The following is a 56195-nucleotide window of genomic DNA, read 5'->3' as shown; positions in this document are numbered from 1 at the left end:
GATATCACGCGTGAGGGCGAAATCGCCGATGTTGTCACGACCCGTGATGCCGACGGGACACTTGCGGACCGCGACCTGCCGGAGTGGATCGACGAGGTCACGGCGAAGTTCGCACAGTTCTAATCTCGCCCGGACTCGATCAGGTCGGAAAGGGTTTTACTCGCCTGGGTCCACTCGGCAGTATGGTCTCAGTTGGAGACGTTGCACCTGATTTCACGGCACCGATCGCAAACGGCGACGTTGACGAGATAACGCTGTCTGAAGCGCTTGACGACGGGCCCGTTGTGCTCGCGTTCTTCCCGGGCGCGTTCACCAGCGTTTGCAGTCACGAGATGAACTCGTTCCAAGACCGACTCGACGAACTCACTGAAGCGGGGGCGACGCTGTACGGTGTCAGCATCGACACACCGTTCTCACAGAACGCGTTCCGGGACGAACTGGGGCTCGAGTTCGACCTCGTCAGTGACTCAGGCCGGGAGATTGTCGATTCCTACGACATTTCGATGGACTTTGAGGCGCTCGGCGTCCCGAACGTAGCCAAGCGGGCCGTCTTCGTTATCGACGAAAATCAAGAAGTCACGTACGCCTGGGTCAGCGACGACCCTGGCGTCGAACCGGACTACGACGAGGTTATTGACGCCGCCACCTGACCGCGCCGGAAGGGGGATTTTTCGCGGTGGGTCGTCTGGGTTGTAGTATGAGTGTTGATAGACCTGATACCGGTGGCCGTATTTATGACCCCGAGGCGGATCACGCGTTCCCGGACGGGCGGCTGAACGCAGTTCTCGACACCGTCACGACTGACGAAGAGATTCAGGCGTATCTCGAAGCTCAGAACATCAACCCCGTCGCACGCAAGCGGTACAACGACCACGGCGCGAAACACATCGGCATCGTTCGAAACCGAGCGCTGTGTCTGTATGACCTCCTCAAGCAGGCCGGCGTTGAGTTCAACGGCGCAGCCGACCACGGACTCGATGAGGCCGATGAGGCCGTTATTATTGCACTTGCGACGACGCTACACGACATTGGGCACGTTGTCCACCGCGATTCACACCCGTACTACTCGATTCCGCTGGCCGCTGACATTCTGGATGACTTGCTCGATGAGTTCTACGGCATCCGTCAGGCAGTTCAGATAAAGGGCGAGGTACTCCACGCAATTCTCTGCCATCACACCGAGGAAAACCCACTGACGCTGGAAGCTGGCGTCGTCCGCGTCGCCGACGCGCTGGACATGGAACGTGGCCGTTCGCGCATTCCGTACAAGCGTGGCGGTCGCGGTATCGACACCGTTTCCAGCCAGGCTATCGAGACGGTGACGCTGAGCCTGGGCGACGACTATCCCGTCCTCGTCGAAATCGCGATGAACAACGCGGCCGGTGTCTATCAGGTCGATAACCTTCTGAAAGCCAAACTCAAGGACTCTGGCCTGGAGGAACACGTCCGTATCGTCGCGCTCAACACTCGGGAGGACGGCAACCAGATTGTCGAGCGAATCGAACTCTAAACCGGACCGACACAACGGTTTTGTACCGTGCTTCCCTAGCTATGTTCATGAGTCTCACACCCATGGATGAGCCACGGGGTGCCCGGGGGAGGATGGACGACGGCGACGCGCCGCCGCCCTCGCTGCTGGACCGGGTCAGGTACCGCGTGCGCTCAGCCATTGAGACCATTTCGTTTGGGGAGCGATGTTTTGCGTGGCTTGATAACCGTGGTCGAGACAAGCCACAGTCGAAGATCCACACCGATGGGTTCGCTGACGACGTTGTTGCGCCGCCGGAGTGCCCGTCGATCAGCGACCTTCCAACGCGGTCACGGCCGTTTACGTACCCGACACGGAATCACACGGAGAGCAACACTGTCGACCTCATCGCAGTCGAGGGCGGGGACCAGCTCACCATGACGCATCCGGACAACTCGGACGCGAAAATAACATCTGATATCTGGATGGACGTCGAACAGTAATCAGTGGAATCGTTGCTCCATTTATTATCGAGTCTTGGTATTTGATATCTTGACGTGATATTTTCGTGTTCGCTTTTGTGTCAAAGTTATCCAGTCGCAGCAGGCCATTAACGGAGCCCAGAGTGCGAAGCGGCAGTCGCGATAGTTGTTGAAACGAAGACGATCCTTGAAGTCTAGACTAGTGTGACCGTCTCAGGAGTGACAGATTTACAGACCGGTGTCGAGCGAGCTGGGGGACTTCTCGCTCGTCGCCCAGTTTGATGGACAGGAACAACAGGCCCAGTCGAGTGCTGTGGGTGCGGGAGCGACGACGGACTAACTGGAGACAACGACTAGAAATCGTACCGCGCGATGTCACTGGAGCCACAGGCCGGACAGGCCGTCCCGTCCGTTTCGAGGGTGGTTCCACAGCGTCGACCTCCAGATGTGACTGCTGTCGAGTCCCCACGACCAGGCGTAATCGCTCCATCATATTGCCAGACAGGACACCGGGACTCATATAATCGGGTAATTCACGGTGAAAGTGAAAACCGCACGACTCGACGCCGATTCTGAGTGTCCGTCAGCCGAGCGTCAGACGTCGCTGTCACACCGCCCAGCCCGCACAGTCACTCACTTACGCGCGAGCCTGCTCACGCCGGTCCCGCCTGCCGGACGCGTACAGAAGTGCCAGAAACAGTCCAACTGCGAACAGCCAGACCGCCACCAGCCAGAGCAGTATCGAGTGGCCCCCACTCCCGAGCATGGACTGTAAAGATCACTGTCGATACTTAATTAGTAGCACTGTATCGGGAGCGGATGCGGTGTCACACAGCGGATTGTGCCACCGGTAACTGTGAGGGCGGCGTCAGTCACCCCTACCGACTCGGTGCACACGAGGGCTGCGCTCTTGTCGGCTGGGTGGCCCCAGACGACTGTCTGGGGTACGCCCAGACATTTTTGTTCACGCCGCCGTAGCCACGCCCGATGACGGGAACAGCCGCAGCCGAGCCCACTGTGACGACCTTCACGTCGAACGTCGACCGTATCGATACGACTGCTGTCGTGCTAACGGAGACGTACTTCTACGCCGAAGGCGGCGGCCAGCCGGCGGATCGGGGAACCCTCGGTGGCGTCGAAGTCGTCGATGTCCAGCATCGAAACGGCGATATTGTCCACGAACTGGCCGAACCGCCGGCCTTCGACCCGGGCGAGACAGTCGAGGGACAGATTGACACGGCATTCCGGACGTACTGTATGCGTGCCCACACGGCCAGTCACGTCCTCTATGGCGCTGGTCGCCGGCTGCTGTCAGATCTCGGCTACGGGGGCTTTGACATCAGCGCGACGGTCCCTGACAACGCCGACGACGACTTCGGACCGGCTATCACCGGGAAGGTGCGGGTAGATTTCGAAACAACGACCGAAATCGACGACGAGACACTCACCGAACTTGAGCGGCTGACTAACCGCGCCGTCTGGGAATCCTACGACGTGACCTGGGAAGAAATTCCGCGGGACGAGGCACTGGGTCGCGACGATATCGCGTTCAATACGAAGACCGAAGAGGGAATCGAGGGCGAGACAGTCCGGGTCGTCACCATCGACGGCTGGGACGTGGCAGCCTGTGGTGGGACACACGTCGGGAACACTCGCGAAATCGGGCCCGTGACGGTACTCGGTCGGTCCAATCCCGGAGAGGGATTGACTCGCGTCGAGTTCGCCGTCGGCCCGCATGCTATCCGCCGGCGGGCGACCGAACACGAGCGGGCGATGACTGCCGCCCAGTCGCTGGATACGAACGTTGCGGAGCTCCCGGCCGCTGTGGACGGACTCCACTCAGAATGCGACGACCTCCGGGAGACGGTGTCGTCCCTCCGAGAGCGCCTCGTCGATTCCCGTCTCGCTGACCTGCGTGACGACGCCATCGAAGTGGACGGGCAGCGGTGGCTCGTCGGCACCGTGGCAGGGCTCGACGCAAACGCACTGGCCGACCGAGCGGAGTCCGCTGTCGGTGACGACGTCGACGTGGCCGCGCTGGTGGACGCCGACGGCCAGTACCTGGGCGTCGGGACGACCGGCGGCGTCGACGCCGGTGAAGTGGTCGATCAGGTGACTACAGAGTTCGGTGGCGGCGGTGGCGGGCGACCGACAGTCGCTCAGGGCGGGGGACTCGGTGCCGACGGGGACGAAATCGTCGCGTTCCTCCGGGACGAGTCAGTGACGGCAGACAGCGGCGACTGAGCTTACTCCCCGCGGTTCGGCGTCCCGCTGAACCGCGCAACCTCGTTTCGTAGCGCGTCCCGTTTCAGCAGTCCGAACCCGACGAGGATACAGGTGAAGCCGACACCTGTGTAGACCGTCGGCGTCTCGCTGAGAAACAGCAGTCCAGTGGCGGCGGCGACGACTGGCGCGGCGTAGGAGACGAGGTTGATTTCGATGGGTCCCAGCCGCTCAAGCAAATCGAAGTAGATGAGGAAGCCGAGGGCGCTGGCGACGACAACCAGATACAGCAGGGCCAGCACGGCCTCAGTAGTCCACTGAACGTCGGCAACCGATTCGGAGACACCGAAACTGATGCCGTGCATGAGCACTGCACCGAGCAGCATCGACCACGCTTCCATCGTCTCTATCTCCAAGTCGTCGTCGAACCGACGGGTCAGCACGCTCCCGAGGGCGAACGACGTGGTCGCAAGGAATACAAGAAACAGCGACACGGTTCGGGGGTCGAGGAGGTTCCCTGGATCGGGGTTACTGAGAACGCCGACACCGAGGAACCCGACAAGGAGGCCGACGATGCCCAGCGTCGTGAGCCGTTCGTCCGGGAGAAACGCACGCGCGAACCCGGTCGTAAGAATCGGCGAGAGGCTCACGACGATAGCGGCGGCGGCACTGGTGGTTCCTTGCTCGCCGACGAACAGGAAGATGTGGTATGCGGCGATCAGGAGTGAGCTGCCGATACCCACGACAATCCAGTCGGTCCGACTTTTCGGGACCCACTGGTCGGTAGCGTACACCGCGTAGCCGAGCATCAACAGGCCGGCGAGGTCGTACCGGAACGCCGCAAACAGGATTGGTGGGAAGTACTCCAGCCCAGCCTTGATCGCGGTGAAGGCGCTGCCCCAGGCGATTGCGAGCGCGACGAAGAGGATGGCGTTGCGGAACCGCATCGTCTGCTCAGTCGGCCGCCTCGCCGCCGTCGTCCGGCTCGTACGTCTCCGCAATCGCGTCGAGGGCCTCGTGATGCTCCGTCGTGTGCGGCGCGGTCAGCGGCGAGACGCTGACCTTTCCGTCGACGACGGCGCGACGGTCGGTCCCCTCAGGGTCGGGGATGTCGCCGTCGGCCATGTGCTCCCAGATGCGGTCGTGGAGCGTCACAGCGTCGCCATCCTGTTCGGCGTCCATCTCGTAGAGGTGGGACGGTCGGGTGACTGTCATCTGTGCGTCGCCCCACTCGGCGACGGGGGCGTTGATATTCAGGTAGTCGCACTGCTCGAACACGCCGGCGTCGACGGCGTGGTCGGCAAGGTAGGTTGTCGCTTTCGCCGCCTCGCGGTAACTGTCGCCGTTGGCCTCGATGTCCGCGAAGGCGGCGTCTTCGCGGACCGGAATGTACATCGAGACGGCCATCGCCGGCACGTCAAAGAAGGTGGCCTCGACGGCGGCGCTGACGGTCCCCGAGCGGCCGAGAACGTACGCGCCGAGGTTCGCCCCGCGGTTACAGCCCGCGACAACGAGGTCGGTGTCGGTGACGAGCGCTTCCAGCCCCGCCACGACGCAGTCCGAGGGCGTCCCCTCGACAGCATAGCCGAGTTCGTGCTCGTGGACGGTTACTTCGTGGGAAATAGCCCGACCGACCGCGCTCTGGTCCTCCGCCGGGGCGACCGCGGTCACGTCGCCGACCGTCGAGAGACCATCGTACACTGCCCGGAGGCCGGCGCTCTCGATGCCGTCGTCGTTCGTCAGCAGAATCGTCGGCTCGTCCATACGCTCCGTGGGGCCGTCCCCGAGAAAAGCCCACCGCTAGCGGGCCCGGTCGATGACCGTCTCGCCGTCGACGACAACGTTGTACGCCTCCTCGTCGTCGTTCCACAGCACCAGCGCGTTTTCGAAGGACAGCAGGTCGCCGTAGTCGGCTTTCCGGAGGTCCTCGTTCAGTATCGACGCCTCGGTGAGCACGGCGAAGTGGTCGACCTGCTGACTTCCATCGCCCAGCAGATACAGCGGATTTGCGCCCTCCCGCTCGGCGAGGTCGTGGCTGAGTTTCACACCCAGAAAATTCACCCGGTCGGTGACGTAGTTCTCGGCGTCGGCCATCGGCGCGTGGATGCCCCGGTCCGGTGTTACATCGTGCACTCGCTTGCCGTCGGTTCGCAGGACGCTGTAGGCGAACTGCACGTCCGTATTGACGAACTCGCCCGTCCCGCCCGCGGGGTCGTCGAGGCGTTGTTGCATGGTTGGGACCTCGATGTCCGGCTTGCGGTCGAACGACCACGACTCGCTGTTGGGGGACTGGTGAGGCCAGAGTCGCACGGTCGGCCCATACACCGTCGCCGGGCCGCCGTCGGCCACCTCGCGCTCGACAGTTCGGAGCTGTATGGCCGTGTTCCGGTCGGCGGGGGCCAGCGCCAGCAACGTCCCGTCGTCGGCAAGCGCCTCGACGTACCGGTAGAGGGTCGCCGCCGCGTCGTCGAGTTCGCTGAGGACGTTGCCGAAGATGATGAGGTCGTATCCCTCGGCGTCGGTGTCGCCGTTGTCGGTCCCTCCACCGCTGTCGTCGCCGACAAACGGCGACGACGGGTCGAATTCCTCGGCGAGCGCCCGGTGAATCTCCCAGCAGACATTCTGGCCGCTATCTGCCAGTAGGCTCTCCAGCACATCCGCAGCGGCGCTCGGCTCGACGGCGTGGTAGTCCAGCAGGGCGTCGTCGGGGAGCAGGTCACGCAGGGCGAGCGCCGGGCCACCGACGCCGGCCCCCACGTCCAGCACTCGAAGCTGTGACGGGAGCAGGCCGTCGGCGGCGAGGTCCGCAAGGACGTACTTCGCCACGGCGTAGTAGTCCGGCAGGTGGTAGACGGCGTAGCCCAGCGCGGTCAGTTCGTCGTATTCGACGGCCTGGCCCTGCAGATACCGCTCTTTGATGTCGCGGATGCGCTCCCTGAGTTCGTCACCGTTGTCGCCGCTGTGCCACTCCAGCCCGCCCCACTCCGTCAGCAGGTCGATGACCTGCTGTTCGTAGCTGTCGGGGAACCGGTCGACACCGTCGAAATCTACTGAAAGCCGGCCCTCAGGTGCCGGCACGAAGGTCCCGTCATCCTGCTCGACGATGCCAAGGTCGAATGCCTCCTCTCGGAGCACCTGCTTGACGACGGCGGGGTGGGGCTGGTCCTCGACGTATTCGTGTAGCTCCTCGGGGTCCAGCGGTCGGACGTTCCGGAGGTACTGGGCGTTGTCGCGTATCTGCTGGCGTGTGTCCTGGTTCATGAGAGTTGCTCGTAGAGCCGCTCAAAAGTATCTGCGTCGGCGTCGGCGAGTTCGCTAGCGGCGTCGGCGACCGCGTCTGCGCCGTCGAATGTCCGCTGGATATCGGCGTACACCCGCGAGTCGCCGCCGGTCACCTGCTCGACAAGGTCGAACAGGCCGGCCGAAATCGGCGTCTGAAACTGGTCGGGCACGTCCGCGGCGGCCATCGCGAACGCGAGTACGGCGGCGTGAGCGCTGGCCTGTACCGTTTCCATGGCTTCGTCGTGGTCCGACACCGTCGTCTTGAAGCAGTTGTTTCCGGCTGCAGCGATTGCGTCGACGACGGCAGTAGCATCGGGTCCCAACGCGTCAGCGACGACAGCGACGTTGCCGGGCGCGTTCTCGGGGGCAAACAGTGGGTGCAGGCTGAGTCGCTGGCCATCGGGCATCGCGTCCCGCATTGCTGCGATGGGGCCTGCCATGCTCCCCGTTACGTCAACGATTGCGTCCGTGGCACACGGCGCGAACTCGTCGATAGCCGTCTCGGCGACAGGCATCGGCACTGCGATACAGACAACATCGAAAGTCTCGGCCGCGTCGCTGGCGACAGCGCGCCCGCCGACCGCGTTTGCAGCAGCTTCAGCAGCCGACTGGTCGAGGTCGGTAAAGGCGACGGCCGCGTCGGCGTGGGTCCGGACTGTGCGTGCGAACCACTGGCCCATCGCGCCGGCACCAACGACGAGGACGTTCATCGGCCCAGCGTAGCCCGTCCCGTCTCAAAAGCCGTTCGGTCACACGCCTGCTCGCCGCGACACCGCAGGTGACGATGGCCGGGTAGACAACCGTCGAATAGCCCGCTGTAGTCCGGTTTCCCCCTCCTAAACGCTTATCTGTCGGCCCTGAGAGAACGGTGACATGAAGCGCGTTCGATTCCGTGATACTGGGGGGAACGTTCGCGGCGGTCGCTGGACCGTCGAGGACGGCGAGCCCGTCGTCACCGCCGCCGCCGGACCGTACGGCCGTATTGCCTTTGGCGACGAGTCCTACGACCCCGACGAGGTGGACATCCTCCCGCCTTGCGAGCCGACGAAAGTCGTCTGTATCGGGCGCAACTACGCCGACCACGCCGAGGAGATGGACTCGGAGCTTCCGGACCGGCCGATGCTGTTTCTCAAAGCCCCGAACGCCGTCGCGTCCCACGGCAAGCACCTCACGATGCCCTCGGGGAAGGAACGCATCGACTACGAGGCCGAACTTGGCGTCGTCATCGGCGAGCAGTGTCGGAACGTCAGCGAATCGGGGGCGATGGACGTCGTCGCGGGCTACACCTGCGTCAACGACATCTCCAACCGTGACGACCAGCGACGGGAGCAGAACTGGGTCCGCGGGAAGGCCTTCGACAACGCGTGTCCAATCGGCCCGCTCGTGGCCACGCCAGAGCACGTTCCGGAAGACGCCAGTATCGAACTCCGTCTCAACGGCGAGACGAAGCAGTCCTCCTCCCGCGAGCACCTCATCTTCTCTGTCCCCGAACTAATCGCCGAAATAACGTCGTACATGACGCTGGAACCGGGCGATGTCATCGCCACGGGGACCCCTGAAGGGGTCGGACCGATGGAAGACGGCGACGAAGTCGAAGTCGAAATCGAAGGTATCGGCACGCTCAAACACAGCGTCAAGATTCCGTAGGCGGCTGCCACACTAGTTCGGTAGTTATTCCACGACGACTGCGCCTCTCATCCCCAGGCCCTTATGCGGTTTACAGGAGTACAGGTAGGTCCCGGTTTCCGCGAAGGTGTGCTCGTAGGTGTTTCCTTCCTCGGCGACGAGTTCCGAGTTGAGCGGGCCATCGCCTTTTGAGACGATGTTGTGTGGCCCTCCCTCGCCGGTCCACTCCCAGCGGACGGTCGTCTCGGTCGAGATCTTCAGCGCCGGGGGGCCGAACGCGAACTTCCCACCGTTCCCTTCCACACCGGCGGTAACAGTTGCAGTGTCAGTGTCGGTGCGGTCGACAATGGTGCCGTCGAAGTTACTCGCCGCTGCGAGCCATTCATCAACAGTGTCGTTACCCGAGGACGGTGGCTCTTTCACAATAATCGCACCTTTCATGCCACCGTCACGATTGGGTTCGGAGACGTAGCGATACTCGCCGGTCTCCTCGAAAAAGTAGTGATACATTGTACCGGCCTGCGCGTTTGTCCGGCCGCTGTCGAAGGTATCATCGAGGGCGACCACGTTCTGCTGGCCGCCGTGCCCAGTCCAGTCCCACCGAACTGTCGTCATCGGTGGGATTTCAATGACAGGCGGGTCGAACGCCAGTCCGCCGTCCATCTCCTGCCCAACCCAGACCGTTGGCCGAGACTCGGGGCCGAACCTGCGGGGCTCGCCGTCGTAGCCGTTGGCATCATCAAGCCAGTCGTCAAGCGACTCGGGCGTCGATTCAGGCGTCGCGGTTGGGGTCGCAGTTTCCGTCGCGGTTTCAGTTCCGGTTCCGGTTTCGGCCGCTGGTTCTGAACTACTTCCCGAGGACACGCACCCGGCGGTAATGGCAAGCGCTGCTACCCCTGTACCTGTAAGAAACTGTCTGCGAGTGGAGGGCCGTTGCATAGCAAGCTAGTCGTTGTTTTTCGATGATAGAAAAGTCGGTGTGCCCTTTCCAGATTCTGGAAATGAGGTACCGACTGCTGCGTTATTCGACGACGACCGCACCTTTCATACCGAGGCCCTGGTGCGGTTGACAGGTGTACAGAGATACTCCGGTTTCCTCGAAGGTATGCTTGTAGGTACTGTCTTCCTCTGAAACGAGTTCTGAATCAAGCGGACTACCGTCGTCCGAAATAACGCTATCCGACTCCATCTGACTACCGTCAGTCGAGAATACATTGTGTGCTGCGCCAGCGCCGGTCCACTCCCAGATGACCGTCGTCCCTGTTGAAATCTTGATCGTGGGCGGGTCAAACGCGTACTGACCGCCATTGCCTTCTGCGCCAACGGCAACTGTGGCTTCAGACTTACCGGTGCGGTCAGTAATGGTCCCGTCGAAGTTGCCCGTTGACCCGAGCCACTGATCGATGGCAGGGTATCCTGAGGACTCCCGTTCTTTGACGATGACCGCCCCTTTCATTCCCTCATCGCGGTGGGGCTCGGAGACGTAGGGGTACTCGCCGACCTCGTCAAAGATGTAGTTGTAGCTCGTCCCGATCTGGGCGTTCGTCCGACCACTGTCGAAGGTACCATCAAGCGCGACGACGTTCCGTTGACCACCATGGGAAGTCCAGTCCCATGTAACGTTTGTCATCGGCGACACTTCGATGACTGGCGGATCGAATGCCAGGCCCCCGTCGGTTGTCTCACCGACCATGATCACTGGCTGTGAGAGGGGGCCGTACTTGACGGGCTCGCCATCGTAGCCGTTGGAGTCGTCAAACCAAGTGTCAAAGGATTCTGGTGTCGATGTAGCGGCTTCGGTCTCATTGTCAGTCGGGCCTGTGCCGCTTGAGGAAACGCACCCGGCGGTAACGGCGAGCGCTGTCAACCCCGTGCCTGCGAGAAACTGTCTACGCGTGGAGGGCCGTTGCATAGCAAACTAGTCGTTGATATTCGATGATAGAAAAAGGGGTGCCCCTTTCCAGATTCTGGAAACAAACAGTCGCCCTTTATCTGAGGGTGGTTTATATTCCCGACACTGACTGGGAGCGGCTGCCGGGGTACCGCAAGACACCGTGGGAACAATATCCCACAGGTTTCACGTCGATGCCCCGTCATATCGAGACCGAACCGTCCGCAGAACCACTTCCACCCGTCCCCTGAGAGGGCCCCTCCGTGGCATACAACGACGCGAGCGAGACACAGGCGCTGTTCGACGCCCTCGCCGACCCTGACTGTCGCGATATCCTCAGGGTGCTCGACGAGCCGTTGCCAGCCAAAGAGGTTGCCTCGGTCTGTGACCTGCCCCAGACAAGCACCTACCGGAAGCTCGAACAGTTGAGCGAGGCCGAGCTGGTCGCTGAGGAAACAGAGGTGCGTGCCGACGGTCATCACGCGACGGCGTACATTCGGGACTGTGACGGGGTGTTCGTCGGGATCGACGCCGACGGCGCGTTCGAGGTCGACGTGCTGCCTGCCGAGGAGCGGCCAAGCGACCGGCTCGCACTCCTGTGGTCGCGCGTCAGCGAGGAACTATGAACGGAGATATCCCACTCATCGTCATCGGATTCAAGACGGTAACAGTGTTACTTGGCGGGCTCATCACCTACTTCGCTGCTCGCGCAGCGTTGACAACGAGGGCGACCGGGCTCACGTATCTCGCCGTCGGATTCGCGACCATTACTGTCGGGTCGCTCATCGCTGGCGTCGCGGACCAGCTGTTCGGTTTACCCACCGATGCCGCACTGATTTTCGAGAACGCGCTCACCGCGGTCGGCTTCGCCGTCATCGCGTATTCGCTGTACGTCACCAGTCGCTCCACGCTGGTAACACGATAAAATCTGCCAGCCAGCTATCCGTTATTCGACGACGACTGCGCCGACCATCCCGAGCGCCTTGTGCGGGACACAGTTGTAGAGGTAGGTGCCGGTTTCCTCAAACGTGTACTCGTAGGTGGTTCCTTCCTCTGCGACAGCCGAACCCGAGTCAAGCGGCCCGTCGCCTTCGGACTTGACGTTGTGGCCGGCCCCTTGGCCGGTCCACTCCCAGACGACCGTCGTTCCGGTCGAGACGTTTATCGCCGGCGGGTCGAAGGCGAACGCGCCGCCGTTGCCTTCGGCTCCGACGGAGACGGAAACCTCGTCCTGGTCCGTCATCACGACCATGGAGCCATCGAAATTCGACGACTCGCCAACGTAGTCTGCGACCTCGCTCGGCGCTTCGGCGGTTTCCATCCCACCGCTGCTCTCGGTGTCCATTTCCTCAGTTTCAGTGGATTCCATCTCCTCGGCTTCGGTGGTCTCCATTTCTTCGGCTTCCGTCTCGTCGCTGCCACCGTCGCCGCCACTACCGCCGTCGCCGCCGGACCCGCCACAGCCAGCGAGGAGTCCAGCGCCTGATACGGCCGCCGTCGTGCGAATGAACGTCCGTCTGTCGAGGTCGTTTGTCATGCATTTAAAGTTATGACTGTGTACTTATAAGGAAGTCGCTTCTGTCGTTTGTAAAGAAACAATAATTGAGGTTTTGACCACCCCGCTGTCCCGGGATACCAACACAGTTCGGACGGGGATTGATGCGGATACAGGCATATACTGTAACTAATGGGAGTGTCCGTTTGCCGATGACTGTCTGGCTTCGCGGTGACCACCTCATCCGGCGGTCCGGACCCGTCGCTCGACGACCTGACGAACCGGTGCTTCTGATAGAATCGGAGTCGTTCGCCCGCAAGCTGCCGTACCACCCACACAAGCTGATTCTGCTGTTCAGCGCGATGCGACATTTCCGCGACAATCTCCGGGACGACGGCCGAACGGTCCGATACCAGCAGACAGAGACCTTTGAGGACGGACTGGCGGCACACTTTGAGGCCAACCCTGACGACACACTCGTGACTCACCGACCGCAGACTGAGTCCGCACAGGCGCGCCTCGAATCGCTGGTCGCCGAGGCAGGCGGAGCCGTCGAGTTTGTCGCCGACGACCGCTTCCTCTGCTCACCGTCCCAGTTCGACGAGTGGCGCGGCGACGGCCGCTACCGCCACGAGGACTTCTACCGGTTCATGCGCCGGGAGACGGGCTACCTGATGGCGGATGGCGACCCAGTTGGCGGCGAGTGGAACTACGACGACCAGAACCGTGAGACGCCACCCGACGGGTGGACGCCACCGGAGCCACCGCAGTTCGAGCCGGACGGCGTGACCGAGGACGTTATGGAGTGGGTCGATTCGACGTTCGAGGGAAGCTACGACGAGCGACCATACGGCGGTGACTGGGCCGACCCAGAGCCGTTCCGCTGGCCCGTCACTCGCCGCCAGGCCGTCCAAGCACTGGACCATTTCGTCACGAATCGACTCACGGAGTTTGGCTCGTACCAGGACGCGATGCTGGAAGATGAGTGGGCGATGAGCCACAGCCTGCTTTCCACGTCGCTCAATCTGGGACTCCTCGGCCCTGCGGAGGTCATCGAGCGCGCTATCACCGCCTACGAGGACGGCGATGCGCCACTGAACAGCGTTGAAGGGTTCATCCGGCAGGTGCTCGGCTGGCGGGAGTTTCTTCGGCACGTGTACCGCCGGGAGATGCCCAGTCTGGCCGAAGCGAACCAGCTTGGCGCGAACGAGGCCTTGCCCGACTTCTACTGGAACGGCGACACCGACATGGCGTGTCTCTCCGACGTGGTCGACGGGGTCCGGGAGCGCGGGTATTCACACCACATCGAGCGGCTGATGATTCTCGCGAACTTCGGCCTCATCTATGGCGTTGAGCCGGCACAGCTGAACCGCTGGTTCCACGCTGGCTACGTCGATGCCTTCCACTGGGTGACGACGCCGAACGTCGTCGAGATGGGGCTGTACGGCGCGGGCGTGTTCGCCACCAAACCCTACGCCTCCTCGGCGAACTACGTGGACAAGATGAGCGACTACTGCTCGGGCTGTCCGTACTACAAAACGAAGACCACGGGTGACGGAGCCTGCCCGTTCAACGCGCTGTACTGGGACTTCCTCGACCGCAACGAGGAGACGCTCCGGTCGAACCACCGGATGGGACTGATGTACAGCCACGTCGACAACAAAAGCGACGAGGAACTCGGGGAGATACGCGAGCGAGCCGAGGATATCCGTGAAATGGCGACCAAAGGCGAACTCTGAGCGCCGCTGTCTTGTGGGAAACCGTTGGCGCTTGCCTACTCGTCTCCGTCCGCAGCGTCGGTCGCCTGCCGCTGTTGCATCTCATGGCGGGTGAACTGTGGCGTCGACAGCGCTGGTCCGCGCCGTCGGCGGAACGACCACGCGAGAATTCCGAGCACCGCCGCGCTCCCGCCCAGTGCGAGGCCTGCTGGCTGAAGCCCGCTCACGGTGTAGAGGTAGGCACTCACCGGCACGCCGGCACTGGCGACGATACCGAGCAGGAGTCGCTTGGCGAGCACCCGGCTTAGCCCATCAGAGTCTTCGAGCACGGTCTTGACGAGCAGTTCTTCGCGCTCGACTCTGTCGAGTGCGTCCTCCACCTTCGGGGCTGCCCGCACTGCTGACCGGGTCGAGCCAGTCACTGCCTCTTGGATTTCCGTCTTGATCTGCTCTCGAACGTCGTCCCCAGCGCCCTGCTCCATGACGTACTCGGAGATGATCTCGATGAAGTCGAACTCGGGGTCGAGCGTGCGACAGACGCCTTCAAGGACCGTCGTTACCCGGACCACCAGCGCCAGATCCTGTGGCAGCCGCATCGGGAACTCGTACAGTTGCGTCTCGAACTGGCCGACGAGCTGTTCGATGCGGTACTCACTGATGTCCTCGCCGCGGAACTGCTCGATAACGATGTCGAACGCTTCCCGCATCACGTCACGGTCTGCCATCGGGTCAAGCGCACCCATCTCGACGAAGGCGTCCATCACGCGGTCTACATCATCAGTCGCCAGTCCGACGTAGAACTCAAGCAGCTGGTCCTGTGTTCGGGGACCGAGGTAGCCGGTCATCCCGAAATCGTAGAAGACGAGCGTCCCGTCGGGCTGGACCGCCAGATTGCCGGGATGGGGGTCAGCGTGGAAGCGGCCGTCCTCGACGATCATCTGGATGTACACCTCTTCGAGCCGGCGGACGAGTGCCGGCCTGTCGATGCCGAGTTCGTCCAGCCGCTCTACGTCGTCGATTTTCACGCCGTCGAGGTACGTCATCGTCAGCACGCGGTCCGTCGAGTGGCTCCCGACGACGTCCGGGATGGCGATGTCGTCGTCGTTTGCAAAGTTGTCGCCGATTTCACGGAGCATTCGCGCCTCGTGGCCGTAGTCCATCTCCCGGCGGACCGTCGTTGCGAACTCTTCGGTGAGATTTTCCAGCGTAAATGCCTGGCCCGGGTCCGCGCCGTAGGTGAGCACGGGCAGCAGCGTCGACAGCACGCGCAGGTCGGATTCGACGCGCGTTCTGATGTTGGGTCGAAGCACTTTCACGGCGACCCGCTGGCCGCCGATCTGTGCCTCGTACACCTGGCCCAGCGAGGCTCCCGAAATGGCTGTCGTGTCGAATGCCTCGAACAGCGTATCGATATCGTCGCCCAGTTCGCGTTTGATAACTGGCTCGATGGTCGCCCACGCGTCAGGTGGGACGTTGTCCTGTAGCTCTGAGAGTACGTCGACGTACGCCCGTGGCAGGGCGTCAGGCCGAGTCGAGAGCATCTGTCCGAGTTTAATGAACGCCGGGCCGAGGTCGACGAACGTATCCTTCAGGTAGCGGGCGCGCCGCGTCCGCGTCTCGGGGGCCACTGACCGGGACCGGCCGAACAGGAGGAACCGCTTCCGGTCCCGGCCCCACTGCCAGAGCAGCGGGACGAACTGCCAGACGATGACGAGCGCCCGCCAGAGCGCGCGGAGCCGAACGCCGAGGCCGCCCGGCTGTGACACTGTCTCTCCTGTCGGCTCGTCGGCGACACGCTCCTCAGCAGTCACTGTTCGTATGTGTGGCCCGGCGACAAATGAGTCTGCTGGAGACGGCTCAGCGACGGAGGAACCCGAGCAGCCGGTACGCCGAATCAGGTGTGTACCGGCGGAACGCGAGGCTGTTTGTGAGCACCGACACGGACGAGGCGGCCATCGCCGCGGCGGCAAGCACCGGCTGGAGGAGTCCCAGCGAGGCCAGCGGAATCATCACCGTGTTGTACCCGAGTGCCCAGAAGAGGTTCTGCTTGATCTTCTGGAGCGTGGCTTCGGAGATCCGGATGGCCTTCATCACGTCGGCGGGGTCGTCCCGGAGCAGTGTCACGTCTCCGGCCTCGATTGCCACGTCGGTCCCCGAACCGATAGCACAGCCGACGCTCGCGGCCGCCAGCGCTGGCGCATCGTTGACGCCGTCGCCGACCATCATCGCCTGGTCGCCGTCGCTCTGGAGTTCATCGACGGCGTCGGCTTTGTCCTCCGGGAGCACGTCGGCCATCACATTGTCGGGGTCGATTCCGACTTCCTCAGCGACAGCGCGGGCAGTCCGCCCGTTGTCGCCGGTAATGAGCCAGACGCCAAGCCCGCGCTCTCGCAGCCCACTGACGGCGGCCTTCGCCGATTCCTTGACCGTGTCCGCGTCGGCGACGATGCCAATGAGCCGATAGTCCGGGTCGCTGTCGCCCTCGGTGTCGTCATCGTCTGCATCTTCGGCCAGCGCGACCAGCATCGCCGTCTTGCCCTCGCGTTCGAGCGCGTCCATCCGCTCCTCCGCCGGCGCGGTGTCGACGCCGGCCTCGGACAGCAGTTTCCGGTTGCCGACGAGGACCCGACCGTGGCGCGTCGTCGCCTTCACGCCCTGTCCGGGGACGTTCTCGAATTCGTCGGGATCATCGACTTCGATACCGCGCTCGCGTGCGCCGTCGACAATGGCCTCAGCCAGCGGGTGTTCGCTGGCGTGTTCGGCGCTGGCGGCGACTTCGAGGACGAACGCCTCGGTCCGTTCGCGCTCGGGCTTGAGCGCCCCGCCGTCCGTCGCAGGACCGACAACCTCCACATCCGTGAGTTCCATCTCGCCTTTCGTCAGCGTCCCCGTCTTGTCGAAGACGACGGTGTCGACCTCGTGGACGCGTTCGAGCACGTCGCCCCCCTTGAACAGGACGCCGTTGCGCGCGCCAATAGCCGTCCCGACCATCGTCGCCGCGGGCGTCGCCAGCCCCAGCGCGCAGGGACAGGCAATCAGGACGGCAGACGCGAACACGACGATAGCGAACTCGCTCACGCCAACGCCGGCCGGGCCGCCCGCGGCCAGCCCCCACAGCGGGAGCGCGTCGACGACTGCAGCCAGCGTCTCCGGCGCGACCGCCCACAGCACCGCCCAGAGGACGGCGTTGCCGATGACCGCCGGGACGAAGTACGCCGAGATGCGGTCGGCGACGTTCTGGATGTCGGGCTGGCGCGACTGGGCCTGCCGGACCCGCTCTGCTATCTGCTGGATAGCCGTCTCCGAGCCGATTTTCGTCGCCTCGACTTTGAGGACGCCGTTCTGGTTCACCGTCGAGCCGATGACTTCGTCGCCCTCACCTTTCTCGACCGGGACCGACTCGCCGGTCACCATCGACTCGTCGACCGCCGAATCGCCGTCAACGACGACGCCGTCCGTCGGAATCTTCTCCCCGGGCCGGACTTTCAGCCGGTCGCCGACCCCGACCTCGTCGATGGGAATCTCTTCCTCGCTGCCGTCCTCGCGGACGACCGTTGCCGTGTCAGCCTCCATCTCAAGCAGCTGCTGGATGGCGGCTCCGGCCTGGCTCTTCGAGCGGGCTTCGAGGTAGTTTCCGAGCGTGATGAACACGAGGATCAGCGCGGCCGTGTCGAAGTACAGCCCCGTGCTCGCGATGAGGCCGGACAGCGCAGCCACCGAGTAGACGTACGCTGTCGAGGAACCCAGTGCGATGAGCACGTCCATGTTCGCCCGCCCGTTGTTGACCAGCGCCTTGTAGGAATTCTCGTAGAACGGCTTGCCCAGCAGTATCTGGACCGGCGTCGCCAGCGCGAACGCAACCCAGCCCTGTGGCACTCCCAGCACCGTCTCGCCGACGATACCGAGCGAGAACAGGTGGTCCGCCATGAACAGCAGGAGTGGGGCCGAAAGCACCGCCCCGAACAGCGTGAGCCGGAGCTGTCTGCGCGTCTCCTCGTTGCGCGCGGCGGCACGGCGGTCAGCGCCGGACTGCTCACCATCGTCGCCGTCGCCGTTTGCACTCCCACTGTCCTCCCTTACGGGTGTATAGCCGGCGGATTCGATAGCGTCGTAGAGGTCCGCACGTGACACGTCGGCCGGGTTGTAGGTGACTTGGGCCTCGTCGGTGGCATAGTTCACGCTGGCGTCGATGACGCCCGCGGTCCCTTCCAGCGCCTCCTCGTTGGCGTCTGCACAGTTCGCACACGACATGTTGGTGATGCCGACGGTCACCGTCTCCGTCGCCACACCGTAGCCAGCGTCTTCGACGGCGGCGACGATATCAGCCAGTGACACCACGTCAGGGTCGTACTCGACGCTCCCCCCGTCGGTGGCGTAGTTCGCGTCGACGGACGAGACCCCGTCCAGCTCGCCCACCGACTCCTCGATAGTGCCCGCGCAGTTGGCACAGCTCATTCCCGTCAGTTCGAGCCGGGTGGTTCGGTCACTCATCTTGTTTCATTGTACGTCCTCCGTATTCATGCGGTTTGTCCCTTTGATTCAAATCTCAAAGCAGACTATTAGGTTGGTATCCAAACTCCAACCGCCGGAAAGTCAGCAATCAAAAGGGACTATCGTAGTTTAGGCACCGCCTTTCAGCGACTTGTACTGGTCGACAAATCGCCCTGCACAGGACCCACAGCAGAAGTAGTATCGCTCTCCGTCGAGTGTGCGCTGCTCGCCTTCTTCATCGACGGTGTTGCCACACTCCGCACAGTCGGGCGCGAACTCCGCCGCACCCAGCCCGGCGGTCCACTCGCTGTCCGCAATCATCCGCACCTCGTAGCGGTCCACGTCCCCGAGGTCGACGTGTTCGGCGAGGAGTTCGCTCGCGTCGGCCTGAGGAACGGTCGCCGCGAGCACGACTCGGCCGCCGGCAGTTCGATAGACCCGCTCGATGGTGTCGGCGTCGCTGACCGACTCAGCGATATCGGCGGCCCGACCCGGCTTTGCATCTATCTCGATCAGGACCGGTACGCCGGCCTGTAACAGCGAGCGGTCGACATCGACGGTAAACCCCTGTATCAGTCCCATTTCGACGAGTCGGTCGACGCGGTCGGAGACCGCAGGGGCCGAGAGATCCACTCGCTCGGCGATGTCGCTGTAGGGCCGTCTGGCGTCTTCGAGCAGCAACCGGAGGATTTCGTGGTCCGTGTCGTCGAGTCCGGGCATATCGGACCAACTTCGAGCGCCGGTTTATGTGTTGTGTCCGCTCGTGTCTGTGACACCGAGTAGATTTCAGCCACAAGTGACCTGCCTTATTAGATTAGTCTAATACTCTGATTAGAGGAGAACTATTATACCCTTTCCCGACAGCAAGCAACACATGGAAACTAACCAACCCTGTGACGATAAGTCGTGTAGGGTCACCCGCAGGCAGGCACTCAGTGCCGGGGCGGGGGTCCTTGCGTCCGGCTTTGCCGGCTGTCTGACCGGCGGCGGGACGGAAGCGGCAACGAATAGCAGCGACAGCACCAGTGGTGCGGACGGACCGGTCGCGGTTGCGTCGTTTTTCAGTTTCTATGACTTTGCTCGAAAGGTCGCCCGCGGGACGCCGATAACGGTCAAGAACCTCATTCCGACTGGACTGCACGGCCACGGCTGGGAACCGGACGCTGGGATCACGCGAGATATCATCGACGCGGACGCGTTCATTCACGTCGGCCCGGACTTCCAGCCATGGGCTGACCGCGCGATTCAGACCCTCGAAGACGACAACGTCGATACCGAACTCATCAACGTCCGTGAGGGTATCGAACTCGAATCGCTCGCGGCGAGTCTCGACCGCGACGAAGAGGGTGTCGGACAGAACAGAGCCAGCGACCCCCACTTCTGGCTCGACCCGCAACGCGCGAAACAGTCGGTCAACAATATTACCGAGGGGCTGGTCGCGCTCGCACCGGACGCCGAAGATACGCTCCGGGACAACGCCGAGACGTACAACGCGGACGTTCTCGACCGCATCGACGCGGACTACGCCGATATTTTCGACCGGGCCGACAGGAACGTGGTCCAGCTTGCGGCGCACAACGCTTTCCAGTACATCGGCTCGCGTTACGGCGTCGAGATGCGCCCGCTCGTGGTCAACCTCGCTGCCAGCGGTGACGTGAAGCCCTCGGACATCACCGAAGCGAAAGCGGTCATCGAGGACAATGACATCCGGTACATTGGGGCCGGTGTCTTCGAGACGCGCAAGCCTGCAAAGCAGCTCCTCGCCGAGACACCAGTCGAAGCCTACTACCCCGTGACACCGTATGCTGGCGTCCGTGAGGAGTGGGTCGAAAACGGCTGGGGGTACGAGGAAATCGCCTATCAGATAAATATGCCGACGTTCGAGGTCGTTCTGGGCAACACGGCACCTGCAGACGCGGGCCCCGACGGCTGGAGCGAGAAGTGGCGGAACTTCGAATAAGGATGACCATGCGCTCACACCATCGAGACGATGCCGACGAAGCGACGACCGAATCGAGCGAGAGCAGGCCAGCCGTTGTCGAACTCACGGACGTGTCGTTCGGGTACACGTCTACGCCCGTCGTTGAAGACATCAGTGTCAGTATCGACGCCGGGGAGTACGTCGCCGTGGTCGGCCCGAACGGCTCCGGCAAGTCGACGCTCATGCAGTTGCTGCTCGGCCTGCTGGAGCCCGATGCCGGGACTGCAGAGCTGTTCGGCGTCGACGCAACAGCGTTCGACGACGGCGCCAGAGTCGGCTACGTCGCACAGCGTGCCGGGACGAGCCGGGAGATGCCCATAACGGTCCGCGAAGTGGTCAAGATGGGCCGGTTCCCACACGTCGGGTTCGGGCGTCTCTCCGCGGCCGATTGGCGTATCGTCGACAGGGCCATCGATACCGTCGGGATGTCGGGGTTCGCCGACCGGCGAATCACCCAGCTCTCCGGCGGGCAGCGCCAGCGGGCGTTCATCGCCCGGGCGCTCGCAGGTGAGGCTGACCTGCTCGTTCTGGATGAACCGACCGTCGGCGTGGATACCGAATCGGTCGACGCCTTCTACGGACTGCTCGAATCGCTCCACGCCGAGGGCATCACTGTCCTGCTCATCGAACACGATCTTCAGGCCGTCATCGAACACGCGGAGCGCGTTATCTGCCTGAACCGCGAGATATACTTCGACGGGCCATCGGCGGAATTCACCGACAGTGCGGCGCTGGCCAGAGCGTTCGGGACGGGTGCGCAGTCGCTGACCGGAGGTAACCGATGACGCTTGCGTTTGCTGCTGGCGGCGTCTACGAGGCGTTCCTCCCGATTCTCGAAGTGTGGTACTGGCTTCTGGCACTACTCTACCAGCTGACCGGACTGGACCTCATCAATCCAGAGTACACGTTCATGTACCGGGCGATACTGGTTGGGCTGTGTGTCGGCGTCATCGCACCGTTAATCGGGACTTTTCTCGTCCACCGCCAGCTCGCCCTCATCGGGGACGCACTCGCCCACACAGCCTTCGCTGGCGTCGCTGTCGGGCTGTTTCTCAACGCCGTCCTTGAATTGAGCGTTTCGCCGTATCTCACCGCCGTCGTCGTGGCTGTCATCGCGGCGTTGCTCATCGAACTCATCTCCGAGGCGACCGACGCCTACAACGACGTGTCGATGGCGATTGTCCTCTCGACGGGGTTCGCGCTGGGGACGGTCCTCATCAGCCTCAACGCGGGCGGACTGGCTGTCGGTATCAATCAGTACCTCTTTGGCAACCTCTCGACGGTGTCCGCCGAGAACGCGGTCATCATGCTCGGGCTGTTCAGCGTCATCGTCGGGACGGTCGCGCTCACCCGCAACCAGTTGCTGTACGTCACGTTCGACGAGACTGCCGCCGCCGTCGCCGGGATCCCGGTCGTCTGGTACAACCGGATTATGGTGATGTTGACGGCGCTCGTCGTCGTCGGCGCGATGCAGATCATGGGCGTCATCCTCGTCGCGGCCATGCTGGTCGTCCCGGTCGCCGGCGCGACACAGGTGTCCCGGAGCTTCTCGGAATCACTGCTGGTCTCGATTGTACTGGCCGAGCTGGCCGTCCTGCTCGGTATCGGTATCTCGTACTACGCCGGTGCGACAGCCGGCGGCGTCATCGTTCTCGTCGCAGTGGGAATCTACGTCCTCTCGGTCTTTGCCGGGAAAGTCCGACAGACAGGCGCGCCGGATGAAACGCGAGAACTCGACACTATCAGCCAGGACTGAACGACTTTCTCGACTGAAGTTGATGATTGCAACCGGGAGCCACGGCTGGCGACGAAACGCTGGCCGATGAGCGAGTCACTGGAATGCGTCACAGTCGCTGCGCCCACTCTGCCAGTGGACGACGTTGTCACCGGTGTACTCGACAATGACATCGTAACAGTTGTTATCATCAAACGTTGTCTCCTCTGAGATATCGGTCCCGGCGATGGCCGTCGCTATCGTTATTTTGCCCTGTCTGTCCGGCAGCGTATCGTCCAGCTCCACGGTTGCACCGTCCTCCGCGGCCCTCACAGTATGTGTCTCCTCGTACACCGTCTCACTGTCGACCGTGACTGTGGATTCGAACGTACGTGTCGCCGACCCGGTGTTCGTTAGCCGTACGCCAGCGAGTCGAGCGCTCGCAGGACTGAGTGCTGCACAGCCCGAGAGTGCAACGAGTGTTCCTGCTGTGAGAACGCTACGTCTGGAGGGCATTACTCGGAACTGTTCAGCCGTTCTCGAAAAGTCTTCTGTCGCTCAAATCAGCCGTTCGTCTCAGGCGCCCACCTGCGCCGCGATGGATGAGACCATCGTTTCCCACAGCGAGACCCCCATCGTCACGCTCAGGGCGAAGTCCGCGGCGAAAAACAGGAACAGCCCTGCGCCGACGAAGTGAGCTTTCCGCAGGTTGAACCGATGGGCGAACCGGTGGAAAAACAGCGCATTGGCGAGGCTCACCGGAATGATGGCGAGCATCTCACCGGTCCAGATAGCGCTGGCGTGGGCGCTGTACTGGGCGGCGAGTGTGATTGTAATGAGCTGAGTCTTGTCGCCGAACTCGCCGAAGGCCATCATCGCAAAGATTGGGAGGAAGCCGCCGAGCTTGTTCGGTACTTGCCAGTCGACGACGGGAACGCGAACGTCTAGCTGTCCGCCGTCAGTGGTGAAGCCGGACGCAGGCTCCTGTTGCTCTGCGCCGGCTGCCGGGGCACTGCGGAGCAGTAGTATCGCGAACAGCAGGAACATCCCGGCGGTGAGGCTTTCGAGAACGATTCCCGGCAGTACCGACGTGATCGCGGAGCCGAACCAGATCTCCAGTGCCGTCCAGCCGGCGAAGGCGGTGCCCGCGGCACTGACGACGAGGAACGGGTTGAACCGCGTCGACAGGCCGGCGATGATGAACTGGACCTTCTCGCCGGGGAGGACCGCCAACTGCGCACCGGCCGCTATCGCGACCACTGTCAGCCACGTCGCGTCGCTCACGCCTGGCTCACTCCGTCTTCGCCCTGCGTATCCGGTGCGCGGACCTGAATCGCATCGGCGATGTGGTCCGGGAGCGACACCGACGACCCGCTCTCCAGCTGGACTGTCACCATCCCGATGGGGGCGACCTCCTCGATAGTCAGCACGGTCCCCGGCGTGATGCCGGCGTCGGAGAGATACGTGAGTTCGTCGGGGTCACGGTCCCGGACCCGTGCAACTTCAAGTCGCCCCCCTTCGCCGTGTTCTGACAGCGCCGTCGCGGACTCGTCGTCGATGGGGTCCAGCGAGTCGCTGGGAATCGGGTCCCCGTGGGGGTCGAACTCCGGTTCGTCGAGGACTGCCGCGACCCGTCGCTCGAACTCCTCGCTGATGTGGTGTTCGAGCACCTCCGCTTCCTCGTGGACCTCGGCCCAGTCGTACCCCAGCTGCTCGGTGAGAAACGTCTCAAGCAGGCGGTGGTGGCGGATAATCTCCAGCGCCACCGTCTCGCCTTCCGGCGTTGTCTGCACGCCCTTGTACTTCTCGCGTTCGACCAGCCCGCGGTCAGCCAGCTTCTCGACCATACTGGTGACCGTCGGTGCCGTAACGTCCAGCATCTCGGCGATAGTAGACGGAGCAATCGGCGGGTCGCCGTCCCGCTCAAGGCGATAGATAGCCTTCAGATAATCCTCCATCTTGGCACTCAGCATACACCAAATTAGACGAATCTAACGCAAAAGATTGGCGGTTCCAACAACATTGTGCGCGCCGTCCACATTTGGCTGCCCGCTGTCACTCGTCGGCAGCGTACGTTTCGCGTCGGTTCCGGGTCAGCAGCCACAGGAACAGATAGCCGATGGCACCCAGAACGAACAGCGTTGCGGGGATGAGAAACGGTCCGAACGTCTGAACAAGCGTCTCAATCCCCGGCAAGCCGACCATACATTGACTATGGACGTTGCCCTGATAAACCTCAAGGGTACGCCGGAACGGCTAGCGACTCGTTCGTCCGGGACTCTCGCGAGTTATCGCGTGAAACCGGTAAAACGGCCGAGAGCCAGTGTGGCCCGTCAGATGAGGTCCTGGTCTTCGAGCGAAGCCATGACGTCGTCGACGAAGTCGTCGACACTCTCGTACGGGAACTCCCCGTTGAGCTTCGTGTTCAGTTCCATCGCTGTCATCGAGAAATCGCCGGACTCGAACTTCGTCGACGGACCGCCCGGAAGTGCCGGGACGAGGTCCATCGGACTGGATATCGGGTAGTCTGCTTCCTCGAACGCCTCAACGAACTGTGAGCGGAGGTCTTCTCTGTCAACCATGGTCGGACGTTGTGGGAGTATTATGATAAAAGGTTCGACATCGGTACACTTTCCCATTGTTTGGAGTTTATTCGAGGCCTGCGACGTTCTGGACCCTCGTGGTACAGTCCCGATGTCTGAACAACCCACGCCTACAGTCGATGGGATATCCCGAGTACTCACCGGACGCGACTTTCGTCGTCTGTATCGCGCCGAGCAAGCCGTTCGGCGGTCTCACGGTCCGTCTCGACGCGTTGGTCGTGCTCGCTTCGAACCAGCGCGTACAGGGCCAGCGGTGCGGCCACCGCGAGCAACACGACCACGAGGAACAGCCCGGTCATGGCAGGCATCGTTAGCCGAGGAATATGTCTGCCAGGTCGCTCCCGCCAGACCCGGTGTCACGGTACAGCTCCGAGTAGCCGCAGTTTGTACACGTGACGACCTGAAACTGGTTGGTCTGAATATCGAACATCTTCGAGAGGCCGCCGCCCGTGGTCGAGATGCTACCCACGTCAGTGCCGGTGTGACCACACTTCGGACAGCCGCGGTCATCAGTGGAATGTGTGTCGGAGGGCATTACACGCAACTGTTCTCTCCCCAGCATAACAAATCTGGTGCCACTGCGACACGTCCGTGGCTCCCTGCCGGTCGTCACAACCAGTTACTAGTATCTATCATATTCTATAAGCGCTGAAAACGAGGCGGGCGAACGTAATGGTGCACTATGCCAGTTCCCACCCGCCTCAACGGAGGGAAACGCCCACGTTATTTGTTTGTTATGAATCCCACCAAACTTCTGTGGCCTCAGTCGTCAGCGGGAATCGGCTCGCCGTGGGACACGTCGTCGCCAAGGAGCGTCATGAACTGTGCGAGCCACTCGGGATGGTCGGGCCAGGCCTGCCCGGTGACGAGGTTGCCGTCGGTGACCACTTCGTCGACCCACGAACACCCGGCGGCCTCACACTCGGCGCGACAGGCCGGGTACGACGTCATCTCGTAGCCGTCGAGCACGTCGGCGGCGGCGAGAATCTGCGGACCGTGACACAGCGCTGCGACCGGCTTGTCCTCCTCGAAGAAGTGCTGTACTGCATCCAGCACCTCGTCGTACGTCCGGAGATATTCGGGGGCACGCCCGCCGGGAACGACGAGTGCGTCGTAGTCACTGGGATTTACGTCGGCCATCGTCGCGTTCAGGGCGAAGTCGTGGCCGCGGGACTCCATGTAGGTCTGGTCGCCGCGGAAATCGTGTATCGCTGTCTTGACTGTCTCCTCGGCCGCTTTGTCGGGACACACCGCGTCGACCTCGTGGCCAACCATCTGTAGTGCCTGAAACGGCACCATTATTTCGTAGTCTTCGACGAAGTCACCGGCGATCATGAGGATGTCTTTGCCCATTGGAAACACCACTGCAAGGTACGGTCGCCGTCAAAATAAAGTCGCAGGTGAATTACCAGCTCTGTGTCACACGTCGAGCGACGTCAGCACTTCTTCGATGTCTCCCAGCGAGTCGATGACGTAGTCGGGCGTTACGGCGCTCCGTTCCAGTGACCGCTCGTTGGACACGCCGGTCCGGACGAGAACGGTCGTCATGCCGTTCCGCTCGCCCATCGCGATGTCTGTCTCCAGTCGGTCGCCGATAATAACACACTCTGTTGGGGCACAGTCCAGCCGTTCCAGCGCCGCCTGAACGGCAATCTCCGATGGCTTGCCGAGTATCCGGTCCGGATCCCGCTCGATGACGCCGGCAACGGCATTGATTATCGCCCCGGAACCGGGGACCGGGTCGCCGTCCTCGCCGGGGAACGTCCGGTCCGGGTCAGTCCCGAGGAAGACGGTTTCCTCGTCGATGGCCCGGAGCGCGTCAACCATGTCGTGGTAGTGGAAGCCATCCGTCCAGGAGGCCAGCAACACGTCGGTCTCAGCGGGGTCCTCGACCAGCCGTGCCTCTGTCCCCGTGACCATACTGCGGAGCGGGTCACTCCCGATGACGAACACGTCGTCACCCGCATGGGACCCGTTGAGGTACTCGCGGGTGACGACGCCAGAGGAACAGGCCTCACCCTCACGGGCGTCGACACCCAGTCCACGCAATCGCTCGACGTACTCGCTTCCGTCGTGGATGGGGTTGTTCGAAAAAAAGCAGATTCCCAGGCCACGCTCTCTGAACACATCAATTGCCGACGCCGCGCCCGGCAACAGCGTGTCTCCGTGGTACACCGTTCCGTCTAGGTCGATGATAGCCCCCGCAACTGTCATTACCACTACTGGGGACCCGGCAGTAAAAAGTCCGTCTCAGTCGTGTAGTTCGACGCTCGACACCTCAAAACGCGCCCCGCCGCTGTCGCTCTCGGTCAGTGACACTTCCCAGCCGTGGGCCTCAGCGACCTGTTCGACGATAGCCAGGCCGAACCCGGTTCCGTCCTTCGTCGAGGAATAGCCCATCTCGAACACGTCCTCGGCGTCGCCTTCGACACCTTCGCCGTTGTCTGCGATGTAGAAGCCGTCGTTGGACTCCAGTAATCCGATCTCGATTTCGACGTCGCCGTCGTTGTGTTCGATGGCGTTCCGGAACAGGTTCGCCAGCAGGTCCTGTGCACGCCCACTGTCGGCGGCGAGTTTCGTGCTCGACGCGACCGACATGGATGCCTGTTCGGCCTCGATCCAGGTCCACGCGGTCGACGCCAGCGTCGATAGCTCCGTCTCCTGTGGATCACTGACGGTCTGGCCTTGCCGCGCCAGTGTGAGTACGTCCTCGATGATACAGCCCATCCGGTCCAGCGACCGGTCGATCTTGGCGACCAGTTCGGCCTCCTCGCTATCGGCGGGCTCTCCGAGCAAGTCGACCGCGCCCTGAGCGACATTCAGCGGGTTCCGCAGGTCGTGGCTGACGACGCTGGCGAACTCCTCGAGTCGGTCGTTCTGGCGCTCCAGTTCGCGCTGACGCTCGACACGTTCAGTGATATCGCGTGAGACCAGCTGGAAGGTATCTGACTTGCGATGGCTGTCGACAGGGATATACTGGTTGTGGTAATGTCGGCCTCCGACAGCGTCCTCGGAGCGTGTCGCAGTCCCGTTTTCGACCGCGCTTTTCCCGGCTTCGAGACGCTGGTTGGCCGCCTCGCTGTCCATCACCGCACTCAGTTGCTGGCCGACGAGCGTATCGGGGTCAGCACCCAGCCTGCCTGCCATCGAAGGGTTCACTGAGAGGATGGTTCCGTTAGTCGTCAGGTGGACAATACCGTCTGGTGAGTCCGACACAAGCGATTCGAACTTCTTGCGGGTTCGCTCCTGTGAGACGACGTTCTCGATCCGGTTTGCCAGCCGACCGTACTGTTTGTCTTCGACGACTTCGAGTTTCAGGAGGTAGTCGGCGACGCCCGCCGCGATAGCCGCGCTCGCTGTCTCCTCGTCTCCTCGCCCGGTCAGGAGAATGAACGGGATAGACGGGTTTGTCTCTCTGATCGCCTCAAGGAGCTCCAGCCCGTCCATTTCGGGCATTTCGTAGTCACTGACGACGCAGTCGAACCCGCCCCCCTCGAGCCGTTCCAGCGCTTCCGCGGCGCTGTTTGCAGCGACGGACTCAATGTCGTGTTGTTGCGTGAGCGTATCAGCGGTCATCTCTGCGAAAAAATCGCTATCGTCAACAACAAGCGTCCGTATATTAGTTTCAGATGTCATATGGGCGGCAAGGTCCTTATCCCCCCAACGGTCTGTCCGTACTTATATTTCAAGGGAGCTAGGTTGCCCGCTGGTCCCGGCTATGGCGGTACCGGTGGGGCAATTGACACTCGAAGCGCAGGACTGTGATGAACCAGTGGGTCCGAGTTACGGGCCGATATGTCAACTAGTGAGAGTACAGACCCGGTCACAGTGGCGTCAACGCGGTCGAGTCGCCACGGGTCGTGGCCGACGCTGCCGACGAGCCGTGTCCCAAAGCGTCCCGTTGTGAAGTAACGCTGCCGGTCGACGAGGAACGAGGCCAGCGAGTCCGGCGGGATAGCCACTGGGTCACCACCGGCTGTGTACCGGCACTCGAACAGCCGCCTGTTGCCGGCATCAAGGACCCGGCGACGGTCAGCCGTTGAGAGCATCCGCGGGACGGCATCTCCCACTGTGATACGAAACAGTTCGGAGACCGCAGTCGCCGTCCGCCTGTCGTCACCGAACAGCCCGAGCACGCAGACCCCGCGCTGACCGGTTGGGCCGCGGACGTAGGTCCGAACCGTGAGCAACTCAGACGGCCCGGCGACCTCGATACCAAACGTCTCGACGCGGTCGACAGTCGCCACGACGGCCGACACCCAGGCGTCGCCATCGGCCGTCTCGACGGTGAGCCAGTCGGGAACTGCCGCTCGTACCGCTGCCTCGGAGACCGGCCAGTGACAGAAGCACACGTCGTCTAACGTGACCTGCAGCGGACGGAGGGCGACCACACAGTCACTGGGGGCGACACGCTAATCAGTGTACTGGGCGACCCCGTCGAGCCGGTGGAGCCGCCCCGCAGTCACCGGTATCTCGGCGCAGTAGTGAACGAGCGGGTCGCCGTCGGGCCTGTCGAACCCCGACGCGGCGAACAGGCCGTTCGTCCGAATATCTGCCTGCCCGCGCTGAAGCGGCCACGGCTCGTGGTCGATGTCGGCGTAGTACACCGTCCCGTCGTCGCTCGCGGCATAGAAGCGGTACCGCTCCACCAGGAACGACTCCACCGAGCCCGGTTCGGGTGTCGACGGCGGCTCAGTCGGCTCGTAGGTGGCGTGGAAATCCGCCGGTGGGGCCCGCGAACTGGTCCGCCGGCTCCGGAACTCGACGCTGTCGCCGTCGGTCCGGACCTGCATCGACGCCTGATAATAGGACAGCTGGAACAGCTGTCGGGCCAGCGTCACGCTGAGCCGGTCGTCGGCGTCGAGGTTGTAGAAGTACACCCCTGGCGTCCCGTCGGCGACCACGTAGGTCCGGAGGTTTAGCTCGCCGAAGGACCGCCCGATTGGACTGCCGCGCGGTCTGATGTCCGCCATCTGGAACGGGACCACACTGAGCCATGCCTGCCCGTCGTACGTGTCGACATCGAGCCCGTCCGGCAGTGTCGTCTGGACACTGTCAGACTCGACCGGCCAGTGCATGAACCCCACGTCCCGCCACGTCATCGTCAGCAGGTCCATACCTGTCCGTAGGAACTAGACGGGTTTCTGCCTGTTGTGGGGCGCGGTGACAGACAGCATAAGAGCGGCCGGTCGTGTCAGCACTAAAACTTTGTCAGTGCCGCTCCCAGCATCGCATATGGAGTTCGAGGTAATCCAGGGCGACATCGCTGCACAGTCGGCGGACGCACTGGTCAACGCGGCGAACACGAGTCTGCGGATGGGCTCCGGCGTCGCGGGGGCGCTCAAGCGTGCGGCCGGGTCGGGCCTGAACGACGAGGCCGTCGCGAAAGGCCCGGTCGACCTCGGCGGTGTCGCCACGACCGACGCCTACGACCTCGACGCCGAGTACGTTATCCACGCCGCCGCGATGCCGCCGGGTGGTCAGTCGACTGCCGAGAGTATCCGCAACGCAACCCGAAACGCACTAGCAGAAGCGGACGCGCTAAACTGCGAATCAGTCGTTTTCCCGGCCATCGGGTGTGGCATCGCTGGGTTCGATTTCGAGGAGGGTATCAGAATCATCTGCACTGTCATCGAGGAGTATCAGCCCAAATCCTTGACAGACGTGCGACTCATCGCCTACTCCGACGACGACTTCGAAGGGATGCAACGCGCCGCGGCTGGCGTTCGCAACTGACTGTCTGTCACAACAGGTGGACGCGCCCGGCACGCCACTCCCAGGCGACTTCCAGTGCGATCCAGCAGACGAGCCATATCGCGGCGAAGCTAAACACTAGCCACGTCGGCCCGAGATACGGCGTGGTATCGGCGACAGACTGTAGCCACGGATAGGCCTGTATACCGACGATGAGCGTCGCGACGAGCCCCAGTATCCCGGTCATGTAGTGTTCGGCTGCATTGCCTATCGAGCAAACGCAGGCGTCACCGCCCGTCGTCTCCTCGAGTGTCTCGCTGCTCGGCCCCCGAGCGTTGGTCATTGTTACCTTTCCTCAAGCTAGGTTTGATTTTACTGTGTATTAACAATTTCGCCGGGATAAACCGCTGTCTGTACCCGTTTCAGGACACTCGCTCGGGGCGGCGAAACTCCCACGGGCGGACAGCCGACAGTATTATTCGTGGCCTGACACCCGAACCGGCTCGTAGGGGGCCTCCAGCCACTCCACGTCGCTCTCTGAGAGGTCGATTTCGAGCGCTGCAACCGCTTCTTCGAGGTGTTCGAGGCTACTTGTCCCGATAATCGGTGCGTCGACCCACTCCTTGTCGAGCACCCATGCCAGCGCTATCTGTGCCATCGAGGCGTCGTACTCGTCAGCCAACTCTTGTACGCGCTCGTTGACCTCGCGGCCGTTGCCCTCGTAGTAGGGGTGTTCACGGGCGTAGTCGTCCGTCTCGCCCCGGACCGTCTCCTCGACCTGCTCGTGCGGCCGGGTGAGATAGCCCCGGGCCAGCGGACTCCACGGGATGACGCCGACGTTCTCTTTGTCACACAGCGGCAGCATCTCGCGTTCTTCCTCGCGGTACAGCAGATTGTAGTGGTTCTGCATCGTCTCGAACCGCTCCAGCCCCTCGCGCTCGCTCATCCGGAGCGCATCCGCGAACTGGTGGGTCCACATCGACGACGCGCCGACGTGCCGCGCCTGTCCCCGCCGGACGGCGTCATCCAGCGCCCGGAGCGTCTGCTCGATGGGTGTGTCGTAATCCCAGCGGTGGGTCTGATAGAGGTCGACGGTGTCCATCCCGAGCCGGGAAAGCGAGTTCGACAGTTCCTGCTCGATGGCCTTCCGCGAGAGCCCGCCGGAGTTAGGGTTGTCTTCGTCCATCTGGAAGTACCCCTTCGTCGCCACGACCTGCCCGTCGCGGTCGTAGTCATCGAGAACGGTCCCGAGGACGCGCTCAGACTCGCCCATCGAGTACATATTTGCCGTATCGAAGAAGTTGATGCCGAGGTCGATGGCCCGCTCGATGACCTCGCGGCTCTCGTCCTCGTCGAGCACCCAGTCGCGCCACTCTGAGGTGCCGAAGCTCATACAGCCCAGGCAGAGCCGGCTGACCTCCATGCCAGTCGACCCGAGTGTCGTGTACTCCATGCTCGGACTCGCGTCCGCGCTGGCGAAAAAAGTTCGCCGTCGGTTACAGTGATTCGGCTGCGACTCGCCCGATGTACACTCTGGCGACGGCGTAGCCGGCAACCGCCAGCAGGACCGCCCCGCCGACGTGGCTGTAGGTCAGTAGGGTTGGACTATCGACCGCAAGCTTCGCCACCGTCGTTGCCGGGTGTTCCGGGAGGAGTACGGCTCCGCCAAAGAGCACGAGCGTGAGCACGGAGAACAGTAACTGCGCCGGGCGACGGTTCTGGAGCGTGATGCCCAGCACGACCCCGAGCGTCACGACAACGACGGTGACTGCGGTGATGAACAGCAGAATCGCCGCCGGGTTCGAAACGGCGATGCCGTTCGTCGACAGCAGCGCAAGCCACATGAGAGCCTGTGCAGGGGCAAGCAACACCATCCCGAGCGCCTTTCCGTCAATGATGTCGAGCAGCGACACCGGGGCCACACGGAGCAGTTCCATCGTCCCACGTTCGAGTTCCTCGGTAACGGTGTCGACGGCCACCGAGCCGCTGATGAACGGCGGGAGGAACAGGAGCAGCGGAATCAGAATGGTGTAGGTGAACCCGAAGTACTGGCTCGCGCTGACGGTGTCCGGGAGCGGCACGGGCGGCTGGTCGAGATACGGCGTCCGCTCCAGTCGCTCCTGGCGCTCTAGGGCGCTGAGGACCCGGCGCACTTCGACGACAATAAGCGTCGACCGGATGCTCCCTTCGGGGACGATGGCAGTGACTGCTATCTGCTCCCCCGGCCCGCTCGTCGACGGCACGTACTGGCCGCGCAATATCGCATCTACCCGTCGCTGGTCGAACGCCCGCTGTGCGGCGGCCTCGTTCTCGAAGGCGGTGACGCTGGTCCCGTCCTGTTCAGCGGCCGCGGCCTCCAGCTCCTCGCGGGCGTCGCCGGTGACGGCCATCTCCACCTCGCCGGCTGCGACCGAGCTGGGGTCGTACAGCGACGTGAGGCCGACGACGAGGAACGAGGAGAACCCCGCGACGAACAGCTGAATGAGCAACGCCAGCACGATAGTCTTCTCGCGGGAGAGCGACCGGATGTCCCGCCGGGCTATGACGACCCGCGGGTCGCGCCAGAGGGGGCGGTCCTCAGACAAGGGTGCTCACCACCGTGAAGTTGTAGGCGAAGTGGACGACGATAGCCACAGTTAGCGCAGCGACGTAGGCCCGTCGCCCGCGGCTCGCGCCAACCGATGAGATGGCTGCTGTCACCGTGTGCAGCGCCAGCGGGAGCAAGAACAGGAGCCCTGCAACCCACAGCGGCAGGCCGGCGGGCAACGTTGCGCCCTGCAGGGCAGCTTCGCCGATAGGCAGGCTCTCAAGGTCTGACAGCCTGGCGATAAGCAGCCCTTTCTCCCCGATAAAGAAGCCGAGTCCGGAGAGCGCACCGATGCCGAGCGCCGACCGGAGCGTCCGCTCGTAGCGGGCGTGCTCGTAGCCGGCGTAGACGTGCAGGCTCTTTGCCAGTTCCTCGATGACGACGATGACGCCGAGCACGAGCACGATGCCGAGCGACTGGTTCGTCCCGAAGACGTTCAGCGATACTGAGTCAAGGACGAACAGGAACGCGATGGCCGCCAGTTCGGCGACGATGACCAGCGGCAACAGGACGATACTCATCTTTAACGCGCTCCGGCGGGAGTTGATACCACCAGCCAGCGCATCGAGCACCTTCAGCGGAATCGGCCGCTGAGTGAACATATCTTCTTCTCGGTAGAGACCGGCCCCCAGACCGAACAACACCAGTCCGGTCAGGAGCGGCGGTGTCGTCGAGAAGACGAACGACGAGAGCCCGACGGACTGGCCAGTCAGGTCAAGCACGACCAGCGTCAGCGGCGAGATGAGCGCAATCGGCGTCACGTCGGTGAAGATGGCCGGAACGAACGCGTAGGAGGTCAGCGTCACCGTAATGGTCACCGTCACGAAGGTGAGTTCCTTGAACGAGCGGGCGAACATCGCCCCGCAGAACGTCGCCGAGAGGAAGAGGACGACGAGCGGGACCACCGCCAGCACCGCGACGTAACTCCCCGCTGGCGCGATGTTCCCGAACCGTAGCGCCGCGGTGATGAGCGCCGCCACGCCGACAGCGCCCGCGAGGTACGGGAGCGTCTTGCCGCCGATGATGTCGCCCCGCGAGGCCGGCGTCACCAGCAGGAGTTCACCGCGGCGGTTCAACCGTTCCGAGAGCATCGACGAGCCGTAGGCCTGGATAACGAAGTTCATCGGGACGATGTAAAGGAAGGCGAGCACGAGCGACTCGAAGGGGAACGGCGGCGAGATATCGGAGGGAGTGCCGCCCTGCACGTCGCCGGTCAACCGTGCGCCGATAGCGCCGAGGTTTGCGCCGCTGCCACCGGCGGTTCCGCCGTCACCGCTCGCGACCGAGCCGCTGGTGCTCACATTGCTGTCGACGGTCTCTTGGCTGCTACCGCTGCTATCGCTGTCATCGCCCGTTGCCGAGCTATCGCCATTGCTTCCGTCGCTATCATCGCTGCTGCCGTCGCCCGTTCCAGTACTGCCACTGGTGTCCGAATCGCTCCCGCTCGAAGCACTCGTCTCTCCCTCATCGGCGACACTGGTGCCGCCGTCCGAGGAGCCAGACCCGTCACTGCTGTCGTCGCTCCGGGGGTCAAGCTGGCTGCTCCCCGACTGTTGCTCGTAGACGAGCGTCACAGAAACGGGGAACGCGGCGGTCTGGTTGTCGTCCCGAGCGAGTGTTCGGTCGTTGTACTGCGCTGTACTATCACGGAGTTCGGCCAGCGCTGCCCGTTCTTTCGCCGTCCGTGGAACGCTCTGGAGCTGGGTCCCCCGATACAGGAGTTCCTGTTGGCGTCGTTCGATGGCTGCTGGGTCCGGCTCACGGATATCGAACGTCCGGTCATCTGCCGCGACGCCGTAGTAGGGACTGTCATCGTCAACGCCGATCCGGTAGATGCCGTCGTCCATCCCCGCACCGGTGCCGCCACTGACGGCTATCGCGGCGACCGCGCCCATCGCAACGAGGGACAGCGCCATCACGACGATGGTCCGCTTGTCGACACCGCCGGCGTTTTTTGTCACCTCCCACTTCGCGACGCGCAGGAGCTTATCCAGTTGCATCTACTCCGCGTCCTCCTCGACGTACCGCGTGCCGCGAGTGCCGGCCTCAGCGACGTTGAGGAACACCTCCTCCAGGCTGGACTCCTCCGTCCGTATGTCGACCACGTCACCGCCGTTTGACTCCGCCTGTTCTCGCGTCGCTTCGACGGCGTCCATGCTCTCGACGACCCGCTTGTACGACCCGTTCTCCTGTACTGCGTCGGGCACGTCGACTGTCGTGTAGACGTGATACCGCGTGTGGCCGTACTCGGCCTGGAGTTCTTCGAGGTCGCCGCGGGCGACGATTTCGCCCTCGTTCATGATGACGACCCGGTCACAAATAGATTCGACGTGAAAGAGGTTGTGCGCCGAGAAGACGATGGTCTTGCCTTCCTTTGCTAACTGCTCAGTGAACTCGATGACGTAGTTCGTCGTCAACGGGTCCAGCCCCGACGCCGGTTCGTCGTAGATGAGCACGTCAGGGTCATTGATAAGGGAGCGAGCGATGGCGACCTTCCGTTTCATCCCTTTGGACATATCGCCGAGCTTTCGGTCGCGGTGTTCGAGTTCGAGTTCGTCCAGCGTGTCGTGCATCCGTTCCTCGGCCACGTCCGGGTCCACGTCGTAGAGGTCGGCGAAGAATTTCAGGTAGGAGATCGGCGTCATCTCCTCGTACAGCGGCGATTCCTCGGGCAGAAAGCCCAGCTGCTGGCGCATCTCCGCGGTTTCGGTATCGAGTCCCGCTATCTCGGCGGAGCCGCTCGTCGGCTCCAGCAGGCCCGCAAGCATCTTTAGCGTCGTTGTCTTGCCGGCCCCGTTTGGCCCGATGATACCGAACACTTCGCCGCGGTCGACCGAAAACGAACTGCCCTGTACAGCGACGAAACCGCCGTACTCCTTCCGAATATCACGGGCGTCAATCATCTGCCGATTGATTACGAGTGAACTAACCTATACCTTGGCTCCGGCCTATTGCTTCTGATAATGGCACTCGAACTGGGAACGAGCAGCGTTTCGCTTGAAAAAACACCGGACGGACGGCGGCTGGTCGTCCGGCACGACGCCGACACGTCGGTCGACACCGTGTGGAATGTCCTGACCGACACCGACTGCTGGGCAGACTGGGGGCCGTCTGTCACAGCCGTCGAAACAGCGACCCGGTATATCGACGACGGGACGACCGGCCGCGTTCGCGTTGCTGGTGCGGTGTGGCTCCCGTTTGAAGTGACAGCATGTACGCCGTACCGCTGGACGTGGACCGTCGCACGGCTTCCGGCGACTGGACACTTCGTCGAAGAACGGGCCGGTGGCTCCGTCGTCGGGTTCGAAATTCCCCCGCTGGCAACTGGCTACGCCCCGGTGTGTGCCCGAGCGTGCCAGCGGATCGCCACTCTGGCACAACAACGCGACGCGTAAGCAGCGACCGCGCCGAGCATCAGGGCTGAATCGGTGTCTTCGAGCGCGTGTCGGTGTCTTCGTCGGAGCGAGGTGTTTTCGTGACGTTCGTGATTTCAAAGCGTGTCCCGCCCTCGTCGCTTTCAGTTATGTCGATTTCCCAGCCGTGGGCTTCGACAATGCGCTGGACGATTGCCAGTCCGAGCCCGCCTTCGCCGTCAGTGGTGGTGTAGCCGTCGTCAAGCACTGCATCACGCTTGGCGGGCGGGATTCCGGAGCCGTTATCGGCGACGTAAAACCCACCAGCCATCTCGCCGACACGGACCGTCAGGTCAACACTGCCACGTTCGAGAGTGTCCGCTGACGGTGACTGCCTGCCCGTGGACCCGTGCTCGACACTGTCGTCGGACTCCGTCTGACTGCCTGTGGAACCATGTTCCACGGCGTTCCGAAACAGGTTCTCGAACAGGTGACGGAGCCGATCCGGGTCAGCGTCGATGACGGCTGTTACCTCGTTTTCTAGCGTCCCATCCATCGTCGGCACGGCCTCCCAGCAGCCGTCGACCAGTTCTGCGAGAGCAACGGTCTCCGTATCGCTGATGACGTGCCCGCTCCGGGCCAGCGTTAGCGTCCGGTCAATGAGCGTTTCCATCCGGTCCATCGCTGTTGCAGCCGCCTGCAGGTGCTTCGAGTCGCGGTCCATTCGTTCGAGTTCGACCTGCCCAGACGCGACGTTGAGCGGGTTCCGGAGGTCGTGTGCCACAACGGCGGCGAATTCGTCAAGCCGTTCGTTGCGCTGCTCGATGGCCTCCCGTTGGAGTCGCTGCCGCTCGGCCTCGACAGCCCGGGATATCGCACGTGCCTCGAAGATACCCATCACAAGGCCGCCAGCGCCGCCGACGACAGCCGCGAACAGTGCCCAGCCGATGTCTTCACCCAGCGACCCCGTCGGCCAGGTGAAAATCATCACCACATTCAACAGCAAAAAAGCGACCAGTCCGCCAGCGAACCAGACCCCGATACGCCGATACTGGTCCGGGTCAATCTTCGAGTTGTCGAGCCAGAACCCGCCAACGATGATCGCTGCTGCAAACGGCACAACTGCCAGCATACTGACCACGAAATCTGCCGTCAAAAGGGCCGGCAGTCCAGCGTCAGAAAAATAAAAATAGTTACCCACACCTCCGAGGAGGAGGAAAAACCCGACTCCCTGAATAAGGGCTGGCAGGCGGTCTGAGCGGCGATCTGGGTGTGTCACTTCCGCATTTGTTTGTGAGACGTGCATTTACCGCTACTGGCCAACTGAACAGGCGAGCGACATACGTCCAATCGTTGTCGTCCGACAGCTACCGTCCCGGCCTGTTCTTTCTACCAGCTACTGCTTGGTTACGCGTGCGTCCGATACTTTGTGGATGTCGTCGTCAATGCCGGTGCCGTCGCAGTCATCGTTCGGACATCGATAGTGCCAGCCGTCTTCCGTGGCCGCTCGTTCGGTAAACCGGTCGCCACATTCGTCACAGTAGAGCTGCCCGTCCGAACACGTGTCGCGGTGGAGTTCGAGTTCGAGCTCTGTGCCAAAGGTCCGCTTGCAGTTCCGACAAATATGAGGCATATTCGAAAATACAGATTCATCCCTTATAGCGATACCGGAACGTTCACGGCCGCTTCTTTCCGTTGACGGAAGGTACCGGTCGGCTGCCGTCCGTCGGTTTTCGGCGTCACATACATCTCACATCTCGGACAGTAAAGCGTGGCAGAGCTGACTATCCATGTACACAGCTCGGCAAAGGCCAGTTCGGGGCCAGATACTTCGGCCACTGTGTCACCGACTCACCACTCTGCTATATGTGACAAAACCGCTAGCCCGTCGTCACGTCGATCCACGTGCCGCCAGATTCGCTGTCCCGGACTGACACAGTCCACCCGTGGGCTCTCGCCGCGGTGTCGACGAGGAACAAACCGTATCCCTCCCCCTCCCGCGTTGTCCCAAAGCCCTGTTCAAACACCTTGTCGCGGTCCGCTTCGGGAATTCCCGGGCCGTCATCGGCCACGTAGAATCCCGAATCAGTGGCACCGACGGTGACGGTTACCGGTCCCTCGCTGTGTGCGACCGCGTTGTCGAACAGTTCGCGAAGCAGCAACTGCAGTCGGTCGTGTTCGGCGTCAATAGCCGCGTCCGTCTGTACTTCGAGCGTCGCGTCCTCGTAGCTTGCTGCGGCCCAGACCTCAGTGGCTACGTCAGCCAGTGCAAGCGAATCGGTTTCCGAGACAGGACATGCGGTGCTTCCGATGCGAGAGAGGTCGGTCAGCAGCGACTCGACTCGGTCGACGGACCGAAACAGGGCATCTTCGTGGGGCTCACCGATGTCCAGTAGCTCTAATCGGCCCATGACGACGTTCAGCGGGTTCTTCGCGTCATGAGAGACGCCGCTCGAAATCTCGTCCCACTGTCTGGCACCGACCCGCCAGTCAGTCGGCCACCGGGTCGCGTACGCGTCAAGCTTTGCGGCCAGCAGGGATGCCGGCGTCTCCGCGGTCACGTAATCAGTGACGCCGACCCGGAGCGCCTCGGCGACCCGGTCTGGTTCGGGGTCGGTCCCGACAAGCACAATCGGAACCTCGGCCCCGCCTGCCCGCAGTTCCTCGAATGCCGCAACCCCGTTGTACTCACCGTCGTCACCGAGAACGACACCCCTGACGTCCCCGTCGTTCAACCGGTCCTGTACGGCGCTCGTGCTCTGGACTGCCTCGGCGGTTGTCTCGTCCGTCGTCAGTGCTTCGGAGAGTGTCTTAGCCAGGTCAGTCGCTTCGGTACCGGCCACGAGATAGACGGTGCCACGAGCAGGCGTCATCCCGTGCTACTACGAAAACAGGCGGTAAGAAACCGACGGTGCCCTACAGCAGGTCTTCGACGTGGTCGGCGACTTCCTCCGGCGTGTCACCGACAGGGACGCCGTTGTCCTCTAGCGCGGTAATCTTCGACTGCGCGGTCCCGGTACCGGAGCCGGAGACGATAGCGCCGGCGTGGCCCATGCGCTTTCCGGGCGGTGCGGTCCGACCGGCGATGAAGCCGGCGACCGGCGTGTCCATGTGCTCGCCGATGTAGCGCGCGGCCTCCTCCTCGTCTTCACCGCCGATTTCGCCGCACATCACGACGGCGTGGGTGTCGGGGTCGGCCTCGAACTGTTCGAGCGCGCCGATGAAGTCCGTCCCGATGATGGGGTCGCCGCCGATGCCGATGGCCGTCGACTGGCCGATGCCGCGGTTGGTGAGGTTGTCGACGACCTGGTAGGTCAGCGTCCCCGAGCGGGAGACGAGACCGACGTTCCCGGACGAGAAGATGTTCCCCGGGAGGATGCCGAGCTTGGCGACGCCGGGCGTGATGACACCGGGGCAGTTCGGACCGACGAGATGCGTGTCGGTCTCCTGCAGTTTGCGGTAGACCCGGGCCATGTCCTGGGTCGGAATGCCCTCGGTGATGGCGACGACGAGGTCGATACCCTTCGCATCGAGCGCCTCGAAGCAGGCGTCACCAGCGAAGGCCGGCGGCACGAACACGACGGCAGCGTTCGCATCGGCCTCACGGGCCGCGCCCTGCACGGTGTCGAACACCGGCACACCGGCGACTTCCTGCCCGCCGCGGCCGGGCACTGCGCCGGCGACGACGTTCGTGCCGTACTCCAGCATCTGCTCGGTGTGGAACTTCCCTTCACCGCCGGTAATTCCCTGTACAACGACGCGCGTGTCTTCGTCGACTAGAACACTCATGCTTCCACCTCCTTTGCGTACTCAACCGCACGCTGGACGGCGTCCTCCAGCGTGTGCTCGACCGTCACCAGATCCTCGTTCAGGATTTCCATCCCCTCCTCTGCGTTGGTCCCTGCGAGTCGGACGGTGACCGGCTTCGGGATCTCGTCGAACTGCTCCAGCGCCTGATTGATGCCGTTGGCGACCTCGTCACCACGGGTGATACCGCCGAAGATGTTGAACACGACCGAATCAACATTCTCGTCGGAGAACACCATATCGAGCGCGTTTGCGATACGGTCGGCCTTCGCGCCGCCACCGACATCGAGGAAGTTGGCGGGCTCGCCGTCGTAGTAATCAACGAGGTCCAGCGTCGTCATCACGAGGCCCGCACCGTTACCGATGATGCCGACGTTGCCGTCGAGTCGGACGTAATCGAAGCCGTACTCGTCGGCCTTCTGTTCGAGTTCATCGCCTTCCGCCGCTTCCTCGCCCATCTCCGCGATTTCGGGCTGGCGGAACAGGGCGTCACCGTCGACGTTCATGACGGCGTCGGCCGCGATGACCTCGTCATCGCTGGTAATCATCAGCGGATTGATTTCCGTGTCAGCGCCGTCGCGGTCGTCCCAGAGCTGGTACAGCGTCGTGAGGACGCTCGCCACGTCGTTTGCGACCTCGCGGTCGACACCGGCCTCGTAGACGACTTTCCGGGCCTGGAACGGGTGCATTCCGAAGGCCGGGTCGATGTGCTCGCGGGCGATGGCGTCGGGGTCCTCCTCGGCGACTTCCTCGATGTTGACGCCGCCTTTGGTGGACACCATTGCGACGGGGCGGCCCTCGCCGCGGTCCATCGTCACGCCGACGTACAGCTCGTTGACGAAGTCGACGGCTTCCTCGACGAGCACCTTCGAGACGTGGTAGCCCTTGAGGTCCATCCCGATGATGTCCTCGGCGGCCTCGCGGGCCTCCTCCTTGGACTCGACGAGCTTGATGCCGCCGGCCTTGCCCCGGCCGCCCACGTGGACCTGTGCCTTGATGGCGACCGGATATCCGATTTCCTCGGCCGCGTCGACGGCCTCATCTACTGTCTCGGCCAGCTGCGAGGCGGGCGTCGGGATGCCCGCGTCAGCGAAGACTTGCTTCGCCTGGTATTCGTGCAAGCGCATGTCATGCAGAAAGGCGAGCGGTGGCGATTTAAATCCGTCCGTTTCTCTTCTTGCGACCAAGCAGGTAGTCCCAGTTTACTGTGGGTAGGAGAGCGAGCTATAGTAGCTATTGAAAATCAATGCACACCTGATCGCACGACAGCAGTGCGATTAGTGTGTAAATAATTTCAATTGTTACTATAAACGCACGCGGTGGTATCCAGTTGCAGTATAGAGGTTCGAAACACGAAGGCGCATCCACGGTCGTCCCTGCTGTCCCGTTCAATCCGATAGACCCACAGCGCTGGACTCCGAAGCAAGCGTATGGCCGACGACAGGCACGGGATCGACGATATTGACGGCGAAACGCTCGATGCGGTGGCCGAGGCGCTTCGCACCGCCGAAACTGCTGTCGCGCTCACCGGCGCAGGCGTCTCGACCGCATCGGGCATCCCCTCCTTTCGCGGCGACGACGGTATCTGGGAACGCCACGACCCCGCGGACTTCCACCGCCGTCGGCTCGACGCCGACCCAGCGGGCTTCTGGGCGGACCGACTCTCGCTTCGAGAGGCTATCTACGGCGACATCGACCCCGAACCCAACGCCGCCCACGAGGCGCTGGCGGCGCTTGAAGCGGACGGCCACCTCGACGCCGTGCTCACGCAGAACATCGACGGGCTGCACGACACCGCCGGGACGGACCGGGTCGTCGAACTGCACGGAACCCATCGGCGCGTGGTCTGTGACGACTGCGGTCACCGCCGGGACGCGGAAGTGGTATTCGAACAGGCCGCCGAAAGCAGCGACTTGCCGCCACGCTGTGACTGCGGCGGCGTCTACCGGCCCGATGTGGTGCTGTTCGGCGAACCAATGCCCGACGTGGCGATGAACGAGGCCCAGCGTCTCGCACGGGACAGTGACGTGTTTCTGGCGGTTGGCTCGTCGTTGTCGGTCCAGCCCGCGTCACTGCTTCCGAAAATCGCGGCTGAGGGAGACAGTACGCTGGTCGTGGTAAACTACGAGGAGACGCCGCGTGACGCGAGTGCGGCCCATGTGCTCCGTGCGGATGTCACGCAGGTGCTCCCGGCGATTGTCGAGCGGCTGTAGCGGGTTACAACTCGACGCCGCCGGGAATCAGGCTCTGCCCGCGCAGGAGGCTCCCGTCGTGGTCGTAGACGAGCAGCGTCCGTAGCTCGTAGGTTCGTGACTCGCCCTCGCCGTCGGTGAGACGGACTGTAAACTGTGGGTCTTCTTGAGCGTCCGCCGCGGAAACGAGCGCGTCGATGTCCGCCGTCGGTGCTGTCGCCTCAAAGATGTACTCACCGGTGAGGCGGTTCGTCAGCGAAAGCACCCCGTCGCTTTCGGGCTGGCGGCGGAAGGTCACGTCGATCTCCTCGCCATCGAGTGTGCCGCCGTCTACTTTACTGAGGCGCTCGCGGAGCTCTCCTGTCGGCCCATCGTATACAATCGCGATCGTCGGGTCGTCGTTGTCGGTGGCCGAAGCCTGGATGTCGACGGTGAAGTAATCACGCCTCATTCCGGTGTTTACAGGTACGTGGCCCGGCCAAATGAACGTAACGGCGCACCGACTGTCGGTATCGGTAGCTTTTACCGGACCGGCCCACCCTCTGACAGTAGTATGGCATGGGTGAAATCAGAGTACGCGGGCGAGTTCGCGGTGCTTGCAACGTGGCTCGTGGGGCTGGCCCCGTGGTCGGTGTCGCTGTTCGAGATTGAGGGGGTGACTGTCGTCGGGCTTCGCTTTCTTCCGTTCCGGTTCCAGTTCATCTTCGGAGCGACGCTCCCTGGAGAGCGGCCGTTTCTCTGGGCGTGGCAGGTCGCCGCGTTCCAGGAGTCGGACCCGCTTGCGCTCGCCGGGACACTCGGGGTCGCGGCCCTGGTCGGCTTCCTGTTCCCGCTCGGCCTCAGCCTCTACTACTACGCCGCTGAGGACCGCGTTGAAGCGGTTCTCCCTATGGACCCAGTGCGACTGTTCGGCGGGCTGCTTGGGCTTGTTGGCGTCCTCACGCTCGCGGCCAGCGGGCTGTTCATCACGTCGTTCCCCGGTATCACCGTCCCCATCGGGGCGCTCGTCGCCCTCGTGTTCGCCTATTTGCTGCTGACTGTCGACCGCGCGTGACAGCCAGTCCGGTCCCGTTCGTCCGACCGCTGGCGATTATACTCCTGATAATTTGGCGAGCGAATTTAAGTAGGTGGATACGATAGCAGAGGTATATTCCGCGGAGCACCGTGTGCTCCCCACTGAACCACCGATGTCGAACCCAGAATCTCCCGAACCCGGTGCCTTCGTTTCGGACCCTCTCGGCCACATCCAGTCGTGGCTCTCGCGGACCGCGACGGTGTTGAGCGGGTCAGCGGTTCCGACGGCAAACTACGACCCCAGCCGCCACGGGACGCTGGTCGAGTTCGACGGCCTGAACGGCTACAACGAGGTCGAACGCTACTGGCTGAACGCCCCCTTCGCCTTTGCCTCTATCAACCACGACCCGGACCGCGACGAGCACCTGTATCAGGTCGTCGAGCCGTCGCTGACCGACATCGAGCGAGAACTGCTTGACCGCCTGTTCGAGGACATTCGCATCCCGCTTATCTACCGCGACGATGTCGACGCCGACCCGGAGCGCGTCCTCGCCGAAGAACTCGAAGCCAGGCTTGAGGAGTACGGCGTCGTCATCGAACCCGAGACGTTCTACCGCCTGTTTTACTACCTGCATCGCTCCTTCCAGGGCTACGGTCACATCGACCCTCTGATGCACGACCCGGACATCGAGGACATCTCCTGTGACGGGGCGAACCTCCCCATCTTCGTCTACCACGACGGCTACACGGACATCGAGACGAACATCACCTACGACGCCGACGAACTGAACGACTTCGTCATCCAGCTAGCCCAGCGCTCCGGTCGGCACGTCTCCGTCTCTGACCCCGTCGTCTCGACGACGCTCCCGGACGGCTCCCGTATCGAACTGGCGCTCGGCGAGGAAGTGACCCCACGCGGCTCCGCGTTCACGATCCGGAAGTACGCCGACGAGCCGTTCACGCCTATCGAACTGCTGGAGTACGGCACGTTCTCCGTCGAGATGCTGGCTTACCTCTGGCTGGCAATCGAGTCCAACAAGTCGCTCATCTTCGCCGGCGGAACGGCGGCCGGCAAGACCACGTCGATGAACGCGCTGGCGATGTTCCTCCCGCCCCGGTCGAAGGTACTCTCAATTGAGGACACCCGCGAGTTATCCCTGTATCACGACAACTGGCTCTCCTCGGTCACCCGCGAGCGACTGGACGATTCGGATATCACGATGTACGACCTGCTGCGGTCCGCGCTCCGGCACCGCCCGGAGTACATCATCGTCGGCGAGGTTCGTGGCGAGGAAGCTATCACGCTGTTCCAGGCGATGAACACCGGGCACACGACGTTCTCGACGATGCACGCGGACTCGGTCCAGACCGTCATTAACCGGCTGGAGAACGAGCCAATCAACGTCCCGCGGCCGATGGTTCAGAGCCTCGATATCCTCTGTGTGCAGGTGCTGGCCCGCTCGGGTGACGAGCGCGTCCGCCGTGCCAAAACGCTCGCCGAAATCGAGGGCATCGACCAGCGAACCGGCGAACTGGACTACTCGACGACATACAACTGGCGGGCCACCGAGGACCGTTTCTCCGAGAACAACAGCGAGCTACTGGACGAAATCCGCGAGGAGCGCGGCTGGAGTCAGTCAGAACTGCTGACCGAACTCCGCAACCGCCAGCGGTTCCTCCGCTATCTCCAGTCCGAGGGCATTACCGACTACCGGAAGTTCACGGCGATGGTCAACAAGTACTACGCGGACAAAGAGCAGGTCATAGCAAACATCGACGACGACGCGATAGCCTGACATGGCGCTGAACCCGCTCGGTCTGGCACCGCTCGCCGTCGTCGTTGGGATTCTCGGGCTGGTCGGCTACAGCACCGTCAACGAGCGCTTCGACCGCAACGTCACGCGGCTGTCCCGACGGCTCTTCGGCCGGTACGTAGGCCAGTCGCCAAAACGCGAACGACAGCTCGAAGCCGCATACGTCGACGAGACGTACCGCGGCTACGCCGCCAGAACGCTGGTGTACGCCTGTGTCGGAGCCGTTGGGGGAGCTATCACCGGCGCGTACGCTATCGGTGGCCTGCTGTTAATTCTGCCAGCGCTGGTGGAGCTTGCACAGGGGCTCCCCTCGACGATGGTGACCGCCTTTGGCCTGCGCACGTTTGAACTCGTGTTGACGCCGACGCAGACGCTCTACATCCTCATCGGCGGCGGCGTGCTTTCGGGCGCGGCGACGGCCGGCCTCACGTACCTCTACCGCTGGGAGCGGCTCAAGAATCAGGCAGACGTGCGAAGCCGGAACATCGACGAGGGGATGGCCCGCACCATCGCCTTCATGTACGCGCTCTCCCGCGGTGGGATGTCCTTCTCGGACGTGATGCGTGTATTGGCCCGGAATCAAGAAATCTACGGTGACACAGCCAGAGAGGTCGGCGTCGCTGTCAGGGAGATGGACCTGTTCGGCCGGGACATGATTACGGCGCTCGAACACGTCTCCCGGCGGACCCCCAGCGAACAATTCAAGACGTTTATTGAGAACCTCTCCAGCGTCCTCCAGAGCGGCCAGTCGCTGGCCCCGTTCCTCCGCGAGCAGTACGAGCGCCATCAGGAAGAAGCCGCCGAGCGTCAGGAGGACCTGCTGGAACGGCTGGCAACGGTCGCCGAGGCGTACGTCACCGTGTTCGTCGCCGCCGTGCTCTTCTTGATGACGATTCTCCTCGTGTTCGGCCTGACGACGACGGACACGCTCTGGCTGTTACAGATGATGGCATATCTCGTCATCCCGCTGGCTAACGTCGGGTTCATGGTATATCTCGATAGCAAGCTCCAGTCGCTTGGTATCGGGAACGGCGGGACAACAGACATTCTGGACCGGTACGAAACGGCGACGCTGGGGAAACCCAGTCTGGGGTCTGGCCCTCTCGGCCTGCCTGATGGCGGCGTCGTCCCGGCCGACGAGGCGAACTGGGACCGGCTCAGGTTCCACGACCGCGTGAAATCGCTTCGGGAACTGCTCAGCTCCCCGATTCAGTCGCTGGTCTGGAACCCGGTGTACGTCCTCTATCTCACCGTGCCCGTCGCGGTAGTGCTGTTGCTCGTCCGTGCCCCACCTGCGTTCCAGGCATCGACGGTCAACATCCGTCTCCTCGACGACCTCGTCATCCAGTCAGTCCTGCTGATTCTGGGGCCGTTCGCGCTGGTTCGGTTCATCTACACGCAGCGGCTGTCCCGCATTGAGGACGCGACGCCGGACCTACTCGAACGGCTGGCAAGCCTGAACGAGGCCGGGATGACTGTCGTCGAGAGCCTCCGTCGGGTCCGCGGCAGTGACATCGGCGTACTCACAGAGGAGATGCACCGTATCTGGGCCGACATCAGGATGGGCGCGAACGTCGACGACGCGCTCGTCCGGTTTGGCCGCCGGGTCCAGACCACGGCCGTCACGCGCATCGTGACGCTGCTGACCCACGCGATGCACGCCTCGGGCCAGCTTGGTCCGGTGTTCCGCATCGCAGCCACCCAGTCGCGGGCCGACCTCCGGCTGAAGCGCCGGCGACGCCAGCAGATGCTCACCTACCTCGTCGTCATCTACGTCGCCTTCCTGGTGTTTCTCGTCATCATCGTCGCCGTGCAGGAGGTGCTCGTCCCGAGCTTGCCCTCCAGCGTGCCGACGCCGGCCGGGGAGTCGAACCGTCTGGGCGTCAGCGTCGACCAGTTCGCTCGCTTCGGCCGCGTCGACAAGGCCGCGTACACGCTGGTCTTCTTCCACACTGCGCTGATTCAGGCGGTCCTGACCGGCTTCATCGGCGGCCAACTCGGGGAAGGAACGCTCAAGGACGGCGCGAAACACGCTGCGATTCTGCTGGGCGTCGCGTACATCGCGTTCATCTTGCTGTCCTCGCCGGTCGCGTCGATGACGGTCACCAGCCCCGCCGTGTCCGGCGACCAGATAACGGTCGAATCAGCGTCTCTTTCGGAGGGAGGGTTCATTGTTGTCCGGGAGTTCGAGGAGGACGGCAGAGTGCTCGGGACCTCCGAGTACCTCCCTTCGGGGTCCCACAGCGATGTGCAGATAACTCTCGATAGGCCGCCGTCGACTGGCCAGTCGCTCGTGCTCGTCGCCCATCAGGACACCAACGGGAACCAGCAGCTTGACTATCCCTTCAACAGCAATTCGGGGGCACCGGACCGGCCATACTCGTCGTCGACGGCCGGCGAGAACGTCACCGTTGAATACACGGTCGAGTGACGCTGGATTTACGGTGCCCAATCGGGTAGGAGGCGCTGATGGAGTTCCCCGCCTTCGCCGACCGGGCCGAAGCAATCGAAGCCGAAAGCGCCGACACCGCGATTACGGAGGCGGTTACTGCCCTACTTACCGACGCTGGGCCGGACCTCTCGACGCTTGCTCGCTTCGTTCAAGGTCGAGTGTTTCCGGCCTATAAATCCCGCACGCTCGACATCGGGCCGCGGCTCTGCTACGAGGCGATTGCCCGGGCGGCCGGCCAGAACGTCAGTGCCGACGACGTAGAGCAGCGCCTCGCGGACATGGGCGAAATCGGGGCCGTCGCGGCCAGCTACGACCTCGGTGGTCAGCAGGGCCTCGCCGCGTTCGGTGCTGGTGGTGGAGGGGACGACGCGCTGACCGTCGCGGAACTCGACGACGAGCTACGGAACCTGGCGGCTGTCGACGGCAGTGGGAGCCAAGGGACGAAAGTCGATATCCTCTTTGGCCTGTTCTCGCGGTGTTCGTCGACGGAAGCCGGCTACCTCGCCCGCCTCGTCCTCTCAGAGATGCGTATCGGCGTCGGCGAGGGGACGGTCCGGGGCGCTGTGGCGGCCGCTTTCGACGTGCCGGTCGAGGCCGTCGAACGGGCCGTGCAGGTGTCGAACGACTACGGTATGGTTGCTGAAGTGGCCCGCGACGAAGGGGAGTCCGGACTGGAGACCGTCACCCTCGAAATCGGTCGCCCCGTTCAGGCGATGCTGGCACAGGCGGGCACGGTCGCTGGCGCGCTCGAAGACTGGGACCGCGCCGCGGTCGAGTGGAAGTACGACGGCGCTCGCGTGCAGGTCCACTTCGACGGCGAGGACGCGCGGCTGTTCTCCCGGAACATGGAGGAAGTCACCGACCCGCTCCCGGAGGTTGTCGAGACCGTGGAGTCGACGCTGGACGCACCGGCAATCCTCGACGGTGAGGTGGTCGCGGTCGACAACGGCGGCGACCCGCTCCCGTTTCAGGAGGTCTTGCGTCGCTTCCGCCGGAAACACGACGTGGCCGCGGCCCGCGAGGACGTGGCCGTCCGCCTGCACGCCTTCGATTGCCTGCACGCCGCCGGTGAGGACCTGCTCGATGCCCCGCTGAAGACGCGCCACGACCGCCTCGAATCACTGTTCCCGGCCGACAGCGATATCCTCTCGCGGATGTGGCTGTCCGACGACGCCGAGGAAATTGAAAATCTGGAGGCTGAGGCCCTCGCCGCCGGACAGGAGGGGATCATGCTGAAGGACCCGACAGCGGCGTACTCGCCCGGCAAGCGGGGCAAGCACTGGCGCAAGCGCAAACCCGACGTAGAGACGCTGGATTGCGTCGTCACCGGCGCGGAGTGGGGCGAGGGCCGCCGGGCGAACGTGCTCGGCTCGTTCGAGCTTTCTGTCCGAACCGACGACGGCTACGCCACCGTCGGGAACGTCGCAACTGGCATCACCGACGAGGAACTGGACGACCTGACCGAGCGGTTCGAACCGTACATCCGGAGCGAGGACGGCCGCGACGTAGTGCTCGACCCGGCCATTGTCTTCGAAGTCGGCTACGAGGAGATACAGGCTTCCCAGTCCTACGCCTCGGGCTACGCGCTTCGGTTCCCCCGGTTCCTCTCGGTCCGCGAGGACAAGACGCCTGACAGCGCTGACTCGCTTGCGCGCGTCGAGCGACTGGCCGAGTCACAGTAGCGCCGCTGGGCCGTTTCGAGACGGACCGACACGCGTAATGGGCGTCTCCAAGAACAACCGTTCATGACAGTCCGACACGACGGCATCACTGCGGAGTGGCTCGGCTACGCGACGCTCCGACTGGAAGGCGAGGATACGGTGGTTTACTTCGACCCCGGCCGGTACGGCGTCCTGACCGGCGAGTGGGAACCGGACACGCCCGGCATCGGCCATCCGCCGACGCGGGACTACGCCCCGAAAGACGGGGATATCGTCTGCGTGACCCACATCCACCACTACGACCCCGACGGCATCCGCCGCGTCGCAAGCGAGGACGCCACCGTCGTCGCGTTCGAAGGTATCAACGTCCACGCGACTGACCGCGACCTCGACCGCCTCGCCGACCTCGACTACGAGGTCCGCAAGGTGTCGATGGAGGCCGACGTGCTGGTCGACGACGTCCCGATCTGGACCATGCCGGCGTACAACCACGAGGACGGCCGGAACGTGAAAGACGACGGCAGCCCCATCCACCCGAAGGGTATCGGCTGTGGCTTCCTCGTCTCGCTGGACGACACCCGCGTGTTCTGGCCCGGCGACACCGACGTGCTGGAGGGCCACGCCGAACTCGACGTGTCGCTGTTCGTCCCCTCGATCGCCCAGAACTTCACGATGAACCGCCACGAGGCCGCCGACCTGGCCGAGGCGATGGACCCGGACCTCGTGCTCCCGATGCACTACAACACGTTCACCTCGCTGGAAGCGGACTCCGGTGCGTTCGCCGAAGACGTCGCAAAACGCGGCGTTCCGGTCGTGCTGGACGAGAGCTAATCAGAGGATACCCATCTCGTCCAGCCGTTCGGGCAGGTAGGTTTCCGTCACGAAGTCAAGCCCCCGAGAAGCGAGCGCCTGCTGCTCAGCTTTCTTGTTGATATCGAGCTGGAGTTCGATCTGCTCCTCCCAGAAGTCGGTCTGGAAGCGTGGGTCCTCCAGTTCGCTCTCTAAGGCGTTGACGTCAGAGTCCGACAGCGGGTCCGTTGGCAGTTCGTACTCGACGATGTCCTCCGGGCGGATGCCGATGAACTGCGCTTCGGGCGTCGCCAGATACTCCGAGAGGTGTGCGCTCTTGATGGAGCCGTAGGAGACCGACCCGAAGATGCGGTACGACCACGGGTCACCGTCAGTGAATACCGTGACCGGAAGGTCGAGTTCGTCGTGGAGGCGCTTGATGAGCCGCCGAGTCGCCCGCGCGGGCTGGCCGCCGAGGTGGACCACCAGCGCGTCGTACTCGTCGTCGAAGCCGTTCTCGACCAGTCGGTCGCGCATGCCACCAGTCTCCACGCAGAGGACGAACTTCGCGTCGTTGTCGAGGAACTCGATGGTGTCGGGGTTGTTCGGAATCTGGTAGCCGCCCTGGCCCACGTCGTCCTGACAGTGGATTTCGCGGTCCCCGCGGTTGGTCTGCTCGCGGAGGAGCAGCGGCCCCATTACCTTTGCCCCAGACTCCTCCGGACGCATGTGGAAGTCCTCGCGCTTGACATCGGAGACGATTTCCAGATCTTCGATGAGATTGTTCGACTCGTCTTGCGTGTTGAACTGGGCCTCGTCGAGGTCCCAGGACTCCGAGAGGTAGTACAGTTCACGCAGGGTCGATGAGCGGTCCTCCTCTAGTTGCTGGGAGAGGAAGTCGATGGTATAGACGGCCTTCAGAATCTTCTCGGCCCCGGATATCGTCTTGGCCGACCGCGTGGAGTTCCGGTCGCCGTACACCCAGACCTGCTCGTCCTCGTCGAAGACGATGTTGGACTTGGTCCGGGTCGGGATGGTCATCGTCGGCACCTCGCCGTCGGCGAACTGGTCGTAGAAGTCCGCCGCGAGGTCGATGAGTTGCTCGCGCGCTTCCTCGGTGTCGGGTGTGGTGTCTGAGTCGGTGCTCATATCAGGCGTTCACCGTGAGTTTCTCCTCTTCGATGCCGTCGACCGAGACGGTGAACTCGGCCTCGTCGGTCACGCTGTATTCGAGGACGGCGGTTTCACCGGCCCCGACAGTCGGGGACCACTTGACGAACCACTCGCCGTCCATCTCGACGACCGTCGCGCCGTTGGTGACCTGCGGTTCGGCGGTGACGATGTCGGTCAGTTCCACGTCCGCGTTCGTGTCGTCGTTGTTCTCGATACGGACCCGGACCGTGTCGTCCTCGACCTCGCGCTCGACGAGGACGTTGTTCATGATGCGGGCCAGCGAGTCATCAATGTGTAGCTCGTCGTTGTCCGTGACTTCGGTGAGCTTTTCGGCCATCTCGGGCAGGATAGTCGCCAGCTTGTCCTGCTTCTCGCGGCGCTGTTGCATCGACCGACGCTTGTTCAGGTAGCTCTTGAGTTCGCGAGCAGCCTCTCGGATGGCGAGTTCGATTTCGTCTTCCATCTCGGGGACGTTGGCGATGGCGTCCTTCGATTCGCTGGTGAAGGGGACGTTCGTCGAGGCGACGTGGACCATGATGACTGCCGGTCCCTTCGGGATGCCGGAGCCGCCGGGCTGGTCGAGGTTGTAGTTGCGCCAGCGGATAGACTTCACCACGTCCGTCGTCGCACAGGCCCCGCGCTGGTACACCAGCGGGACCCGGTTGGCGAATCGCATCACGTCGACTGTCCCCTCGCTTTCGAGTTCACCGCCGTAGGCGATGCCGGCCTCGACGATGAACGGGTCGCCGCCGTGGACCGACGCGTCCCGCGTCGATGCGGCGTAGAAGTCCGCGTCGAACTCCTTGCGAAGTCCCTCCTCGACGAGTTCCGCGCTGATGGGTGAGAGGCAGTCCGTCGGCGGCGCGATGATGTCCGTCTCGCGCATCGCCGACAGCAGTTCGCTGGCGGTGTCGCGGTCGTCGGCGATATCTGAGACCTTCGGCGGCTCCTCCGGGACGCCCTCGGCGGCCGTCCAGAGCGCCTCTAGCACGTTCTCACGGGCCGTCTCGCCGAAGGTGGCGTCGTCTTGCTCCTCGGTCATGTCGGCCGCGCGGTCGATGTAGCCCCGGAGTTCGTCGCGGGTCAGCCGGTGGCGGCCGTCGTCGTCGAACTTGTCGGCCAGTCGGCTCGCCAGCCCCTCGACTGCGGCGTCGTCCTTGCGTTTCGTCGTCACGTCGTCGACGAGGGCGTAGAGGTCACTCGACAAGTTGTCGCTGACGGCGTTCCAGGCGGCGTCGACGGCGTTTTCTCGAACTGTCGCGCCGAACGTCGTGTCGCCGTCCGCTTCGGCGTCTTCGGCCGCCGAATCGACGATGGATTCGACCTCGTGGTACGCGACCCGGTCGCGGTCGTGGATAGCATCGGAGACGGCGGCTGCGAACGTCGCAGTGGTTTCAGCGCCCTTGTTCGCCACGGCGTCCTCGACAGCGCGCTCGATATCGGCGTCCTCGTTGACTTTCGGCGGCTGCCAGGCCATGCCGCGGCCGTAGTGCCGGTCGTTGAAGTTCGCGATGACGCTGTCGGCGGTCTTCCCGCCGACGCGGGTGAACTCCTCCTGCATGAAGCCGGATACGGAGTACGAATCCGTCGCTTCGAGCATCTTCAGGAGCGTCCCCAACTCGACGCCGTGGGGGTGCGGGCGGATCTCTTCGGTCTCGTCGGGGAGTTCCGCGCGCTCGGCCCGCTCGAACTTCAGGGACTCGTCCAGCCCCGGTTCGTCGAACTCGACGCGGGCGTGAGGGTTGACAACAGCGGTGTCCTGAATGTAGTCCCGCAGCGTCGACCGGGCCCGCATGTTGGCCTCCATCTCCAGTTCGATTCGCGTCCCGTGGGGTCGCTCCCACGTCGTTGTCTCGTCGACGCTAATCTCGGGTTCGTTAGTGTCCGTGTCGACGATGAGTTCGAAGTACTGCGCCTCGTCCTGACCCTTCGGCCGGGACGTTATTTTTGCGGGCTTGCCGGAAGTCAGCTGTGAGTAGAGCACGGCCGCGGAGATACCGATCCCCTGCTGGCCGCGGTTCTGCTCTCTGGCGTGGAATCGGGACCCGTAGAGGAGCTTCCCGAAGATCTTCGGCGCTTGTTCCTTCGTAATCCCGGGGCCGTTGTCCTCAACGACCAGCTTGTAGTAGTCCCCGGACTCCTGAATCTCGACGTAGATATCGGGGAGAATACCGGCTTCCTCGCAGGCGTCGAGCGCGTTGTCAACGGCTTCTTTGACGGCCGTAACGAGCGCCCGGGCCTCCGAGTCGAAGCCCAGCATGTGCTTGTTCTTCTCGAAGAACTCGGCGATGGAGATGGCCCGCTGAGATTCGGCCAACTCCTCGGCGATCCCCTCGCCCTCGCCGAGTTGCGACTGATACGAGGTCATTGTCGTGCGGTACGTACCCGCGTCGGGGTTAAAAGGTAATCGCCACCGGAGTGAAAGTAAACCCTCGCTTCAAAATCGCAGTCCCGCGCGCGTGCGGGAGCTTTATACGTCCCCCTCTATTAGGACGGGTAAGTTCCTATGTCAGGAGAGTCTGATGAGTACGGCGCAAAGTCGATCCAGACCCTTGAAGGGCTGGAAGCCGTCCAGAAGCGACCCGCGATGTATATCGGGTCGACGGACGCTCGTGGCCTCCACCATCTTGTCTACGAGGTGGTCGACAACGCGATCGACGAGGCGCTCGCCGGCTACTGTGACAACATCGACGTAACGATTCACGACGACGGCTCCGTCTCTGTCAGCGACGACGGCCGGGGAATCCCAGTCGATACCCACGAAGAGCACGGCCGCCCGGCCGTCGAGGTCGTGATGACGATCCTCCACGCGGGTGGCAAATTCGACAACAAGTCCTACCAGGTCTCCGGCGGACTCCACGGGGTCGGGGTGAGCGTGGTTAATGCGCTTTCGAAGTGGCTCGAAGTCGAAGTCAGGCGCGACGGCGCGCTCTGGAAGCAGCGCTTCGACCACGGCAAACCGGAGTACGACCTGAAGAAGGTCCGCGACCTCAAGCCCGACGAAGAGACGGGGACCACGGTCCGGTTCTGGCCCGACGACGAGATCTTCGAGACCGGCGAGTTCAAGTTCTCGACGCTATCGTCCCGACTGCGTGAACTCGCCTTCCTCAACTCCGGTGTCGCCATCTCTATCGACGATGAGCGCGACGGCGAAACTGAGACGTTTGCTTACGACGGCGGCATCCGCGAGTTCGTTGAGTACTTGAACGAGACCAAGGACCCGCTCCACCGGGATATCATCTACTTCGAGGACGAAGAAGAGATCGCGGAGGGGCCGGTACAGGTCGAGATTGCCATGCAGGGGACCGACGACCTGCAGGGCTCGATTCACGCCTTCGCAAATAACATCAACACACGCGAGGGCGGGACACACCTCACAGGATTCAAGACATCACTCACACGGGTCATTAACGACTACGCGACCGACAATAATCTGCTGAAAGATCTGGACGATACACTCAAAGGCGACGACATCCGCGAAGGGCTGACGGCCGTCATTTCTGTCAAACATCCCGACCCACAGTTTGAGGGCCAGACCAAGACGAAACTCGGCAACAGCGAGGTCCGTGGCATCGTCGAATCGGCGATGCACGACGGACTGGCGACTTTCTTCGAGGAGAACCCCGACACGGCCGAAGCCATCGTCGGGAAGGCCGTTGAGGCCGCAAAGGCGCGGAAGGCCGCACAGAAGGCCGAGGAGCTCACCCGGCGGAAGTCGGCACTCGACTCGACCGCACTGCCCGGAAAGCTGGCCGACTGCCAGACCCGGGACCCCGAGGAAGCCGAACTGTTCATCGCCGAGGGTGACTCCGCGGGCGGCAGCGCCAAACAGGGCCGCAACCCGGATTTCCAGGCGATTCTCCCCATCAAAGGGAAGATCCTGAACGTCGAGAAACACCGGCTGGACCGGATTCTGGAGAACAACGAAATCCGGAACCTCATCACCGCGCTGGGGACCGGTATCGGCGACGAGTTCGACATCGACGACCTACGGTACGAGAAGATCATCCTGATGACTGACGCAGACGTCGACGGGGCACACATCCGGACGCTGCTGTTGACGCTGTTCTACCGGCACATGAAGCCGCTGCTTGAGGCCGGCTACGTCTACGCCTCCCAGCCGCCCCTGTACCGGATTCGCTACCGCGGGAACACCTACGACGCGATGACGGACGCGGAGCGCGACACAATCATCGAGGAGAAGTGTGACGGGAACCCCACTCAGGTCCAGCGGTTCAAGGGCCTCGGTGAGATGAACCCCGACCAGCTCTGGGAGACGACGATGAACCCCGACAACCGGATTCTCAAGCAGATAACCATCGAGGATGCCGCAGCCGCGGACAAGATGTTCAATATCCTGATGGGCGACGCCGTCGAACCGCGCAAGGAGTTTATCAAGGAGCACTCGCCTGAAGCGGAGTGGGTCGACATATGAGCTCTGACGCTAACGACGCGAACGCCCCGGCAGAGCAGATCAAGCACGTCCGCATCGAGGACGAGATGGAGCAGTCCTACATCGACTACGCGATGTCGGTCATCGCGGGACGGGCGCTCCCAGACGTTCGGGACGGTCTCAAACCCGTCCATCGGCGCATCCTCTACGCGATGCACGAGATGGGCGTCTCCTCGAACACCGCCCACCGGAAGTCCTCCTCGATTGTCGGGGACACGATGGGTGACTACCA

At 63.1% G+C, this 56195-nt stretch carries 58 protein-coding genes (2 of these 58 only partly in view); 22 read left to right on the top strand and 36 right to left on the bottom strand.

The window, feature by feature from the left end:
- The 4 genes from G9C82_RS03575 to G9C82_RS03560 all read left to right on the top strand — a co-directional run.
- On the top strand, positions 1-123 hold the 3' portion of the coding sequence (locus tag G9C82_RS03575) for a hypothetical protein (RefSeq protein ID WP_004962457.1). The gene continues 123 nt to the left of window position 1, outside the view; only the last 123 of its 246 coding nucleotides appear in the window; its start codon lies off the left edge, out of view; the stop codon is at positions 121-123.
- Positions 124-182: 59 nt separating this feature from the next.
- The gene (locus G9C82_RS03570; protein WP_004962455.1) at positions 183-650 is read left to right on the top strand and encodes a peroxiredoxin; all 468 of its coding nucleotides are present in this window, start codon (positions 183-185) and stop codon (positions 648-650) included.
- A gap of 47 nt (positions 651-697) precedes the next feature.
- Positions 698-1510, top strand: coding sequence for an HD domain-containing protein (locus G9C82_RS03565; protein ID WP_127013390.1), 813 nt, complete (start codon positions 698-700; stop codon positions 1508-1510).
- 62 nt (positions 1511-1572) lie between these two features.
- Positions 1573-1971 (top strand): hypothetical protein, encoded by a 399-nt coding sequence (locus G9C82_RS03560; protein WP_127013826.1) that lies wholly within the window; start codon positions 1573-1575, stop codon positions 1969-1971.
- Positions 1972-2587: 616 nt separating this feature from the next.
- Here G9C82_RS03560 and G9C82_RS20850 read toward each other — a convergent pair.
- Positions 2588-2716, bottom strand: coding sequence for a hypothetical protein (locus G9C82_RS20850; protein ID WP_004962446.1), 129 nt, complete (start codon positions 2714-2716; stop codon positions 2588-2590).
- Positions 2717-2937: 221 nt separating this feature from the next.
- Here G9C82_RS20850 and G9C82_RS03555 point away from each other — a divergent pair, with 221 nt between their 5' ends.
- The gene (locus tag G9C82_RS03555; protein WP_127013389.1) at positions 2938-4194 is read left to right on the top strand and encodes a DHHA1 domain-containing protein; all 1257 of its coding nucleotides are present in this window, start codon (positions 2938-2940) and stop codon (positions 4192-4194) included.
- 2 nt (positions 4195-4196) lie between these two features.
- Here the strand turns inward: G9C82_RS03555 and G9C82_RS03550 are convergent, their stop codons facing one another.
- The 4 genes from G9C82_RS03550 to G9C82_RS03535 are packed head-to-tail and all read right to left on the bottom strand — an operon-like array spanning position 4197 to position 8165.
- Positions 4197-5120 carry a DMT family transporter gene (locus G9C82_RS03550; protein WP_127013388.1) on the bottom strand — a complete coding sequence of 308 codons (924 nt, stop codon included), beginning with the start codon at positions 5118-5120 and terminating at the stop codon, positions 4197-4199.
- A 7-nt stretch (positions 5121-5127) separates the two neighbouring features.
- Positions 5128-5937 carry a 5'/3'-nucleotidase SurE gene (gene surE / locus G9C82_RS03545; protein WP_004962440.1) on the bottom strand — a complete coding sequence of 270 codons (810 nt, stop codon included), beginning with the start codon at positions 5935-5937 and terminating at the stop codon, positions 5128-5130.
- A 36-nt stretch (positions 5938-5973) separates the two neighbouring features.
- The gene (locus tag G9C82_RS03540) at positions 5974-7434 is read right to left on the bottom strand and encodes a small ribosomal subunit Rsm22 family protein (protein ID WP_127013387.1); all 1461 of its coding nucleotides are present in this window, start codon (positions 7432-7434) and stop codon (positions 5974-5976) included.
- On the bottom strand, positions 7431-8165 hold the full coding sequence (locus G9C82_RS03535) for a prephenate dehydrogenase/arogenate dehydrogenase family protein (protein WP_127013386.1): 735 nt from the start codon (positions 8163-8165) through the stop codon (positions 7431-7433). Before G9C82_RS03535 ends, G9C82_RS03540 begins: the two co-directional genes overlap by 4 nt.
- 163 nt (positions 8166-8328) lie before the next feature.
- Between G9C82_RS03535 and G9C82_RS03530 the strand changes: the two genes are divergently transcribed.
- On the top strand, positions 8329-9102 hold the full coding sequence (locus tag G9C82_RS03530; RefSeq protein WP_004962437.1) for a fumarylacetoacetate hydrolase family protein: 774 nt from the start codon (positions 8329-8331) through the stop codon (positions 9100-9102).
- A gap of 24 nt (positions 9103-9126) precedes the next feature.
- Here the strand turns inward: G9C82_RS03530 and G9C82_RS03525 are convergent, their stop codons facing one another.
- The gene (locus tag G9C82_RS03525; protein WP_004962436.1) at positions 9127-9945 is read right to left on the bottom strand and encodes a halocyanin domain-containing protein; all 819 of its coding nucleotides are present in this window, start codon (positions 9943-9945) and stop codon (positions 9127-9129) included.
- 157 nt (positions 9946-10102) lie between these two features.
- On the bottom strand, positions 10103-10993 hold the full coding sequence (locus G9C82_RS03520) for a halocyanin domain-containing protein (protein WP_241244074.1): 891 nt from the start codon (positions 10991-10993) through the stop codon (positions 10103-10105).
- Positions 10994-11235: 242 nt separating this feature from the next.
- On the opposite strand from G9C82_RS03520, the gene G9C82_RS03515 reads away from it, so the two are divergent.
- Entirely contained in the window at positions 11236-11598 is a 363-nt protein-coding gene (locus G9C82_RS03515; RefSeq protein ID WP_004962434.1) for a helix-turn-helix domain-containing protein, read from the top strand.
- The gene (locus tag G9C82_RS03510) at positions 11595-11897 is read left to right on the top strand and encodes a hypothetical protein (protein WP_004962433.1); all 303 of its coding nucleotides are present in this window, start codon (positions 11595-11597) and stop codon (positions 11895-11897) included. Before G9C82_RS03515 ends, G9C82_RS03510 begins: the two co-directional genes overlap by 4 nt.
- Before the next feature lie 21 nt (positions 11898-11918).
- Here the strand turns inward: G9C82_RS03510 and G9C82_RS03505 are convergent, their stop codons facing one another.
- Positions 11919-12509, bottom strand: coding sequence for a halocyanin domain-containing protein (locus G9C82_RS03505; RefSeq protein WP_127013385.1), 591 nt, complete (start codon positions 12507-12509; stop codon positions 11919-11921).
- Positions 12510-12679: 170 nt separating this feature from the next.
- On the opposite strand from G9C82_RS03505, the gene G9C82_RS03500 reads away from it, so the two are divergent.
- A complete protein-coding gene (locus G9C82_RS03500) occupies positions 12680-14206 on the top strand; it encodes a cryptochrome/photolyase family protein (protein ID WP_127013384.1) in 1527 nt (508 codons plus the stop codon).
- A gap of 35 nt (positions 14207-14241) precedes the next feature.
- Here G9C82_RS03500 and G9C82_RS03495 read toward each other — a convergent pair whose 3' ends face one another.
- From G9C82_RS03495 to G9C82_RS03485, 3 genes are all read right to left on the bottom strand, one after another.
- On the bottom strand, positions 14242-15996 hold the full coding sequence (locus G9C82_RS03495) for an AarF/ABC1/UbiB kinase family protein (RefSeq protein WP_127013383.1): 1755 nt from the start codon (positions 15994-15996) through the stop codon (positions 14242-14244).
- Between the two features lie 46 nt (positions 15997-16042).
- Entirely contained in the window at positions 16043-18676 is a 2634-nt protein-coding gene (locus tag G9C82_RS03490) for a heavy metal translocating P-type ATPase (RefSeq protein WP_127013382.1), read from the bottom strand.
- Between the two features lie 129 nt (positions 18677-18805).
- On the bottom strand, positions 18806-19396 hold the full coding sequence (locus tag G9C82_RS03485; protein WP_127013381.1) for a winged helix-turn-helix transcriptional regulator: 591 nt from the start codon (positions 19394-19396) through the stop codon (positions 18806-18808).
- A 154-nt stretch (positions 19397-19550) separates the two neighbouring features.
- Between G9C82_RS03485 and G9C82_RS03480 the strand changes: the two genes are divergently transcribed.
- From G9C82_RS03480 to G9C82_RS03470, 3 genes are read left to right on the top strand one after another with little or no spacing between them, the layout of a single operon-like run.
- On the top strand, positions 19551-20636 hold the full coding sequence (locus G9C82_RS03480) for a metal ABC transporter substrate-binding protein (protein WP_121302887.1): 1086 nt from the start codon (positions 19551-19553) through the stop codon (positions 20634-20636).
- Between the two features lie 2 nt (positions 20637-20638).
- Complete coding sequence (locus G9C82_RS03475; protein WP_127013380.1) at positions 20639-21442, top strand: ABC transporter ATP-binding protein; 804 nt, start codon at positions 20639-20641, stop codon at positions 21440-21442.
- Positions 21439-22413, top strand: a complete 975-nt coding sequence (locus G9C82_RS03470) for a metal ABC transporter permease (RefSeq protein ID WP_007188009.1) — start codon at positions 21439-21441, stop codon at positions 22411-22413. The genes G9C82_RS03475 and G9C82_RS03470 overlap by 4 nt, the downstream gene beginning before the upstream one ends.
- Positions 22414-22488: 75 nt before the next feature.
- Here the strand turns inward: G9C82_RS03470 and G9C82_RS03465 are convergent, their stop codons facing one another.
- From G9C82_RS03465 to G9C82_RS03410, 12 genes are all read right to left on the bottom strand, one after another.
- Complete coding sequence (locus tag G9C82_RS03465) at positions 22489-22887, bottom strand: hypothetical protein (RefSeq protein ID WP_127013379.1); 399 nt, start codon at positions 22885-22887, stop codon at positions 22489-22491.
- 60 nt (positions 22888-22947) lie between these two features.
- Positions 22948-23655: a TMEM165/GDT1 family protein gene (locus G9C82_RS03460; protein ID WP_127013378.1), complete on the bottom strand. Its 708-nt coding sequence runs from the start codon at positions 23653-23655 to the stop codon at positions 22948-22950.
- On the bottom strand, positions 23652-24344 hold the full coding sequence (locus G9C82_RS03455) for a metal-dependent transcriptional regulator (RefSeq protein ID WP_004962401.1): 693 nt from the start codon (positions 24342-24344) through the stop codon (positions 23652-23654). The genes G9C82_RS03460 and G9C82_RS03455 overlap by 4 nt, the downstream gene beginning before the upstream one ends.
- 82 nt (positions 24345-24426) lie before the next feature.
- Complete coding sequence (locus G9C82_RS03450) at positions 24427-24576, bottom strand: hypothetical protein (RefSeq protein ID WP_004962400.1); 150 nt, start codon at positions 24574-24576, stop codon at positions 24427-24429.
- 128 nt (positions 24577-24704) lie between these two features.
- Positions 24705-24953, bottom strand: a complete 249-nt coding sequence (locus tag G9C82_RS03445) for an MTH865 family protein (protein WP_004962398.1) — start codon at positions 24951-24953, stop codon at positions 24705-24707.
- A gap of 158 nt (positions 24954-25111) precedes the next feature.
- Positions 25112-25282: a hypothetical protein gene (locus G9C82_RS03440; protein WP_011223052.1), complete on the bottom strand. Its 171-nt coding sequence runs from the start codon at positions 25280-25282 to the stop codon at positions 25112-25114.
- A gap of 2 nt (positions 25283-25284) precedes the next feature.
- Positions 25285-25509 (bottom strand): zinc ribbon domain-containing protein, encoded by a 225-nt coding sequence (locus G9C82_RS03435; RefSeq protein WP_004962392.1) that lies wholly within the window; start codon positions 25507-25509, stop codon positions 25285-25287.
- Between the two features lie 227 nt (positions 25510-25736).
- Positions 25737-26327 carry a DJ-1/PfpI family protein gene (locus G9C82_RS03430; RefSeq protein WP_127013377.1) on the bottom strand — a complete coding sequence of 197 codons (591 nt, stop codon included), beginning with the start codon at positions 26325-26327 and terminating at the stop codon, positions 25737-25739.
- A gap of 66 nt (positions 26328-26393) precedes the next feature.
- Positions 26394-27188, bottom strand: coding sequence for an HAD-IIA family hydrolase (locus G9C82_RS03425; RefSeq protein WP_004962387.1), 795 nt, complete (start codon positions 27186-27188; stop codon positions 26394-26396).
- A gap of 36 nt (positions 27189-27224) precedes the next feature.
- Complete coding sequence (locus G9C82_RS03420) at positions 27225-28610, bottom strand: response regulator (RefSeq protein ID WP_004962385.1); 1386 nt, start codon at positions 28608-28610, stop codon at positions 27225-27227.
- A gap of 80 nt (positions 28611-28690) precedes the next feature.
- Positions 28691-29365: a DUF2071 domain-containing protein gene (locus tag G9C82_RS03415; protein ID WP_004962383.1), complete on the bottom strand. Its 675-nt coding sequence runs from the start codon at positions 29363-29365 to the stop codon at positions 28691-28693.
- 21 nt (positions 29366-29386) lie between these two features.
- Positions 29387-30091 carry a YqjF family protein gene (locus tag G9C82_RS03410; protein ID WP_127013376.1) on the bottom strand — a complete coding sequence of 235 codons (705 nt, stop codon included), beginning with the start codon at positions 30089-30091 and terminating at the stop codon, positions 29387-29389.
- A 118-nt stretch (positions 30092-30209) separates the two neighbouring features.
- On the opposite strand from G9C82_RS03410, the gene G9C82_RS03405 reads away from it, so the two are divergent.
- Positions 30210-30710 carry a macro domain-containing protein gene (locus tag G9C82_RS03405; protein ID WP_127013375.1) on the top strand — a complete coding sequence of 167 codons (501 nt, stop codon included), beginning with the start codon at positions 30210-30212 and terminating at the stop codon, positions 30708-30710.
- A 7-nt stretch (positions 30711-30717) separates the two neighbouring features.
- Here the strand turns inward: G9C82_RS03405 and G9C82_RS03400 are convergent, their stop codons facing one another.
- From G9C82_RS03400 to G9C82_RS03380, 5 genes are all read right to left on the bottom strand, one after another.
- Positions 30718-31011, bottom strand: a complete 294-nt coding sequence (locus G9C82_RS03400) for a hypothetical protein (protein ID WP_127013374.1) — start codon at positions 31009-31011, stop codon at positions 30718-30720.
- Positions 31012-31143: 132 nt separating this feature from the next.
- Complete coding sequence (locus G9C82_RS03395; RefSeq protein ID WP_127013373.1) at positions 31144-32121, bottom strand: aldo/keto reductase; 978 nt, start codon at positions 32119-32121, stop codon at positions 31144-31146.
- A 43-nt stretch (positions 32122-32164) separates the two neighbouring features.
- The gene (locus G9C82_RS03390; protein ID WP_004962364.1) at positions 32165-33253 is read right to left on the bottom strand and encodes an ABC transporter permease; all 1089 of its coding nucleotides are present in this window, start codon (positions 33251-33253) and stop codon (positions 32165-32167) included.
- Positions 33246-35255, bottom strand: coding sequence for an ABC transporter permease (locus G9C82_RS03385; protein WP_127013372.1), 2010 nt, complete (start codon positions 35253-35255; stop codon positions 33246-33248). Before G9C82_RS03385 ends, G9C82_RS03390 begins: the two co-directional genes overlap by 8 nt.
- Complete coding sequence (locus tag G9C82_RS03380) at positions 35256-36158, bottom strand: ABC transporter ATP-binding protein (protein ID WP_004962357.1); 903 nt, start codon at positions 36156-36158, stop codon at positions 35256-35258. It lies immediately after the preceding gene.
- Between the two features lie 60 nt (positions 36159-36218).
- On the opposite strand from G9C82_RS03380, the gene G9C82_RS03375 reads away from it, so the two are divergent.
- Positions 36219-36650, top strand: a complete 432-nt coding sequence (locus G9C82_RS03375) for an SRPBCC family protein (RefSeq protein WP_127013371.1) — start codon at positions 36219-36221, stop codon at positions 36648-36650.
- Positions 36651-36669: 19 nt separating this feature from the next.
- Here G9C82_RS03375 and G9C82_RS03370 read toward each other — a convergent pair whose 3' ends face one another.
- The 5 genes from G9C82_RS03370 to sucC form a co-directional block, all read right to left on the bottom strand.
- A complete protein-coding gene (locus G9C82_RS03370) occupies positions 36670-37740 on the bottom strand; it encodes a HAMP domain-containing sensor histidine kinase (protein WP_004962350.1) in 1071 nt (356 codons plus the stop codon).
- 264 nt (positions 37741-38004) lie between these two features.
- Entirely contained in the window at positions 38005-38241 is a 237-nt protein-coding gene (locus G9C82_RS03365; protein WP_004593153.1) for a hypothetical protein, read from the bottom strand.
- Positions 38242-38488: 247 nt separating this feature from the next.
- Positions 38489-39481, bottom strand: a complete 993-nt coding sequence (locus G9C82_RS03360) for an ATP-binding protein (RefSeq protein ID WP_127013370.1) — start codon at positions 39479-39481, stop codon at positions 38489-38491.
- A gap of 43 nt (positions 39482-39524) precedes the next feature.
- Entirely contained in the window at positions 39525-40397 is an 873-nt protein-coding gene (sucD, locus tag G9C82_RS03355) for a succinate--CoA ligase subunit alpha (RefSeq protein WP_004962346.1), read from the bottom strand.
- Positions 40394-41542 (bottom strand): ADP-forming succinate--CoA ligase subunit beta, encoded by a 1149-nt coding sequence (sucC, locus tag G9C82_RS03350; RefSeq protein ID WP_004962343.1) that lies wholly within the window; start codon positions 41540-41542, stop codon positions 40394-40396. The genes sucD and sucC overlap by 4 nt, the downstream gene beginning before the upstream one ends.
- A gap of 303 nt (positions 41543-41845) precedes the next feature.
- Between sucC and G9C82_RS03345 the strand changes: the two genes are divergently transcribed.
- Positions 41846-42628: an NAD-dependent protein deacylase gene (locus tag G9C82_RS03345; protein WP_121302897.1), complete on the top strand. Its 783-nt coding sequence runs from the start codon at positions 41846-41848 to the stop codon at positions 42626-42628.
- Positions 42629-42632: 4 nt separating this feature from the next.
- Here G9C82_RS03345 and G9C82_RS03340 read toward each other — a convergent pair whose 3' ends face one another.
- On the bottom strand, positions 42633-43058 hold the full coding sequence (locus tag G9C82_RS03340) for a DUF5793 family protein (protein WP_004962337.1): 426 nt from the start codon (positions 43056-43058) through the stop codon (positions 42633-42635).
- A gap of 102 nt (positions 43059-43160) precedes the next feature.
- On the opposite strand from G9C82_RS03340, the gene G9C82_RS03335 reads away from it, so the two are divergent.
- From G9C82_RS03335 to G9C82_RS03315, 5 genes are all read left to right on the top strand, one after another.
- Positions 43161-43661, top strand: a complete 501-nt coding sequence (locus tag G9C82_RS03335) for a TIGR04206 family protein (RefSeq protein WP_127013369.1) — start codon at positions 43161-43163, stop codon at positions 43659-43661.
- Between the two features lie 133 nt (positions 43662-43794).
- Positions 43795-45417: a type II/IV secretion system ATPase subunit gene (locus tag G9C82_RS03330; protein ID WP_007187994.1), complete on the top strand. Its 1623-nt coding sequence runs from the start codon at positions 43795-43797 to the stop codon at positions 45415-45417.
- Between the two features lies 1 nt (position 45418).
- Complete coding sequence (locus G9C82_RS03325; RefSeq protein ID WP_127013368.1) at positions 45419-47866, top strand: type II secretion system F family protein; 2448 nt, start codon at positions 45419-45421, stop codon at positions 47864-47866.
- 38 nt (positions 47867-47904) lie between these two features.
- Positions 47905-49569: an ATP-dependent DNA ligase LigA gene (gene ligA / locus G9C82_RS03320; protein WP_127013367.1), complete on the top strand. Its 1665-nt coding sequence runs from the start codon at positions 47905-47907 to the stop codon at positions 49567-49569.
- Positions 49570-49632: 63 nt separating this feature from the next.
- Positions 49633-50379: an MBL fold metallo-hydrolase gene (locus G9C82_RS03315; protein WP_127013366.1), complete on the top strand. Its 747-nt coding sequence runs from the start codon at positions 49633-49635 to the stop codon at positions 50377-50379.
- Here the strand turns inward: G9C82_RS03315 and G9C82_RS03310 are convergent, their stop codons facing one another.
- A complete protein-coding gene (locus G9C82_RS03310; RefSeq protein ID WP_004962323.1) occupies positions 50380-51486 on the bottom strand; it encodes a DNA topoisomerase IV subunit A in 1107 nt (368 codons plus the stop codon).
- 1 nt (position 51487) lies between these two features.
- Complete coding sequence (locus G9C82_RS03305) at positions 51488-53878, bottom strand: DNA topoisomerase VI subunit B (RefSeq protein WP_127013365.1); 2391 nt, start codon at positions 53876-53878, stop codon at positions 51488-51490.
- A 138-nt stretch (positions 53879-54016) separates the two neighbouring features.
- Between G9C82_RS03305 and gyrB the strand changes: the two genes are divergently transcribed.
- Positions 54017-55945, top strand: a complete 1929-nt coding sequence (gene gyrB / locus G9C82_RS03300; RefSeq protein WP_007187987.1) for a DNA topoisomerase (ATP-hydrolyzing) subunit B — start codon at positions 54017-54019, stop codon at positions 55943-55945.
- On the top strand, positions 55942-56195 hold the 5' end (the start) of the coding sequence (gene gyrA / locus G9C82_RS03295; protein ID WP_127013364.1) for a DNA gyrase subunit A. The gene runs 2191 nt beyond the window's last position; only the first 254 of its 2445 coding nucleotides appear in the window; the start codon lies at positions 55942-55944; its stop codon lies beyond the right edge, outside the window. Before gyrB ends, gyrA begins: the two co-directional genes overlap by 4 nt.

The sequence above is a fragment of the Haloarcula sp. R1-2 genome, from assembly GCF_011627385.1.
Classification (GTDB): Archaea; Halobacteriota; Halobacteria; order Halobacteriales; family Haloarculaceae; genus Haloarcula; species Haloarcula marismortui.
Note: the sequence above shows the minus strand (reverse complement) of the source record. Positions and strands in the feature narration are given on the sequence as shown.

Coding starts and splice junctions, on each gene's coding strand:
- G9C82_RS03570 (WP_004962455.1), top strand. CDS start 183: ATGGTCTCAGTTGGAGACGTTGCACCTGATTTCACGGCACCGATCGCA.
- G9C82_RS03565 (WP_127013390.1), top strand. CDS start 698: ATGAGTGTTGATAGACCTGATACCGGTGGCCGTATTTATGACCCCGAG.
- G9C82_RS03560 (WP_127013826.1), top strand. CDS start 1,573: ATGGATGAGCCACGGGGTGCCCGGGGGAGGATGGACGACGGCGACGCG.
- G9C82_RS20850 (WP_004962446.1), bottom strand. CDS start 2,716: ATGCTCGGGAGTGGGGGCCACTCGATACTGCTCTGGCTGGTGGCGGTC.
- G9C82_RS03555 (WP_127013389.1), top strand. CDS start 2,938: ATGACGGGAACAGCCGCAGCCGAGCCCACTGTGACGACCTTCACGTCG.
- G9C82_RS03550 (WP_127013388.1), bottom strand. CDS start 5,120: ATGCGGTTCCGCAACGCCATCCTCTTCGTCGCGCTCGCAATCGCCTGG.
- surE (WP_004962440.1), bottom strand. CDS start 5,937: ATGGACGAGCCGACGATTCTGCTGACGAACGACGACGGCATCGAGAGC.
- G9C82_RS03540 (WP_127013387.1), bottom strand. CDS start 7,434: ATGAACCAGGACACACGCCAGCAGATACGCGACAACGCCCAGTACCTC.
- G9C82_RS03535 (WP_127013386.1), bottom strand. CDS start 8,165: ATGAACGTCCTCGTCGTTGGTGCCGGCGCGATGGGCCAGTGGTTCGCA.
- G9C82_RS03530 (WP_004962437.1), top strand. CDS start 8,329: ATGAAGCGCGTTCGATTCCGTGATACTGGGGGGAACGTTCGCGGCGGT.
- G9C82_RS03520 (WP_241244074.1), bottom strand. CDS start 10,993: ATGCAACGGCCCTCCACGCGTAGACAGTTTCTCGCAGGCACGGGGTTG.
- G9C82_RS03510 (WP_004962433.1), top strand. CDS start 11,595: ATGAACGGAGATATCCCACTCATCGTCATCGGATTCAAGACGGTAACA.
- G9C82_RS03505 (WP_127013385.1), bottom strand. CDS start 12,509: ATGACAAACGACCTCGACAGACGGACGTTCATTCGCACGACGGCGGCC.
- G9C82_RS03500 (WP_127013384.1), top strand. CDS start 12,680: ATGACTGTCTGGCTTCGCGGTGACCACCTCATCCGGCGGTCCGGACCC.
- G9C82_RS03490 (WP_127013382.1), bottom strand. CDS start 18,676: ATGAGTGACCGAACCACCCGGCTCGAACTGACGGGAATGAGCTGTGCC.
- G9C82_RS03485 (WP_127013381.1), bottom strand. CDS start 19,396: ATGCCCGGACTCGACGACACGGACCACGAAATCCTCCGGTTGCTGCTC.
- G9C82_RS03480 (WP_121302887.1), top strand. CDS start 19,551: ATGGAAACTAACCAACCCTGTGACGATAAGTCGTGTAGGGTCACCCGC.
- G9C82_RS03475 (WP_127013380.1), top strand. CDS start 20,639: ATGACCATGCGCTCACACCATCGAGACGATGCCGACGAAGCGACGACC.
- G9C82_RS03470 (WP_007188009.1), top strand. CDS start 21,439: ATGACGCTTGCGTTTGCTGCTGGCGGCGTCTACGAGGCGTTCCTCCCG.
- G9C82_RS03465 (WP_127013379.1), bottom strand. CDS start 22,887: ATGCCCTCCAGACGTAGCGTTCTCACAGCAGGAACACTCGTTGCACTC.
- G9C82_RS03455 (WP_004962401.1), bottom strand. CDS start 24,344: ATGCTGAGTGCCAAGATGGAGGATTATCTGAAGGCTATCTATCGCCTT.
- G9C82_RS03450 (WP_004962400.1), bottom strand. CDS start 24,576: ATGGTCGGCTTGCCGGGGATTGAGACGCTTGTTCAGACGTTCGGACCG.
- G9C82_RS03445 (WP_004962398.1), bottom strand. CDS start 24,953: ATGGTTGACAGAGAAGACCTCCGCTCACAGTTCGTTGAGGCGTTCGAG.
- G9C82_RS03440 (WP_011223052.1), bottom strand. CDS start 25,282: ATGCCTGCCATGACCGGGCTGTTCCTCGTGGTCGTGTTGCTCGCGGTG.
- G9C82_RS03435 (WP_004962392.1), bottom strand. CDS start 25,509: ATGCCCTCCGACACACATTCCACTGATGACCGCGGCTGTCCGAAGTGT.
- G9C82_RS03430 (WP_127013377.1), bottom strand. CDS start 26,327: ATGGGCAAAGACATCCTCATGATCGCCGGTGACTTCGTCGAAGACTAC.
- G9C82_RS03425 (WP_004962387.1), bottom strand. CDS start 27,188: ATGACAGTTGCGGGGGCTATCATCGACCTAGACGGAACGGTGTACCAC.
- G9C82_RS03420 (WP_004962385.1), bottom strand. CDS start 28,610: ATGACATCTGAAACTAATATACGGACGCTTGTTGTTGACGATAGCGAT.
- G9C82_RS03410 (WP_127013376.1), bottom strand. CDS start 30,091: ATGGACCTGCTGACGATGACGTGGCGGGACGTGGGGTTCATGCACTGG.
- G9C82_RS03405 (WP_127013375.1), top strand. CDS start 30,210: ATGGAGTTCGAGGTAATCCAGGGCGACATCGCTGCACAGTCGGCGGAC.
- G9C82_RS03400 (WP_127013374.1), bottom strand. CDS start 31,011: ATGACCAACGCTCGGGGGCCGAGCAGCGAGACACTCGAGGAGACGACG.
- G9C82_RS03395 (WP_127013373.1), bottom strand. CDS start 32,121: ATGGAGTACACGACACTCGGGTCGACTGGCATGGAGGTCAGCCGGCTC.
- G9C82_RS03385 (WP_127013372.1), bottom strand. CDS start 35,255: ATGCAACTGGATAAGCTCCTGCGCGTCGCGAAGTGGGAGGTGACAAAA.
- G9C82_RS03380 (WP_004962357.1), bottom strand. CDS start 36,158: ATGATTGACGCCCGTGATATTCGGAAGGAGTACGGCGGTTTCGTCGCT.
- G9C82_RS03375 (WP_127013371.1), top strand. CDS start 36,219: ATGGCACTCGAACTGGGAACGAGCAGCGTTTCGCTTGAAAAAACACCG.
- G9C82_RS03370 (WP_004962350.1), bottom strand. CDS start 37,740: ATGCTGGCAGTTGTGCCGTTTGCAGCAGCGATCATCGTTGGCGGGTTC.
- G9C82_RS03365 (WP_004593153.1), bottom strand. CDS start 38,241: ATGCCTCATATTTGTCGGAACTGCAAGCGGACCTTTGGCACAGAGCTC.
- G9C82_RS03360 (WP_127013370.1), bottom strand. CDS start 39,481: ATGACGCCTGCTCGTGGCACCGTCTATCTCGTGGCCGGTACCGAAGCG.
- sucD (WP_004962346.1), bottom strand. CDS start 40,397: ATGAGTGTTCTAGTCGACGAAGACACGCGCGTCGTTGTACAGGGAATT.
- sucC (WP_004962343.1), bottom strand. CDS start 41,542: ATGCGCTTGCACGAATACCAGGCGAAGCAAGTCTTCGCTGACGCGGGC.
- G9C82_RS03345 (WP_121302897.1), top strand. CDS start 41,846: ATGGCCGACGACAGGCACGGGATCGACGATATTGACGGCGAAACGCTC.
- G9C82_RS03340 (WP_004962337.1), bottom strand. CDS start 43,058: ATGAGGCGTGATTACTTCACCGTCGACATCCAGGCTTCGGCCACCGAC.
- G9C82_RS03335 (WP_127013369.1), top strand. CDS start 43,161: ATGGCATGGGTGAAATCAGAGTACGCGGGCGAGTTCGCGGTGCTTGCA.
- G9C82_RS03330 (WP_007187994.1), top strand. CDS start 43,795: ATGTCGAACCCAGAATCTCCCGAACCCGGTGCCTTCGTTTCGGACCCT.
- G9C82_RS03325 (WP_127013368.1), top strand. CDS start 45,419: ATGGCGCTGAACCCGCTCGGTCTGGCACCGCTCGCCGTCGTCGTTGGG.
- ligA (WP_127013367.1), top strand. CDS start 47,905: ATGGAGTTCCCCGCCTTCGCCGACCGGGCCGAAGCAATCGAAGCCGAA.
- G9C82_RS03315 (WP_127013366.1), top strand. CDS start 49,633: ATGACAGTCCGACACGACGGCATCACTGCGGAGTGGCTCGGCTACGCG.
- G9C82_RS03310 (WP_004962323.1), bottom strand. CDS start 51,486: ATGAGCACCGACTCAGACACCACACCCGACACCGAGGAAGCGCGCGAG.
- G9C82_RS03305 (WP_127013365.1), bottom strand. CDS start 53,878: ATGACCTCGTATCAGTCGCAACTCGGCGAGGGCGAGGGGATCGCCGAG.
- gyrB (WP_007187987.1), top strand. CDS start 54,017: ATGTCAGGAGAGTCTGATGAGTACGGCGCAAAGTCGATCCAGACCCTT.